General features: G+C 67.9%; 46 protein-coding genes (1 of these 46 running past the window's edge). 19 read left to right on the forward strand and 27 right to left on the reverse strand.

The genetic code is table 11. The annotated features are described in order from the left end of the window. Positions 1-34 precede the first annotated feature (34 nt). The 6 genes from PMI02_RS11430 to PMI02_RS11455 form a co-directional block, all read right to left on the reverse strand. Positions 35-1,114: an ABC transporter substrate-binding protein gene (locus tag PMI02_RS11430; protein ID WP_007682709.1), complete on the reverse strand. Its 1,080-nt coding sequence runs from the start codon at positions 1,112-1,114 to the stop codon at positions 35-37. Positions 1,115-1,131: 17 nt separating this feature from the next. Continuing rightward, complete coding sequence (locus PMI02_RS11435; RefSeq protein ID WP_007682711.1) at positions 1,132-2,496, reverse strand: LLM class flavin-dependent oxidoreductase; 1,365 nt, start codon at positions 2,494-2,496, stop codon at positions 1,132-1,134. After that, positions 2,496-4,676, reverse strand: coding sequence for a TonB-dependent receptor (locus PMI02_RS11440; protein WP_036503501.1), 2,181 nt, complete (start codon positions 4,674-4,676; stop codon positions 2,496-2,498). Before PMI02_RS11440 ends, PMI02_RS11435 begins: the two co-directional genes overlap by 1 nt. 275 nt (positions 4,677-4,951) lie before the next feature. Continuing rightward, positions 4,952-6,085 (reverse strand): sigma-54-dependent Fis family transcriptional regulator, encoded by a 1,134-nt coding sequence (locus PMI02_RS28175; RefSeq protein WP_007682715.1) that lies wholly within the window; start codon positions 6,083-6,085, stop codon positions 4,952-4,954. A 109-nt stretch (positions 6,086-6,194) separates the two neighbouring features. Further along, entirely contained in the window at positions 6,195-6,905 is a 711-nt protein-coding gene (locus PMI02_RS11450; RefSeq protein WP_007682718.1) for a class II aldolase/adducin family protein, read from the reverse strand. Positions 6,906-6,928: 23 nt separating this feature from the next. Continuing rightward, entirely contained in the window at positions 6,929-7,963 is a 1,035-nt protein-coding gene (locus PMI02_RS11455) for an ABC transporter substrate-binding protein (protein WP_007682720.1), read from the reverse strand. A 241-nt stretch (positions 7,964-8,204) separates the two neighbouring features. On the opposite strand from PMI02_RS11455, the gene PMI02_RS11460 reads away from it, so the two are divergent. Together PMI02_RS11460 and PMI02_RS11465 are read left to right on the forward strand one after the other, a co-directional pair. Further along, on the forward strand, positions 8,205-9,143 hold the full coding sequence (locus PMI02_RS11460; protein ID WP_007682723.1) for an LLM class flavin-dependent oxidoreductase: 939 nt from the start codon (positions 8,205-8,207) through the stop codon (positions 9,141-9,143). 14 nt (positions 9,144-9,157) lie between these two features. Next, positions 9,158-10,312, forward strand: a complete 1,155-nt coding sequence (locus tag PMI02_RS11465) for an LLM class flavin-dependent oxidoreductase (protein WP_007682724.1) — start codon at positions 9,158-9,160, stop codon at positions 10,310-10,312. Between the two features lie 101 nt (positions 10,313-10,413). On the opposite strand, the gene PMI02_RS11470 is transcribed toward PMI02_RS11465, so the two are convergent. The 4 genes from PMI02_RS11470 to PMI02_RS11485 are packed head-to-tail and all read right to left on the reverse strand — an operon-like array spanning position 10,414 to position 13,870. Continuing rightward, a complete protein-coding gene (locus PMI02_RS11470; RefSeq protein ID WP_007682727.1) occupies positions 10,414-11,478 on the reverse strand; it encodes an ABC transporter substrate-binding protein in 1,065 nt (354 codons plus the stop codon). A gap of 28 nt (positions 11,479-11,506) precedes the next feature. Beyond that, positions 11,507-12,358, reverse strand: coding sequence for an ABC transporter ATP-binding protein (locus tag PMI02_RS11475; RefSeq protein ID WP_007682729.1), 852 nt, complete (start codon positions 12,356-12,358; stop codon positions 11,507-11,509). A gap of 10 nt (positions 12,359-12,368) precedes the next feature. Next, a complete protein-coding gene (locus tag PMI02_RS11480) occupies positions 12,369-13,136 on the reverse strand; it encodes an ABC transporter permease (protein WP_007682730.1) in 768 nt (255 codons plus the stop codon). After that, a complete protein-coding gene (locus PMI02_RS11485) occupies positions 13,133-13,870 on the reverse strand; it encodes an ABC transporter permease (protein WP_238539058.1) in 738 nt (245 codons plus the stop codon). The genes PMI02_RS11480 and PMI02_RS11485 overlap by 4 nt, the downstream gene beginning before the upstream one ends. 217 nt (positions 13,871-14,087) lie before the next feature. On the opposite strand from PMI02_RS11485, the gene PMI02_RS11490 reads away from it, so the two are divergent. Continuing rightward, positions 14,088-14,417, forward strand: coding sequence for a multidrug efflux SMR transporter (locus PMI02_RS11490; RefSeq protein WP_007682733.1), 330 nt, complete (start codon positions 14,088-14,090; stop codon positions 14,415-14,417). Here the strand turns inward: PMI02_RS11490 and PMI02_RS11495 are convergent. The 3 genes from PMI02_RS11495 to betC are packed head-to-tail and all read right to left on the reverse strand — an operon-like array spanning position 14,386 to position 19,447. Then, positions 14,386-15,570, reverse strand: a complete 1,185-nt coding sequence (locus PMI02_RS11495; RefSeq protein WP_007682734.1) for an MFS transporter — start codon at positions 15,568-15,570, stop codon at positions 14,386-14,388. The genes PMI02_RS11490 and PMI02_RS11495 overlap by 32 nt on opposite strands. Positions 15,571-15,574: 4 nt before the next feature. After that, complete coding sequence (locus tag PMI02_RS11500; protein ID WP_007682735.1) at positions 15,575-17,896, reverse strand: TonB-dependent receptor; 2,322 nt, start codon at positions 17,894-17,896, stop codon at positions 15,575-15,577. Positions 17,897-17,923: 27 nt separating this feature from the next. Beyond that, positions 17,924-19,447 carry a choline-sulfatase gene (betC, locus tag PMI02_RS11505; RefSeq protein ID WP_007682736.1) on the reverse strand — a complete coding sequence of 508 codons (1,524 nt, stop codon included), beginning with the start codon at positions 19,445-19,447 and terminating at the stop codon, positions 17,924-17,926. An 89-nt stretch (positions 19,448-19,536) separates the two neighbouring features. On the opposite strand from betC, the gene PMI02_RS11510 reads away from it, so the two are divergent. The 5 genes from PMI02_RS11510 (at position 19,537) to PMI02_RS11530 (ending at position 23,733) form a co-directional block, all read left to right on the forward strand. Continuing rightward, entirely contained in the window at positions 19,537-20,478 is a 942-nt protein-coding gene (locus tag PMI02_RS11510) for a LysR substrate-binding domain-containing protein (protein ID WP_007682737.1), read from the forward strand. Beyond that, on the forward strand, positions 20,475-21,347 hold the full coding sequence (locus tag PMI02_RS11515; RefSeq protein ID WP_007682738.1) for a TauD/TfdA family dioxygenase: 873 nt from the start codon (positions 20,475-20,477) through the stop codon (positions 21,345-21,347). The genes PMI02_RS11510 and PMI02_RS11515 overlap by 4 nt, the downstream gene beginning before the upstream one ends. A gap of 90 nt (positions 21,348-21,437) precedes the next feature. Continuing rightward, the gene (locus PMI02_RS11520; protein ID WP_007682739.1) at positions 21,438-21,662 is read left to right on the forward strand and encodes a hypothetical protein; all 225 of its coding nucleotides are present in this window, start codon (positions 21,438-21,440) and stop codon (positions 21,660-21,662) included. A gap of 186 nt (positions 21,663-21,848) precedes the next feature. Continuing rightward, positions 21,849-22,931, forward strand: a complete 1,083-nt coding sequence (locus tag PMI02_RS11525) for an LLM class flavin-dependent oxidoreductase (RefSeq protein WP_007682740.1) — start codon at positions 21,849-21,851, stop codon at positions 22,929-22,931. Between the two features lie 37 nt (positions 22,932-22,968). Then, positions 22,969-23,733 (forward strand): dienelactone hydrolase family protein, encoded by a 765-nt coding sequence (locus PMI02_RS11530; RefSeq protein WP_007682742.1) that lies wholly within the window; start codon positions 22,969-22,971, stop codon positions 23,731-23,733. Between the two features lie 6 nt (positions 23,734-23,739). Here PMI02_RS11530 and PMI02_RS11535 read toward each other — a convergent pair whose 3' ends face one another. From PMI02_RS11535 to PMI02_RS11550, 4 genes are all read right to left on the reverse strand, one after another. After that, entirely contained in the window at positions 23,740-24,489 is a 750-nt protein-coding gene (locus tag PMI02_RS11535) for a siderophore-interacting protein (RefSeq protein WP_007682744.1), read from the reverse strand. A gap of 25 nt (positions 24,490-24,514) precedes the next feature. Next, complete coding sequence (locus PMI02_RS11540) at positions 24,515-25,120, reverse strand: O-methyltransferase (protein WP_007682746.1); 606 nt, start codon at positions 25,118-25,120, stop codon at positions 24,515-24,517. Between the two features lie 106 nt (positions 25,121-25,226). Beyond that, positions 25,227-26,783: an ABC transporter substrate-binding protein gene (locus PMI02_RS11545; protein WP_007682748.1), complete on the reverse strand. Its 1,557-nt coding sequence runs from the start codon at positions 26,781-26,783 to the stop codon at positions 25,227-25,229. A gap of 13 nt (positions 26,784-26,796) precedes the next feature. Further along, entirely contained in the window at positions 26,797-29,388 is a 2,592-nt protein-coding gene (locus PMI02_RS11550) for a TonB-dependent siderophore receptor (protein WP_007682750.1), read from the reverse strand. A 474-nt stretch (positions 29,389-29,862) separates the two neighbouring features. Here PMI02_RS11550 and PMI02_RS11555 point away from each other — a divergent pair, with 474 nt between their 5' ends. Then, complete coding sequence (locus PMI02_RS11555; protein ID WP_007682753.1) at positions 29,863-31,044, forward strand: LLM class flavin-dependent oxidoreductase; 1,182 nt, start codon at positions 29,863-29,865, stop codon at positions 31,042-31,044. A gap of 13 nt (positions 31,045-31,057) precedes the next feature. After that, entirely contained in the window at positions 31,058-31,645 is a 588-nt protein-coding gene (locus tag PMI02_RS11560) for a malonic semialdehyde reductase (RefSeq protein WP_007682755.1), read from the forward strand. Between the two features lie 68 nt (positions 31,646-31,713). Here PMI02_RS11560 and PMI02_RS11565 read toward each other — a convergent pair whose 3' ends face one another. Genes PMI02_RS11565 through PMI02_RS11575 form a run of 3 tightly spaced genes read right to left on the reverse strand, consistent with a single transcriptional unit; the run spans position 31,714 to position 35,023 of the window. Then, entirely contained in the window at positions 31,714-32,394 is a 681-nt protein-coding gene (locus PMI02_RS11565) for a class II aldolase/adducin family protein (RefSeq protein WP_007682756.1), read from the reverse strand. 11 nt (positions 32,395-32,405) lie between these two features. Beyond that, a complete protein-coding gene (locus PMI02_RS11570; RefSeq protein ID WP_007682758.1) occupies positions 32,406-33,422 on the reverse strand; it encodes an ABC transporter substrate-binding protein in 1,017 nt (338 codons plus the stop codon). A gap of 35 nt (positions 33,423-33,457) precedes the next feature. Beyond that, a complete protein-coding gene (locus PMI02_RS11575; RefSeq protein ID WP_007682759.1) occupies positions 33,458-35,023 on the reverse strand; it encodes an ABC transporter substrate-binding protein in 1,566 nt (521 codons plus the stop codon). 475 nt (positions 35,024-35,498) lie between these two features. Between PMI02_RS11575 and PMI02_RS11580 the strand changes: the two genes are divergently transcribed. The 9 genes from PMI02_RS11580 to PMI02_RS11620 all read left to right on the forward strand — a co-directional run bounded on the left by PMI02_RS11580 (position 35,499) and on the right by PMI02_RS11620 (position 46,460). Further along, complete coding sequence (locus PMI02_RS11580; RefSeq protein WP_007682763.1) at positions 35,499-36,710, forward strand: LLM class flavin-dependent oxidoreductase; 1,212 nt, start codon at positions 35,499-35,501, stop codon at positions 36,708-36,710. Beyond that, positions 36,710-38,242, forward strand: a complete 1,533-nt coding sequence (locus tag PMI02_RS11585; RefSeq protein ID WP_007682765.1) for an ABC transporter substrate-binding protein — start codon at positions 36,710-36,712, stop codon at positions 38,240-38,242. Before PMI02_RS11580 ends, PMI02_RS11585 begins: the two co-directional genes overlap by 1 nt. A gap of 131 nt (positions 38,243-38,373) precedes the next feature. After that, positions 38,374-39,435, forward strand: coding sequence for an ABC transporter substrate-binding protein (locus PMI02_RS11590; protein WP_007682767.1), 1,062 nt, complete (start codon positions 38,374-38,376; stop codon positions 39,433-39,435). Positions 39,436-39,455: 20 nt separating this feature from the next. Continuing rightward, positions 39,456-40,193, forward strand: coding sequence for a class II aldolase/adducin family protein (locus tag PMI02_RS11595; protein WP_007682768.1), 738 nt, complete (start codon positions 39,456-39,458; stop codon positions 40,191-40,193). Between the two features lie 16 nt (positions 40,194-40,209). Then, complete coding sequence (locus tag PMI02_RS11600) at positions 40,210-41,421, forward strand: LLM class flavin-dependent oxidoreductase (protein WP_007682771.1); 1,212 nt, start codon at positions 40,210-40,212, stop codon at positions 41,419-41,421. 39 nt (positions 41,422-41,460) lie between these two features. Further along, entirely contained in the window at positions 41,461-42,582 is a 1,122-nt protein-coding gene (locus tag PMI02_RS11605) for an ABC transporter permease (RefSeq protein ID WP_007682773.1), read from the forward strand. Beyond that, on the forward strand, positions 42,579-43,475 hold the full coding sequence (locus PMI02_RS11610) for an ABC transporter permease (protein WP_007682775.1): 897 nt from the start codon (positions 42,579-42,581) through the stop codon (positions 43,473-43,475). The genes PMI02_RS11605 and PMI02_RS11610 overlap by 4 nt, the downstream gene beginning before the upstream one ends. Then, positions 43,472-45,256, forward strand: a complete 1,785-nt coding sequence (locus tag PMI02_RS11615) for an ABC transporter ATP-binding protein (RefSeq protein ID WP_007682777.1) — start codon at positions 43,472-43,474, stop codon at positions 45,254-45,256. Before PMI02_RS11610 ends, PMI02_RS11615 begins: the two co-directional genes overlap by 4 nt. Before the next feature lie 151 nt (positions 45,257-45,407). Then, positions 45,408-46,460, forward strand: a complete 1,053-nt coding sequence (locus tag PMI02_RS11620; protein ID WP_007682780.1) for a sigma-54-dependent Fis family transcriptional regulator — start codon at positions 45,408-45,410, stop codon at positions 46,458-46,460. Positions 46,461-46,509: 49 nt separating this feature from the next. Here PMI02_RS11620 and PMI02_RS11625 read toward each other — a convergent pair whose 3' ends face one another. The 7 genes from PMI02_RS11625 to PMI02_RS11655 form a co-directional block, all read right to left on the reverse strand. After that, positions 46,510-47,556 (reverse strand): ABC transporter substrate-binding protein, encoded by a 1,047-nt coding sequence (locus tag PMI02_RS11625; RefSeq protein ID WP_007682782.1) that lies wholly within the window; start codon positions 47,554-47,556, stop codon positions 46,510-46,512. Positions 47,557-47,583: 27 nt separating this feature from the next. Continuing rightward, positions 47,584-50,133 carry a TonB-dependent siderophore receptor gene (locus tag PMI02_RS11630; RefSeq protein ID WP_007682784.1) on the reverse strand — a complete coding sequence of 850 codons (2,550 nt, stop codon included), beginning with the start codon at positions 50,131-50,133 and terminating at the stop codon, positions 47,584-47,586. A gap of 375 nt (positions 50,134-50,508) precedes the next feature. Then, positions 50,509-52,389 carry an ABC transporter ATP-binding protein gene (locus PMI02_RS11635; RefSeq protein WP_007682786.1) on the reverse strand — a complete coding sequence of 627 codons (1,881 nt, stop codon included), beginning with the start codon at positions 52,387-52,389 and terminating at the stop codon, positions 50,509-50,511. Beyond that, a complete protein-coding gene (locus PMI02_RS11640; RefSeq protein WP_007682788.1) occupies positions 52,370-54,232 on the reverse strand; it encodes an ABC transporter ATP-binding protein in 1,863 nt (620 codons plus the stop codon). Before PMI02_RS11640 ends, PMI02_RS11635 begins: the two co-directional genes overlap by 20 nt. A 10-nt stretch (positions 54,233-54,242) precedes the next feature. Beyond that, positions 54,243-55,508: an acyl-CoA dehydrogenase family protein gene (locus PMI02_RS11645; RefSeq protein ID WP_007682790.1), complete on the reverse strand. Its 1,266-nt coding sequence runs from the start codon at positions 55,506-55,508 to the stop codon at positions 54,243-54,245. Continuing rightward, a complete protein-coding gene (locus PMI02_RS11650) occupies positions 55,505-56,776 on the reverse strand; it encodes an acyl-CoA dehydrogenase family protein (protein ID WP_007682792.1) in 1,272 nt (423 codons plus the stop codon). Before PMI02_RS11650 ends, PMI02_RS11645 begins: the two co-directional genes overlap by 4 nt. A 14-nt stretch (positions 56,777-56,790) precedes the next feature. Beyond that, positions 56,791-57,671: the 3' portion of an LLM class flavin-dependent oxidoreductase gene (locus tag PMI02_RS11655; RefSeq protein ID WP_007682793.1), read on the reverse strand. It continues 223 nt past the right edge of the window; the window shows 881 of its 1,104 coding nt (coding positions 224-1,104); its start codon lies off the right edge, out of view; it ends in the stop codon at positions 56,791-56,793.

Genomic DNA, 57,671 nt, shown 5'->3' on the forward strand with positions numbered 1-57,671 from the left:
AGGCGCCCCCCTACTCGATTGTCCCGACTAAACGTCAGCGGCTGCGCGCGAGACGTTCGTAAGCCGCTTCCAGCGGGCGCGGGTCCACCCAGTCGGCCAGGGCGAAATCACGCTCCAGGAAGCCGAACAGGCCCAGCGCCTTCTTCTGCTGGTCGAACAGCGCCAGCCGGTCGGCGTCGAGCGTCGGGTGCAGCGTCTTGTGGAAGTCGGCGCCGTAGGCCTGCGTCACCGCTTCCACGCTGCCGCGCGTCTCGGCCTGCAGGACTTCGTGGACGCGCTCGACGTTCTGCGCGGCCCAGTCGGCGGCGCGCAGGGTGGCTTCGAGGAAGCGCACGAGATAGTCGAAATGGTCGTCGATCAGGCTTTGGTGCACGGTGATCGGACGCGGCGTGCCGTTGTTCACGCGCGAAGCCTTGTCGGGCAGAGCATCGAGGTTGATGCCAACGACGACACCCGCTTCACGCGCGCCGTCGAGCGCCGAGGCGCCCTTGACGTAGACCGCGTCCACTTCGCCAGCTGCCAGCGCATCGATCGCCCAGAGCTTGTTGAGGGTGCCGCGACCCGGCTGGCTGTCGCGTCCGGCGCCGCCGATGTTGCGGATGGTGCCGTCCACCTCGACCACATCGACGTCGTCGAAGGTCAGGCCTCCCGCATGCAGCGCGCCCTTGTAGCCGAGCAGCGACATGCCGCGGCTGATGCTGGTGCCGCGGATGTGGCTGGGAATCTCATGGTCGGACCAGTTCGGCAGGGCGAGGCGCTTGCCCTTGAGGTGAGCAGGCTCGGTGATGCCGGAATCGGGCCGCACCAGGATCGCCTGGGCTTCCTCGATCCAGGTCAGGCCGACCAGCTTGGTGGGCTCGCCCTGTGCGCGCGCCGCGATGGCGAGCATGTTGCCGCCCTCGCGGATCAACGTCGGCAGGCGGTGGTCGTAGTGGTGCAGCGCATTCTCCGGCGTCGATTCCTGGAGCGTGCGCACCGGCACGCCGTCGGCGGCGAACTCCTCGTCCAGCCAGCCCAGCTTGTAGGCGAGGCCGGTGGCGGTGGGGACCGGGCAGCGGGTGAACCAGATTTCGCTCGGGGCAGTCGATGCCACGGGGGCGGTTTGGGTAGCCATGCGGGAAATCCTTTCGATCAGACGGCGAGGTTGGCCGGCACGCGGGCGTGCTGGTTGACGGGACGGTCGAGGCCGAGATTCTCGCGCAGGGTCCGGCCTTCGTATTCGGTGCGGAAGATGCCGCGCTTCTGGAGTTCGGGAACGACGAGATCGACGAAGTCCTCGAGGAAGCCGGGGTTGAGCGGCGGGATCAGGTTGAACCCGTCGACCACGCCTTGCGTGAACCAGTCCTCGATCTGGTCGGCGACCTGCGTAGGCGTGCCGATGGCGATGCGGTGGCCGCGCACGACGTTGTAGCGCAGCACCAACTGGCGCAGCGTGAGGTTCTCGCGCTTGCCGAGGCGGACGATCTGCTCCCAGCGGCCCTTGCCGTTCTCGGGCACCGGGTAATCGTCGGGGATTGGCTGGTCGAGCGAGAGATGGCTGACGTCCTCGCCGATCAGCTCGATCGGGCCGGTGAGGTCGACCTTCTGCTGCAGCGACTCGAACTTCTCGCGCGCTTCGGATTCGGTCGCGCCGATCGAGAACGAGAGGCCCGGCGTGACCTTGAGCTGGTCGCGCGCGCGGCGATAGGCTGGCAGGCGCGCCTTCACATCTTCGTAGTAGTCGCGCGCGTCCTCGACGAACTGCGCGGCGGCGTAGATCATCTCGGCATGCTGCGCAGCAAAGTCGCGGCCCGTCTCGGAATTGCCAGCCTGGACGAAGACCGGATAGCCCTGGACCGGGCGGGCCACGTCGAGGATGGCTTCCGAATGGAAGTGCTTGCCCTTGTGCGAGACGGGGTGGACGCTGGCGGCGTCGAGGTAGTGGCCCGCCGCCTTGTCCGGGTGGTCGAAGGCGCCGTCGTCCCAGCTGTCCCACAGCGCCTTGGCGAGGGTGATGAACTCGGCGGCGCGCTCGTAGCGGCCGGCGTGGTCCAGTGCGTTATCGACACCGAAGGTTCGGATCGAGCCCGGCGAAAGCGATGACACCACGTTCCAGCCCACGCGCCCGCCGCTCAGATGGTCGATGGAGGCCATCTGCCGAGCCAGCGTGTAGGGGTTGGCGGAATTGGTGTTGACCGTGGCGATCAGGCCGATGTTCCTGGTGGTGACGGCGAGCGCGGAGATCAGGCTGAGCGGCTCGAACCCGCCGCCGGCGGGCCGGCGCTCGATCCCGCGCACGTCGTCCGCGCCCATGCCGACGAAGTCGGCGAAGAATACCGAGTCCAGCTTGCCCCGCTCCGCCACCCGCGCGAGGCGCAGCCAGTAGGCGAAGTCGGGGTCGCCGCCGCCCGGCGATCCCGGCAGGCGCCAGGATCCCGGGTGGTGCCCGTGCCGCGTCAGGAAGACGCCTAGGACGAGCTGCCGCTTGCGCTCGCCGTGTTCGTCCGCGCCCGGCATCAGAAGCTCACCGAAACCGCGCCGCCCCAGACGCGGGGCTCGATGATGTACTTGATGAAGCCGAAGTTCGCGGAAGGGATGATCGTCGAGGCGGCGTGGCTGTTGGTCACGTTGCGCGCGAAGACCGAGAACTTGATGTCGTTGGGCAGCTTGTACGAAAGCGAGGCATTGCCCAGCCACTTCGGGTCCTGCTCCAGCGGGGCGGCCTGGGTGCCGGCGTTGAAGTAGAGGTGCGAGCGGTAGGACCAGTTGGTTTCCGCAACGATCTCGCTGCCGTTGCCGAGGGCGAAAGTATATTCGCCGCTGGCGCTGGCGGTGACGTGCGGCGCGCGGACGAACTGGTTGCCCGAGCAGTCGACGCCGGCCTTGCAGTTCGGGAACTCGGTGTACTTGGTATCGAGCAGGCCGAGCGTGCCCCAGAGGCGCAGCGCATCGACCGGGCGAGCCGTGACCACCGCTTCCACGCCCTTCGACCAGCCCTTGCCCGCGTTCGACAGCTGGCTGAGCGGAAGCTGAATCACCGTGACCTGGATGTTGTCGTAGTCGTTGTAGAAGGCGGCGAGGTTGGCGGTCAGGCGACCGTCGAACCATTCGGACTTCACGCCGACCTCGTAGCTCCTGACGTACTCCGGGTTCACCGTCGCGACCTGGGTCTGCAAAGTCGCGCCGGTGTTGAACCCGCCCGAACGGAAGCCCTTGGCGTAGCGGGCGTAGACGTTGAGGTCGGGCGTTATGTTGTACTTGGCGGTCGCGTCATAGGTGAACGCGCGCCAGTTGCGCTTCTCGTCCTGCGCGGCGCGCGTGGCGATGCCGGTGCCGGTCACCGAGTTGCGTGACCAGAACGAGACGGTGTCGAGGTAGGTGAGCGTGCCGGTGCCGCCGGTCGCGGTGCCGATCGTGTTCAGGTCGATCGCCTTGTCTTCCCAGGTGTAGCGACCGCCCAGGATGATCTCGAGATTGTCGATCGGCTCGTAGGTGACGTTGGCGAAGAGGCCGTAGCTGTTGTTGGTCTGGACGAACTGGGTGTTCGTCCAGCTCGGACGCAGGCCCACGGTGTTGGGGAGCAGGGCGGTGACCGCCTCGGAGTCCAGCTTCTCGTAATAGTAATGCGCGCCCAAGATCCACTTCAGGCGGCCTTCGTCGGGAGACGCGAGGCGCAGTTCCTGGTTGAACGCCTTGGCGTCGAGGCTGCTGTAGGTGTGCGTGCCCTCGTGGTTGACCTGGGTGCCCAGTTCCGAGCGGTGCTTGAACTCGTTGTAGGCGGTGATCGAGGTCAGGTGCAGGTCGCCCACGTCCCAGTCGAGGTTGAGCTGCACGCCGCGCTGGCGCAGGTCCTGGCCGCTGTTGCCGAAGGAATAGTTGTCCTTGTAGCTCGTCGGGATCGGGAAGCCGGCAGGGTCCTTCGTGCCGAGGCCCTGGTAGATGATGTCGCCGGTGTTCTTGTAGTCGCGGTACTGCACGCGCAGCAGCGCCTCGAAAGTGTCGGTGGGCTTGGCGAGGACTGAGAAGCGGGCTGCGGCCTCGCGGTTCTTGCCCATTGCGGTGCCGTCGTGCTGGTTGGTGGCGAAGCCGTCGTCGTCGCGGAAGTGGCCGGCGAAGCGAACGGCCACCTTGTCGCTGATCGGGCCGCCCCAAGCGCCCTCGAGCAGGGCGGTGCCGTAGCTGCCGTACTCGGCGCGGGCGTAGCCGCTGGCGTCGAAGGCGGGCTTGCGCGAGATGAAGTTGACCGCACCCGCCGTGGTGTTCTTGCCCCAGAGCGTGCCCTGCGGACCGCTGAGCACTTCGACGCGCTCGAGGTCGAAGATCGGGAAGGCCTGCGCCACGGGGATGCCGACGTAGACTTCGTCCTGGTAGACGCCTACCGGGCTGGTCTGGCCATTGCCGGGGACCGAGTTGCCGATGCCGCGCAGATACCAGCGCGGCGTCAGGTTGCCGACCGAGGTGTCGGCGCTGAAGTTGGGGACGAAGCGCGAGATGTCGCTGGCGCGCGTGACCAGGCGGTCGCGCAGATTGTCGCCGCCCAGTGCGACGACCGAGGCGGGCACGTCCTGCACACTCTGGGTACGCTTCTGCGCGGTGACGAGAATGACGTCGCTGCCGCCGCTCTCGGCGTCGGCGGCACTGTCGTCGGCCGGCGCTTCGGCGTGGGCCTGTCCGGCGAACGATAAGGCGAGCGCCATGGCGCTTGCCGCGCCCAGGTGGCGAATGCTGAGAAAACGATGGGGCGCCCTGAATGCCATGACTTGCTCTGTCCTCGATTGGGAGATTTGACGACGAGCGGAACCTCGGGGAACTCCGGGCAACGCTCTTCGCCAATTGCAAGAGCAAGCGGTGTGCCAATGTCGAAAAATCTAGGAATCAAAGTTAGTTAGGTGCGCATGGTGGATGGGCCTGTACAGATCGATGCAGCGGCTGCGCGGATCTGGATCGGCGTTTGCGCCATTGGGCGCAGCGATCAGATCAGGCCGTAATTCTTGAGATGAGTGCGCAGCACGCTGCGGGTGACGCCCAGGGCGGTGGCGGTGCGGATCTGGTTGCCCTCGTAGCGCGAGAAGGCGATGCGCACGACGTTCTCGATGGTGCGATCGAGCAGCGATCCCTGCTTCTCCTCGAGGAAGCGGGCGACCAGCGGCGTCAGCCGGTCTTCCATGACGGCGTCGCCCTGGAGTGCGGACGCCGGCACGGCGGGCGTCTCGGGTACGCTCGCCGCCGCCACCGGTGCGGGCTGGCGCGCATCCATCGCGTGGAGGGCAAGGTCGGCGTCGGTGATCTGGCCGTCGATGCAGGTCAGCGTCGCGCGGACGATCGCGTTTTCCAGCTCGCGGATGTTGCCCGGCCAGGCATGGGCGAACAGCGCCTCTTCCGCCCCGGCGGTGAGTTCGAGCCGGCCCGCACCCATCTTCGCGCCGTTCAGTTCGAGGAAGTGCCGCGCGAGCGGGAGGATGTCGGCCCGGCGTTCGCGCAAGGGCAGGATCGGCAGCGAGACGACGTTGAGACGGTAGAACAGGTCCTCGCGGAAGCGCCCTTCGGCGACAGCGCGGGCGAGGTCGACGTTGGTCGCCGCGATCAGGCGGACGTCGAGCGGGATGGCCTTGCGCGAGCCGAGGCGCACGACTTCACGCTCCTGGAGTATGCGCAGCAGCTTGACCTGTAGGCCGTGAGGCAGGTCGCCGACTTCGTCGAGGAACAGGGTGCCGCCGTTCGCCGCCTCGAACCAGCCGGGGCGGGCGTCCATGGCGCCGGTGAAGGCACCGCGCTCGTGGCCGAAGAGTTCGGACTCGATCAGCGTCTCGGAAAAGGCGCCGCAGTTGACCGCGATGAACGGACCGTCCCGGCGATGGCTGAGTGCGTGGACGTAACGGGCTACCAGTTCCTTGCCGGTGCCGGTCTCGCCGGCGACGAGGACCGTCGCATCGCTGGGAGCGGTGCGCTCGATCAGTGGCACCATGGCGCGTGAGCGGGGGTCGGAGAACACGAAGGCGCGCGCCCGGATCGCCGGGATCGTGGGATTGCTGGGGTCGAGCGACAGGATCGTCCTGTTCGCAGGGTGCGCCGCGGGCGTCGCCGTTCGTTCTCTCGCTATCGCCATGGTTCGTGCCTTCCGTTCCCAACACTATGCCAGACTCATTGTCTATTGGAATAGTAGAGAATCTAGGGCGTCGGCAAGCGTTTCCTTTGCCGACGCCCTTTGGAAGGCGTCAATATCGGTCGGTGACGGGCAGGAGACCCTCCTGCAGTGCGGTGTCGAACAGCTTGCTCATCTTCCACTGCTGGCGCAGCACGCCGGGTCCGAAATCGCGCGAGCCGCCTATGGCCTCGGCGCGGATCGCGATGTCGGCGCCTTCCTCGAGCAGCAGGATGAACTCCGCAAGGTCGCGCAGGCCCTTCCAGCCCCAGACCGTCGCGCCGCCGTTGGCCTCAAGGATCGCGGGGGTGCGGGGGCTGGTCTTCAGGGTCTCGAGGATGAAGGCGTCCTCGTCCTGGCGGCGGTCGATGTAGATGGGAATTTCGCGCGCCAGCTGGAAGCGCTGCACGGGCACGTAGGTAAACGGCAAGCTGCGGTGGGTCTGCGACCATGCGCCCAGGTTCGGGGTGTGCACATGGCTGAGCGAGGTGATGTCGGGATGTTCCTTGAAAATCGACAGGAAGCGCAGGGCGCCGAACCCCTTGCCCTGATGCACCTTGCCGTCGAGGTCGAAGATGTCGGCGGTCAGCGGCTTGTCGCGCTCGAACGGGCCGGGGTAGTTCACCGAGACGAGGAAATCCTCGCCCGGCACGCGCTCGATGAAGCCGACGGTGCCGTTGGCGGTGATCGTGCCGGTGTCGCGGAAGGCGGCGAAGGCGTTGGCGGCCTCGGCGATGGTCTGCTCGGCAAAAGCAGCGACGGCAGCGGGGATGGTATCGGTCATGGGTGGGGCTCCTTAAGCGTGGATCAGGCGGCGCGGTCGATGGCGCGCAGGGCAAGGGCGGCGGCGAGCGGGCGGGCATCGACCCAGGCGTCGATGTCGACCGCCGTTTCGAGGAAGCCGTGGAGGCGCAGGAACTGCTCCTGCAGCCGCAGCATGTCGATGCGCTCGGGCGAGAGGTCGGGATGCAGCGCGCGGTGGAAGCCGTCGCGGTAGGCGGCCGCGACGCCCGCCGGGCCGGAGAAGGTCTCGCGCTCGAGGATGTGGCCCAGTTCGACGGGATGGCCAGCGGCCCAGTCGGCGGCGCGCAGCGTCTGGTGCAGGAAGCGGACCACCACGTCGAAGTGCTCTTCGATCATGCGGCGGTGGGTGACGATCGGGCGCGGCGTCCCATTGTTCACGCGGGTCATCCGGCTGGGATAGGCGTCTAGGTCGATGCCGACCTCGAGGCCGAGCTGCTGCGCGGCCTCGGCGGCGGCGGCGCCCTTGACGTAGACCGCGTCCACCCGGCCCTCGGCGAGCGCCTGGAGGCCCGACCACATGCGCTGCATCATCTGTGGTTCGGAGAAGTCCACCTGCGGGGTCGGCACGTCGACGAACTGCACGTCCTCGAGGCTCAGCCCGCCGAGACGCAGCGCGCTCTTGATGCCGTGCAGCGACATGCCGCGCACCACCGAGGCCCCGCGCGTCGAGACATAGCCAGGCAGGGCGAAGCGCAGGCTGGCGAGACCCTCGGGCTCGAACACGTTCTGGCCGGGACGGACCATGATCGCCTGACGTTCGTCGATCCAGGTCAGGCCTATGACGCGGGTTTCCGCCCCCAGTGCCCGCGCCGCCAGCGCCGGGATGTTGCCGCCTTCGCGGAACAGGCTGCGCGCCATGTCGCCCGCGTCCTGCTCGACCACGCGCAGCCGGTCCTCGCGCAGCCAGCTCACCCCGATGTTGTCGCGACCGAATTCCTGATCCAGCCAGCCGAGCGACCAAGCGATGTTGGACGCGGCGGGCACAGGGGAGCGCACCAGCCAGATCCGTTCCAGTTCCCCGTCCCCCGTCAATGGCATCGCGGTCGCATCTTTCGTTGTTCGACCGGTCTCGTAGCAAAGCCCGTGCCAGCGGGGCTCGTGTGCGGGCCAACGCATTTTCCGCCGGGCCGGTTGTGCAGATCGCGACCGCGGGTGCGCAGAATTGAGCAGGGCGCGGGCCAACGCTCTTCACGCCGCGGCGGCGCTCGTGGGTTTGCGCCGCGTGGCATGGTCCATGCTTTGAAAGCCCCGCGTTTTTCTCGATCGAAGGAAGCCACCGATGGCACTCAGCTTCTTCTGGAACCTCTTGACGACGTCGCCGGCGGATCGCCGGCGCGCCGAATGGGGCGATGGCGACCGCGCCTGGGCCCCCGCCCGCGACGCCGCCAGCCGTCGCCTCCAGATCAACCACTACGACTACCTCACGCAGGTTGCCCGCGTCGCCGAACTGACCGGCTTCGATGGCCTGGTCATTCCGGACGAGCCGGACGGCGAGGAGCCCTGGATCGTGACCGGGACGCTGCTGCGCGAGACGCGGCGGCTGGAACTCGTCACCGCCGTCGCGCCGGGCTCCGCCTCGGGGGTCTACCATGCCAAGATGGCGTCGAGCGTGCAGCGCTTCTCGGGTGACCGGCAGGGCTGGCTGATCGATGGCGTGCGCGGTCTGTCGGCCGGCGATCCGGTCGTGCCGCAGGACAGCCCCGTCCGTACCGGTGAACTGCTGACGCTGCTGGAGGGCCTGTGGGGAGACGGCCCGTTCGACCAGGATGGGGAGCATTTCATCGTCGAGAAGGGCGGCCTCGGTGGACTGGTGAAGGGACGGCGCCGTCCGCCGGTGTGGCTGCGGCAGTCGGAGGCGCCCGGCGCGGACCTGCTTGCCCACGCCGAAGTGCTGCTGCTCGACGAGGCGAGGCCGGTCGATGCGCTGGCAGATCTCATAGCCGATGCGCGCCGGGCAAACCCCTCGCTGCGTATCGCCGCCTTGCTGCCGTTGCTCACCCGCGCCGAGGAGCGCGATGTGGCGGCGGAGACGGCATACCTCGCCCCGTCGCCGTCCACGCTAGTCGGCACTTACGACACGGTGACTGAGAACCTGCGCGGGTTCGCCGCCGCCGGGCTCGACATCGCCGTGCTGTCCGCGCCCGATCAGGTCCGCGAGGTCCATATCGCGGGCGAGCAGATCATCGGCCGCTTCCGCGCCGTCGCCAACGCAGCCTGAGGGAGGCCCGAACCATGAGCATCGACTTCTACTGGCGCATCCCGACCCACGGGTGCAGCAGCTCCATCCGCGAACGCAGCTTCAACCGGGGCGACTGGTCGCCGCTCGCGCCGGGCAACCAGGCGCCGGGCCTCGCCAATGGCGAGCCGGACGGCACCAGCTACCTCGACCACATGGCCGAGATCGCCCGCGCGGCGGAAATCTCGGGCTTCGTGGGCGGGTTGTTGCCCTCGTTCCCGATGACCGACGATCCCTGGGTCATCTCGGCGGCGCTGGCGCGGGCGACTAAGGCGTTCCGCTTCATGATCGCGTTCCAGCCGGGCTTCCTCGATCCCGTGCGCGCGGCGCGCATGTCGGCGAGCCTGCAGCGCGCCACCAACGGGCGCGTGGTCTACAACATCATCACCGGCGGCGGCGGACCCTCGCAGCGCTGGTGGGGCGATCCATTCCACCACGACGACCGCTACGGACGCACCACCGAGTTCCTCGACGTGATGAAGGGCGTCTGGAAAGACGGCCCCTACACGCACAAGGGTCGTTTCTACGAGGTCGAGAACGCCGCGCTGCCCCCGGCGCTGGCCAGCGAGGACCTACCGACGGTGTACTTCTCCGGCTCGTCCGAGGCGGCGTTGCAGTCAGCGGCGCGCCATGCGGACTACTACCTGTCGTGGCTGGAACCCTTCGCGCAGCTCGCGCAGAAGTTCGAGCAGGTGAAAACCCGAACCGCCGAGATCGGGCGCGGCATCAAGTGCGCCATCCGCGTAGAGGTCGTCGCCCGTCGCACCGAGGAGGAAGCCTGGCGCGAGATCGAGCTGGGCTTCGTCAACGTCAAGGCCGAGAGTCGTGAGGCGTTCGGCGGCCGCACCGGCGATTCCGTGGGCGTGCGGCGCCTGTCCGGGCTCGGCGTGGCGGACGCGCGGGACTACCGCGACCTCATCGTCTCGCCCAACGTCTGGGGCGGCTTCAGCCTGCTGCGTCCCGGCCCGGCGCTGGGCATCGTCGGCAGCTACGAGAACGTCGCGGCGCGGCTGGACGAGCTGATCGGGCTCGGTGCGGATTCGTTCATCCTCGCCGCCACCCCGCATCTGGAAGAGGCCTACCGGGTGGGCGAGGAAGTGCTGCCGCTGCTGGGGCACTCGGCGGTGCAGCGGCTGGAAGCGGCGGAGTAAGGCTTGGCGTTTTCCCGGACTTGATCCGGGAAGACGAAGAAAAACCCGGCGGGCCCGATCTGGTCCCGCCGGGTTTTTTCGTCGGCCGAAGCTCTCGGGCGCTACTTCGCCTCGGTCCACCAGCCTTCGAGCTTGAGGTCGCGGATCGCCTGGTCGACGTACTTGCGCTCGATCAGCTTCGAGACGTCCACCTTGGTGCGCGTCAGCCCGGTCCGCGAGGCATAGTCCGACACGAAGTCGAAGTGATCCTGGATCGCCGGGTAGGGCAGCGGCGAATAGCGCTCGCGCCAGGGCAGGGGGTTGTTGTCCGAATCCTTGATGACCGCGTCGAGCGGGGTGCCGCCAAGCGTGCCCCACGACAGCACGGTGGCGCGGTTCTTCTCGTCGCTGGACCAGCGGGCCTGCCGCACGAAGGCGTTCACGACAATCTGCACCACGTCGGGATGGGCGTCGAGGAAGGCCTTGCGGGCGAAGGTGCCAGCCATCATCTTCCAGCTCTCCGGCGCATCGGCCGTGGACCACAGGATGCGGGCGAGGCCCTTTTCCTGAAGGACGTAGGCTTCGGCCTGGATCAGCACGATCGCGTCGACCTTGCCGCTGGTGAGGGCGGCCTGCCCGGCGACGGCGTTGACGTTGATGATCTTGAAGTCGCCCAGCGTCATGCCCTGCGACTGGACGTAGCGTGCAAAGCCCGCTTCCCACGGCCGGCCGCGATGGAGCGCGATGCGCTTGCCCTTGAGATCGCGCAGCGTGCGTGCGGTGGACCCGTCTCCGACCGCCAGGTAGATGTTCGAGCCCGTCCGGCTCGGCACGACGAGGCGCAGGTCGACGCCTCCGGCCATTGCGATGACCGAGGGCAGGTCGCCATAGGCCGCCATGTCGATGGTCCTGGCTGCAAAGCCCTCGTTCACCACCGGGCCGCCGACCGATGCCGGGACCGGCACCCAGCGGGCCTTCCAGCCCTTCTTGGCCAGTTCGGCATCGAGCCAGCCGTCCTGCTGGATCTGGTTGAGACCACCGATGAACTCGTTCTTCCCGTCCTTGGGCGAGACGATGCCGGCGATGTCGACCACCTTCTCGTCCGGTTCTCCGCTGCCGGTGGAGCAGGCGGCCGCCAGGGCGAACAGGGGAAGCAGCAGGGCCAGGACCTTGCGACCGTGAATCATGATGTGAATGCTCCGAAAAAGGAGGGGATCAGCCGCGGGGGCGTCCGGGGAAAGTGACCAGCGTGCCATCGTCCTCGCGCGGTTCGCGGGTGAGTTCGGCGAGAATTTCGTCCTTGAGGCGGTGCAGCAACGGCGAGGCGCGGTCGCGCGGGTGCGGCAGGTCGACATCGACGATGCGGGCGATGCGGCCCGGTCGCGGCGACATCACCACGACGCGGTCCCCGAGGAACAGCGCCTCGTCGACGTCGTGCGTGACCATGATCATCGTCGTGCCCGCCTCCATCCAGATGCGCTGGAGTTCGGCCTGCACCTTGACGCGGGTCAGCGCGTCGAGCGCGCCGAGCGGTTCGTCGAGCGCCAGCACCTTGGGCTCGTTCGCCAGCGCGCGGGCGATCGCGGCGCGCTGCGCCATGCCGCCCGAAAGCTGGTGCGGATAGGCATCGCCGAAGTCCGACAGGCCGACGAGCGCGAGGTGTTCGGAGATCACGCGCTCGCGTCGGTCGCGCGGCAGCTTCTGGTTGAGCAGCGCGACCTCGACGTTCTTGGCGACCGTCATCCATGGGAACAGGCGGTGGTCCTGGAAGACGAGGCCGCGTTCGAGCCCGGTGCCGGCGACGCGGGTATCGTCGAGCCGGATTTCGCCGTCGTAGTCGGTGTCGAGGCCGACGATCAGGCGCAGCAGCGTGGACTTGCCGCAGCCCGAGGGTCCGACGATGCTGACGAACTCGCCGGGGCGGATCGACAGGTTGATGTCGTCGAGCACGGTCATCGCCTTGCCACCCATGGCATAGCGCTTGGACAGGCCCGAGATGCGCACGGCGCCGGTCCGGCGCGCGGCCTTGTCGGTGGCGGGACCGCGAAGGGGTCGATGGTCGGTCATGAAGGTGTCCCTACTTTGCGGTGGCCGGCTGCCAGCGCAGCAGGCGGGTGCGGAGCAGCGCGAAAAGCTGGTTGAGCGTGAAGCCCATGACGCCGACGCAGGCGACGCAGACGAGCACGATGTCGGTGCGGGCGGCGACCTGCGCGGCCATCATCTCGGTGCCGAGCCCGGCGCTGGCGCTGAACAGCAGCTCGACGCCGATGGTGGCGATCCACGCGAAGGCGAGCGCCTGCGAGATGCCGGTGAAGATCAGCGGCAGCGCGCTCGGCCAGGCGATCATGCGCAGGGATTGGCTACGGGTGAAGCCGTAGAGGCGCCCGACCTCGGCATAGCGCTGCTCGATCGCCTGCATGCCCTTCTGGGTGTTGAGCACGGTCGGGTAGAAGGCGGAGAGCGAGACCAGCAGCAGCTTGGCGCCGTCGCCGTTGCCGAACCACAGCGCGACCAGCGGCAGCCAGCCGAGGATCGGCACCTGCCGCATGACCGTGATGAGCGGCGATGCGGTGCGGTCGAGCACGCGCGACAGGCCGGTCGCCACGCCCGCGACGATGCCGATGGTGCCGCCGATCAGCAGCGCCGTCAGGGCGCGTTGCAGGCTGGCCCCGGCGTGGAGCGCGAGGCGCCCGTCCGCGAGCATCTCAAGAAAGCTGCGGGCGATCTGTTCGAGCGGGGCGAAGGCGTAGGCGTGGCCCAGCCCCTGCCGCGATTCCCATTCCCACCAGCCCAGCACCAGCGCCGGAAACGCCAGGGCGAGCGCGAACGATGCGAGACGTTTCATGCGGTCCTCCAGCGGGAAAGGTGGCGCTCGACGCGGACCATCGAGTTGTCGAGCAGGAAGCCGATCAGGCCGGTTACGAAGACGCCCGCCAGCACCACGTCGATCTGGAACAGCTGGCGCCCCATCTCCATCATCTGGCCGAGCCCGCTGTCGGCCGCGAGCAGTTCGGCGGCGACCAGCGAGAGCCAGCCGCGCGTCAGGCCGAGGCGCAGGCCGGTCAGGACCTGCGGCACGGTGGCGGGCAGGATGAGGCGCACGAGGAACGGCGCGGTCGGCATGCGGTAAAGGCGCGCGACCTCGCGGTGGCTTTCCGGGATGTCGCGCACGGCATCGTGCGTGGCGAGGGCGGAGGGGAAGAAGCTGGCCATCGCGACGACGACGATCTTGAAGCTGTCCTCGACGTCGAAGAACAGGATCAGCAGCGGGATGAAGGCGATCACCGGCACCTGCCGCACGCAGCTGAACGTCGGCCAGAGCAGCCGGTGGACATTGCGCGAGAGCGCCATCGCCGCGCCGGTGGAGACCCCGATGACGCTGCCGACGAGGAAACCGCTGGCGAGCCGGTAGAGGCTTGCCGAAAGATGCCGCGCCAGTTCGCCGTCGGACGCGAGCGCCAGCAGCGTGGCGCCAACCTGTTCGAGCGGAACCAGCACCTGCCGGGGCCAGATGCCGCTCAGCGCGGCGATTTCCCAGAGGATGAGGATGCCCGCGATCGGCGCGATCCGGATGGCCATGGCGGGCAGGCGGGATGGCGCTGGTCCACGGCTTGGCATTGGCATTGCGGATGACTCCTGTCGCAGTCGTGCTGGTATTTGAGCAAGGTCCGTGCCAGTCGGCGGCGCGGGCCGAGGTCGGGCGGCTGTCCGGGCGCAGCTGGCGAAATCTGCACAGCGGCTGCAGCGATACGGCCAAAGCGTTGCGCAGGGCCGCCTTGTGCAATAGGCGCTGCGCATGAACTGGCTCTACCTGATCGCGGCCATCGGCTTCGAAGTCGTGGCGACTTCGGCGCTCAAGGCGACCGACGGCTTCACTCGCCTGGTGCCCACGGCGCTGACCGTCACGTGTTATATCGCGGCGTTCTTCTGCCTTTCGGTGGCGCTGCGGACGATCCCGATGGGGGTGGCCTATGCGATCTGGTCGGGGATCGGCATCGTCGCGATCTCGATCATCGGCCTGGTGCTCTACCGCCAGACGCTGGACGGGCCGGCGCTCGCCGGGATTGGGCTGATCCTGGCGGGCACGCTGGTCATCAACCTGTTTTCAGGAGCGGCGCCGCACTGATCCTTGCGCGGTCGAAACGCGCCGCCAGCGGCCAGGCGGTCGCGGTGGCGAGGATGCAGGCGACGAGGCCCAGCGGCCCGATCGGTTGATAGCCGCCGAATCCTTGCGCGATGAAGCCCGCGCCCAGCGAGCCGAGCGACTGGAACAGCAGCCACGTGCCGGTGGTCATCACCGCCAGCCTCCCGGTGGCGTCGGCCGAATAGGCAAGGCCGAGCAGCAGCGGATAGGTGATGAACCACGAGACGTTGTAGAGGATCAGCGCCGCGCCGAAGAAGCGCGGATCGGTAACCGTCGTCAGCAGCGCGCAGGCCAGCCCGCAGGCGCCGAGCGCCAGCGCCAATGGCGTGACACGCGGAAGGCGCGCGACCACGGCGACAAGGGCGAGGTTGCCCAGCGCGCTCAGCAGGGTGGCGAGGCTCTGGTAGCGGCCGAAGGCGGTGGCGGGCAGGCCGATGGCATGCGCGGCGCGCTCCATGAACGGCCAGATCGCGAGGCTGCCGAAAGCGAACAACGCCATCGCCACGAGCACGCGCCAGCCATCGGCACCGATCGGCGCGCGGGGCGGGCTAGCCGCCGTCTGGGCGGCAGGAACCACACGGTCTGGCGGTAGCAGCAGGGTACCGATGCCGAGCACGGCGGAGAGGCCGGCGAGCGCCACGAACATGCCTGCGACGCCGTGGCTGACCCCCACGATCGGCAGGCCGATGTTGACGGCGGCGAACAGCACCGTCTGCACCGCGATCCCGGCCGAGATCGCGCGGGCCGGGTGGGCGGTGCGCCCCGCCGCGAGGTTGACCGCGCTGTTCATAAGGCCGAACCCGAAGCCGGTGGCCACACGCCCCGCCAGCAGCGGCAGGTACAGCGCAAACCCGGCCGAGGCCGCCTGCGCCGCGACGACCAGCACGGTCGCGACGATCGCCAGGGTGCGCGCGCTCGTCGCCTGCGCGCGAGGCGCGACGAGGAACATGGCGGCGGCATAGGCGAGCGTCTCGGCCATGCTCCACGCGCCCATCTGGACGGGCGTGAAGCCGTAGCGGTCGATCAGCCCGCCCACGAGGTAGGTGGTGAAGTTGTTGCCGATATGCGCCGCGCCGGTCGCCGCGCCGATAGCGGCGACAGTCAGGGCGAACGACTTGCGCGGCGCATCGCTCATCAGGTCAGAACCTGTAGGCCGCGGAGAGGCCATAAGTGCGGCGCTCGCCCGGGTAGGTGCTCATCGAGCGATTGAAGAACATGCCGAAGGTGTTGGTACGGTAGTACTGGTCGGTTAGGTTCTTCACCCAGGCGGCGACCTCGATCCCGCCATCGGTGCGGTAGGCAAGGCGCGCATCGCCCAGCCACAGGTCGTCCTGCGCGAAGGTGTCGCGCACCAGTTGCCGGATCGCCGGATCGGCGAGGAACGGGGCGGGGTTGTTGTTCGTGGCGTCGGACCAGGTGTGGAAGCGGTAGCGGCTAGTATAGCGCCAGTCGGTGCTGAACGTCAGCGTGCCCGAACCCACCGCGATCTCGTAGCTTCCCGACAGGTTCAGGGTATGCTTCGGAGCACGCTCGAGGGACTGTCCGCTAAGGTCCAGCGGTGCGCCCTGGTTGATCGGGAAGGGCACCGAGGCGTTGGTGAAGCCCTTGTACGTCGAATCCTGGTAACCGTAGCCCGCGCTCAGCGAGAGCCCCGCGAAAGGCCGCGCCGCCGCCTCGATCTCGAAGCCGTTGACGCGCGCCGCCGCGGCGTTCTGGGTACGGGTGCCGACGCTCTGCAGCACGGTCACCTGCATGTCGTCGATATCGTAGTGGAAGGCGGTGGCGTTGAAGGTGACCTTGCGATCGAGCCAGCTGGTCTTGATGCCGGCCTCGTAGGAGGTGAGCGTCTCGGGATCGTAGACGCCGAGGTCGCCGGGGCTGGCGACATAGGTGTTGTACGCGCCCGAGCGGAAGCCGCGCGCCACGCGGGCGAACAGCAGCACGTCGTCGGTCGCCTTGTAGTCCGCCGAGGCGTCCCAGGTGAACTTCTTCCACGAGCGGCTGCCCGGCACCGCATCGAGGTCGTTGCCGAAGCCGTCGTTGTAGATGCCGTTGGCGGTGTCGATGTAGACGTTCTTGGGCACGCTGGCGTCGAAGACGTTGCCGGGCTGGGTCGCATAGTCGTAGGCGACGCCCCCGATCGACTTCTTCTCCCAGGTGTAGCGCCCGCCTGCGGTCAGCTTGAACGCGGGCGTCACTTCGTAGCTGACGCTGGCGAATCCGGCGAGGTTGTCGGTTTTGGTGTCGAAGTCGTAGGCAGCGCCGTCCACCCCGAAGTTGATCGGGCTGTAGAGGCCGAGCTGGCCGAAACTGTTGGTTTTGTCGTGCAGGTAGTAAGCGCCCACGATCCAACCGAAGCGGTTCCCGTCCGGTGATTCCAAGCGCAATTCGTTGGTGAAGGTCTCCGACGACCCGCCGTAGCGCTCGTGGAACTCCGAGATGGGGTTGGCATCGTCGTCCGAGTAGATCAGCGAACTGGACTTCTCGTAGGAGGTGATGTCGATCAGCCTCGCGCCGCCGAGGTCCACGTCGAGCCGCGCGTCGGTTCCGAAGCGGCGGGCGCGGGTGAAATCGGAACCATTGTTGCTGAGCGCCGTCTCGGCATCACGCTCGACATAGCCGTCGAAGTCCGCGCCGCCGGCCAGGAGGCCGACGTGCTGGAGCGGCTGGCGCTGCTTGCTGACGCCGCCATGGACCTTCACCAGCAGCGAGGCGTCGGGCGTGAACTGGTAGCCGAGCTGGCCGCGCAGGTCCCAGATGTCGTAGCCGCCGGCCTTCTTGCCGGTGAAGTCGTTATGATACTGCCCGTCGCGGCTCTTGTAGACGCCGGCGGCGCGGAAGTTCAGCCTGTCCGAGAGCGGCCCGCCGACGCCGGCTTCCAGTTGGACGGTGTTGTCGCTGCCGTAGACCGCGCGGCCCTGCCCGGAGAGCGTGTCGCTCGGCTTGGTGGTGACGTAGTGGATCGCGCCAGCCGTGGTGTTCTTGCCCCACAGCGAGCCCTGGGGTCCGCGCAGCACTTCGACGCGGTCGAGGTCGTAGAGCGGCTCGCTCTGCGCGGAGCCGGCGGAGATGAATACCTCGTCCTCGTAGACGCCGACAGCGGACGTGGCGGTGGGGGTGAAGTCGTTGGTGCCGATGCCGCGCAGGCGGTAGCGCGGCATGGCGGCGCCCATCGCCGATTCCGCCGCCAGGTTGGGCGTCAGGCGCGCGAGGCCGATGCCGTCGCGCACCTGCTTGTCGGCGATGTCCTCGCCGCCGATCGCGGTGATCGACAGCGGCACGTCCTGCAGGTTCGCCGAGCGCTTGGTGGCGGTGACGACGATCTCGCCGCCATGGGAGCCGGCGTCGTCGGCGGCATCTGCGGCGGGCGCCTCGTCCGCCTGCGCGGGCGCGGCCAGCAGCAGTGCGAGTGCGGTGAGGCTGCCGCTCAAGGCGGCGGTTGCCCGGATGGATGGTGTCATGAGTGTTCCCCTGCTTTTTCGTTTATCTCAGGCGCCGCGGACGCGCGGGAAGCGGGCGACCGCCTCCAGCTCTTCGAGGTCCATGTGGCTGCGGATATATTCGCGCGAGGCGTCGCGCGGCGGGTTCCAGTCCCACGACTGGAGTCGCCCGGTGGCGTTGGCGGAGGAAACGACGCGGCGTTGGCGCTGGCTGGCGATGACGTCGCGCTCGATGGCGGCAAGGTCCCAGCGGCGCGCCACTTCGTCCCGGAAAGCGGTGATGCGGTCGGCATGCTCCGGCGCCCGCGCGAGGTTGCGCAGTTCGACCGGGTCGCTCGCGAGGTCGTAGAGCTGGTCGGGGTCGGCGGGCGAGTGGATGAACTTCCACTGCTCTCGGCGGATCATCACGATCGGTGCGATCGCTCCTTCGGCCAGGTACTCGCCCATGACCTCGTCGTGGCCCGGCGCGCCTTCGAGGTGCGGCAGCAGGCTGTGTCCGTCCAGGGGCGCGGCCATGTCGGGTTCAAGGCCGGCAAGGTCGAGCAAGGTGGGGAACAGGTCGAGCAGCGAAACGCTCTCATCCACCGTATTCGGGGCGATCCGGCCGGGCGCGCTGACGATCAGCGGTACGCGGGCGCCGCCCTCGAGGAAGTTCATCTTGTACCACAGGCCCCGCTCGCCGAGCATTTCGCCATGGTCGCTGCACACGACGACGACGGTGTCCCCGGCCAGCCCGGTGTCCTCCAGCGTATCGAGGATCACGCCGATCTGCTCGTCGACGAAGCTGATCGCGCCGTAATAGGCCCGCCGGGCGGCGCGGACCTGCACCTCGGTCACCGGGTCGAGATCGTTGCCGCAGACGTGGCGCAGGCGGCGCGAATGCGGGTCGAGTTCGTCCAGCGGCAGCGACACACGCGGCAGGTCGATCTCCTCATCCTCGTAGAGATCCCAGTACCTACGGGGGATCGCGAAGGGATCGTGCGGATGAGTGAGCGAGGCGACGAGGAAGAACGGGCGCTCGTCGCCGTCGGTCTTGCGGGCGATGTCGAACAGCTTGCGCCGCGTGGTGAAGACCACTTCCTCGTCGAAATCGAGCTGGTTGGTGCGCACCGTGGGCCCGGCGGTAAGCACCGAATCCATCGAATGATACCAGGTCGGCCGCTCGTCGAAGTTCGTCCAGTCGGGGGTCCAGCCGAAGTCGGCGGGGTAGATGTCGGTGGTCAGGCGCTCCTCGAAGCCGTGGAGCTGGTCGGGGCCGACGAAGTGCATCTTGCCCGACAGGATCGTGCGGTAGCCGCCGAGGCGCAGGTGGTGCGCGATCGTCGGCGTGGTCGAGGTGAATTCGCAGGCGTTGTCGTAGGCGCCGATGCGCGAGGGCAGCCGGCCCGAGAGCATCGAGAAGCGCGAGGGCGCACAGAGCGGGCTGTTGCAGTAGGCCGAACGAAACGACACACCGCCGCTCGCCAGCCGCGCCAGGTTGGGCGACTTCACCGGCGATTTGCCGAGGAAAGGCAGCGCGCCGGCTGCGAGCTGGTCGGCCATGATGAGAAGAAAGTTTTGCTTCTTGGTCATCGACTCTAATTGTCTAGCGATTTGGTTGGGATTAGATAGAGAGAAGCCAAGGCGGCCGTGAACCCGCTGTTTGCTTAAGGATGCGATAAGTGGGACTGATCTTTTCCGGGTTCGGGCGGCTGCCCTTGAAAAGCCTCGCGGTGTTCGAGGCGGCGGCGCGCCACGGCAAGTTTTCGGCCGCCGCCGCGGAACTCGCCATGACCCAGGCCGGCGTCAGCCAGCACATAGCCCAGCTCGAGGCCGACCTTGGCGTCTCGCTGTTCGACCGCAAGCATCGCGGCGTCGCGCTCACCTCCGCAGGCACGCATTTCCAGCTCTCGGTGGAGCAGGGGCTGCGTACGCTGTCTGACGGCGTCGCCTCGGTGCGGCGGCTGGGAAGCGAGCGGACGGTCGACATCCTCACCGACTTTGGTTTTGCCGCGTGGTGGCTGATGCCGCGCATCGCCGCGCTGTCCGAATTGATGCCTCAGGTCGAGATACGGCTGGTCACCACCCAGTCCGAGATCGACGCATCCTCGGCCGACTTCGATCTCGGCATCCTGTTCGGGCGCGGCGAATGGACCGGCTGCACCTCGCGCCTGCTGTTCCGCGAGGAAGTCTATCCGGTCTGCTCGCCTGCCTACCTCGCGGGGCGCAGCGCCGCGCCGAGCCTGGATGAGATCGCCCGAATGCGCCTGCTCCATCTGCGCAGCAATGCGCCGCAGCGCTGGTTCGACTGGGACGAATGGTTCGCCGGAATGGGCGCGCAGTCGCCCGGGCGCCATCAGGAACTTGTGTTCAACAACTACCAGATCGTGCTGCAGGCGGTGCTGCTCGGGCAGGGAGTCGGGCTCGGCTGGGCGCCGCTGATCGACGATCTCGTTGCCAGTGGCAGCCTTGTGCGCCTCAGCGAAAAGCCGCTTTTCAGCAAGCGCGGCTATCACATCGTTCGCCCGGTGCGGACGGGCGAAACCGATCCGCTGGCCGACGTCATAGCCACCTGGCTGCTCGGCGAGCATGGCCAGATTGGCGAGGGAGCTCACCTGCAATGACGATCACCGCAACCCGCCTTGCCGTCGCGCCCGTCAGCGGCCGTATCGGCGCCGAGATCACCGGCGTCGCCCTGGGCGGCGACCTCGATCCAGCCACCATAGCCGAAATCCGCGCGGCGCTGCTCGCGCACAAGGTCGTGTTCGTGCGCGAGCAGGAGCATCTCGACGACGCGGCGCAGCAGGCTTTCGCGCAACTGCTCGGAATGCCGGTCGGGCATCCGACCCTGCCGGGAGATGGCGGCGATTTCCTGCTCGAACTGGACTCGCATCGCGGCGGCAAGGCCAACAGCTGGCACACCGACGTGACGTTCGTGCCGGACTATCCCGCGATCTCTGTCCTGCGCGCTGTAGTGGTTCCTCTCGCCGGGGGCGACACGACCTGGGCCAACTGCGTCGCCGCGCACGACCGCCTGCCGCCCTCGCTGCGGGCGCTGGCCGAGACCTTGTGGACGGTCCACAGCAACGATTACGACTACACCGCCAACCAGGAAGCGCCCGACGAGGCGCTCGACGCCTACCAGGCGACGTTCACCTCCACCATCATCGAGACGGAGCATCCGCTCGTGCGTGTCCATCCCGAGACCGGTGAGCGCGCGCTCGTGCTGGGCAGCTTCTTCAAGCGCTTCGTCGGCCACGGCCAGGACGAGAGCCGCCGCCTCTACGACCTGTTCCAGAGCCACGTCACACGGCTGGAGAACACCGTGCGCTGGCGCTGGCGCGCGGGTGACGTGGCGATCTGGGACAACCGCGCGACCCAGCACTACGCGATCGACGATTACGGCGACGCTCACCGGGTCATGCGCCGGGTGACGCTGGCGGGCGACGTCGCGCGCGGGGTGGACGGGCGCGCCAGCCACAGGCTTACCTAGGCGATTGCGCAAATCGGGCCAGCAGGCGCCCTGGCCGGACCATGCGCGGCGCGCTACGGGCGCTATCCCACGCTCAGGCTGCAGGTCCCCATGTTCATCGGGACCGGGGCATCGGACCTCACCCCGTCCGCGCTCAACCAGTTGACCCTGATGAAGGACGCCTGCGCCGCCGGATCGGTGGTCGAGGGTCACGTCTATGCCGGCCTCGGCCACAGCGCCATGGTCAACGCCTCGCTGAGGGATTCCATCCCGTTCGTGAAGAAGGCTTTCGCGGGCGAGGTGATCACGCTGGTGTGCGAGCCTCACCTGCAGTGAGGGATACGCTTTGACGCGGACCCCTGTTGCGAAAGCAGCAGGATCTGCTTCCCGGAGTGCGGCGTCCTCATCAGCGGCGATGCGGCGGCTGGCGGGAAAGGGCGGAATTAGCACCTCTCCCGCGACTGGCACCCTTGTTGCTTGACGGAGCACACCGGCCCTGCGCCACCAGCCAAGGAGTGATCGATGCCAGTCGAATTCGTCGGTGGACTGTTTCCCCGCAACCAGCTCAATCCCTTCGGCGCCTATGGGCAGGCTCCCGACCTGACGTACCTGCGCGACCTTGCCCGCGCGCACGAACATGCCGGTTTCGACCGCGTGCTGATCGCCAACGGCGGCGCGGACCCGATCTTTCTCGCCGCGCACGTCGCAGGTCAGACGGAACGGCTGGGCTTCATGATCGCGCACCGCCCCGGACTGATCGCGCCGACCATCGCCGCGCGTTCGTTCGCCACGCTCGACCACACGACGGGAGGCCGGGTGCGCCTCCACGCCATCACTGGCTTCGCCGCCGAGCCCGAACACGGCGAGACGCTCGTCGACAAGAACGAGCGTTACGCCCGCGCCGACGAGTATCTCGAGATCGTCCGCCGTTCGTGGACTTCGAGCGAACCCTTCGACTTCAAGGGCAAGTACTATGAGGTGAAGGGCGCGTTCCTGCCCACCAAGCCGCTCAGCAAACCGCATGTCCCGGTCTCGGTGGGCGGCTCGTCCGAGGCGGCCTATCATGTCGCGGTCAGGCACTCGGACCTCTACGCGCTCTGGGCCGAACCTCTGGCGGACACTGCGCAGCGGATCGCCAAGCTGCACGCGGTGGCCGCCGAACACGGTGTCGCCGCGCCGCGCGTCAGCCTGTCGGTGCGCCTCATCACCGCCGAGACCGACGACCTTGCATGGGCCAAGGCCCGCCGCATCGTCGAGCAGCTCAAGGCGGGCCGTGCGGCCAGCTTGCGGGGCGGCGACCGGGGCCAGAGCGGGGGCGGGCAGCGCCAGCTCGCCTTCGCCGAGCAGTCCGAGCGGTTCGACCGCGCGCTGTTCCTCGGCACTTCGACCGCGATCGGCGGCGGCACCGATTCGACCTCGCTGGTCGGCACTCCGGACACCGTGGTCGCCGCGCTGCTCGACTACTACGACCTTGGCGTCACGACGTTCCTCAACCGGGGATACGATCCCTATCACGACGCCGTCGATTACGGCCGGTATATCATCCCCGCCGTGCGCGAAGCCGTGCGCCAGCGCGAGGAAGCGGCGGTCAGGCTGCGCGCCTGAACGCCCAGCGGACCGTCAGCAAGGGAGGAGTAATGTCATGAGGACGTTCGCCACCGCTCTGGTCGCAGCGCTGTCGCTTGCCGCGGTCCACGCCCATGCGCAAGACGCGATCCGGGTGACCACCCCGCGCGGCGCGCCGGTCGAGGTGATCATCGACAAGCCGGCGGGGAAGGGCCCGTTTCCCGCCGTCGTCCTGGGTTCGGGATCGGGCTACGACATGCGCAAGCCGATCCTCGCCAGGGCGGCCGGGGCGCTCGTGGCGCAGGGGATCGCGGTTTATCGGATCGACTGGGCCTACCGTGTCGCCGGCACGCCGTTCGCGAAGGAGACGCGCGACAGGAAGGCCCAGGTCGAGGACATGCGTACCGTCCTGCGCCTTGCTCAGAAGGACCCCGACGTCGATCCGGCGCGCATCGCGCTCGCCGGCAAGTCGCTCGGCTCGGTCGTCGCGTGGAAGCTGTTGCGGATGACGCCCGAGGTGAAGGGCGCGATCCTGCTGACGCCGGTCTGCGATCCGAAGGAGGACGCCGAGGCGCCCGCTGGCTTCTATCCCGACATCGCCGCCGAGAGCCGGCCGCGCCTGTGGGTCATGGGCGATGTCGATCCGGTCTGCCCGGTGCCGGTGCTGGAACGCTACGTCGCCGCCGGCGGACGCGGCGACCGGATCGCCATCATCAGCGGCGATCACGGCTACCAGAGCCCGCTCCATCCCGAGCGGGACGCGCGGGCACTGGATCTGGCGCTCGACCTGACCACCGACTTCGCGCTGACGCTGCTGGCGCCGTCCGCCGTGGTCAGGTGAGCGCGTTCAGTCGGTGAGCTTGCCGTGGGAGTCCGCTTCGCCCTTGCGCCAGTAGCCCGCCGCCTTCGACCATTCGCGCGGGTGGCCGCGCTCGATCAGGAGGTGGTCGCGCAGCGCACGCGCGACGGTGGTTTCGGCGGCGATCCAGACGAAGCCCTCGCCCTCGGGCAGGGCGATGTTGCGTACCACCGCGAGCAGGGCGGCGGGATCGTCGGCGTCTTCGGCGGGGCGGTGCGCCCAGATCGCGGTGTGACTGGCGGCGGTTTCGAAGGTCTGCTGATCATCGGCCGAGGCGACCGCGACGACGCTGATGACCTCGACGCCCGCAGGCAGGTCCTCGATGCGGCGGCCGATGGCGGGCAGTGCGGTCTCGTCGCCCACGAGGAGCCACCAATCGAAGGTGGGCGAGACCACGGCGGAGCCGCGCGGGCCCCCGATCTCGATGGTGTCGCCGGGCTGCGCACCGATGGCCCATTGCGTTGCAGGACCGGCCTCGTGGACGGCGAAGTCCAGCGTCAGGCGGCGCGCCTCGCGGTCGTAGGCGCGGGGCGTGTAGTCGCGGCGCTGCTCCTGCCCGGAGCCGTCGGCGGGGAGGAACAGCTTGACGTGGTCGTCGGCGCCGAGGCTGACGAAGTCGGCCAGTTCCTCGCCCTCCAGCACGATGCGGATCATCGCGGGGGTGAGGTACTGCTTATCGGCGACGCTGAGGGCGCGGCGACGGGTTTCGTGGCGGTGGCGGATGATTTCATGCTTCATTTGGGGGCGTTCCTTGGATGTCCGCTCAGGCCGGATCGTAGCGGCTGACTTCGATGCCGGTGCCGACCGGCAGCAGCACGCTGGTGATGCCGGGCTTGGTGCGGACGGCTTCGCCATAGGCGCGCACGCCGTCGCCGCCGGGGCGGATCATGTTGTCGGCGACGATGAGCGCGCCGGGGTTCAGCTTGGGGTAGAAGGCTTCGAGCGAGGGGACGTAGAGGTCCTTCCAAAGGTCGAGCAGGACGAAGTCGATCGGCTCGTCGATCTGCGCGATCAGGTCCAGCGCATTACCGACGCGAAAGTCGATATAGTCGGCGAGGCCGGCCTCTTCCGCCCTGGCACGGGCGTAGGCCGCTTTGTAGTCCTGCAGTTCGAGCGTGATGAGCTTGCCGCCCGAAGCGCGCGCCGCGTCGGCCAGCCAGATGCCCGAATAGCCGTAGGAGGTGCCGATCTCGAGGATCGTCGGAGCCTGCTTGCTGCGAGCGAGGATGTTGATGAGGCGGCCCGTTTCCGGCCCGACCGCGAGCAGCCGTGCATCGCGGTCGTCGGCCGACGAGGGGCGTGGCTGCGCCTGCTCGCTGGCTATGCGCTGATGGTAGTGGTCCAGCACCACCGATACTTTGTCGTCCATGTCGTGTTCTCCGATGGCGGTCCCGCGAGGGGACTCGATGCGCCTGATGGTTCGAGAGTAAGGTCGGTGAAATTCAATTCAAGATATATCTTGTAACGAACTTGTATCAGCTCTTGAGCCAGATGCGATCAAACCGCCATGTCGGGAAGTGCGAATGCTCCGGCTTCACCCCGCCGACGTTGGGGGCAATGGCGTCGAGGGTGTTCTGGAAGCCCCAGATCAGCAACCCGCCGCGTTCGTGCTGGATGCGCTGCGCTTCGTGGACGAGGGGGCTGCGGCGCGCGAGGTCGGGCTGTGCCAGTGCCTCGCGCACGAGGCTATCGAAGCGCGCATCTTTGAAATTGCTGCGGTTGGTCTGGGCGTAGGGTCCGTCGTTGCCCATCGCGGCGGCGAGGAACGGCTGGCCGAGCGTGCCGCCGGTGCTGAACGCAAAGTCGTTGCGCAAGGGACCGTTGTAGGTCGCGGCATCGACCTGCCGGACCTTCACCGTCACGCCCAGCTTCGCCGCCTGTTGCGCGAGCACCAGCGCCGCGCTGGTCCCGGCGGCGTCGGCGGTCAGTTCGACGGTAGGCCCTTCCGCCCCGGCGGCGCGCAGCAGGCTGCGGGCCTGCTCCGGGTCATGACGGCGCTGCGGGATGGCCTTGTCGAACGTCGGGTCGTGCGGGGCGTAGAGGTCGTTGGCGACGCGTCCCTGGCCGCGCAGTACGCGCTGCACGAGGTCGTCGCGGTCGGCGAGGAGGCGGAAGGCCTGGCGCACGCGCACGTCGTCGAACGGCGGCTTGCTGACGTTCATGGCGAAGCCGCGCCACCAGTTGGTCTGCGAAGTAACCAGACGGACGCGCGGGTTGCCCTGCGCCAGCGGCGCCTGCTCGGGTGCGATGGCGTGGGCCATGTCGATCTGCCCGCTCTGCAGTGCCTCGAAGCGCGAGACCTGGTCCTTGAAGTCGATGATCTCCAGCTCGTCCGGCCAGGGGCCTTCGCGGAAGTAGTTGTCGAAGCGAGTGAACAGCGAGCGGCGGCCGGGCTGGAAGTCCTTGATGCGGTAAGGCCCCGCGCCGACCGGGTTGGTGACCGGGTGATAGTCCAGCGGCACGATGCCGCCGAAGTTCACCCAGGTGTCGGGCAGCGGCAGGAAGCCGATGCCGTCTCGAATGGGGATGCGCACGGTGCGCTCGTCGAGCTTCTCCAGCCGGTCGCGGTCGACCAGCGCCACCGTGGCGCCGTTTGGCGAGGCCAGCCTGGGGTCGGTGAGGCGGCGCACCGAATGGACGACGTCGTCCGCCGTGATGGTCTTGCCGTTGTGGAATCCCAGCCCTTGCCGCAGCCGGATCGTCCAGGCCGAGGCGTCGGCGTTAGGCTCGGCGAATTCCGCGAGGGCAAGCTGCGGAAACATGTCGTCGCTCCACTCCCACAGTTTCGCGTAGAGCGCGAAGCCGCGGATCGTGCTCGACATGCCCGAGGGCTTGTGCGCGTCGAGGTTGCCGGCGGCCGCCTCGCCGATCACCCCCAGCCGCAGGCGGCCGCCGCGCCGGGGCCTGCCATCGTCCGTGCCGGGCGCGGTGTCGGGGCGCGAGCACCCGGACATGCCGCCCCCGAACAAGGCCCCCGCGCCCGCCGCGCCGGCAAGGCCGAGGAAGTCGCGGCGAGGTAGGATCAGGCTCATCGTCCAGGCTCCATCAGAAGTTGTAGCCGATCTGCGCCACGATCGACCGGCCGCGCGTGGGCTGGAGGAAGGTGTTGGTCGATCCGGCGAGGCCGCTGACGAAGTTGCGCTGGTCGGTCAGGTTCTGCACCTGGATCGCCACGTTCCACACCGGCTGGCGGTAGAACACGCCGAGGTCGAGGTTATAGCTGGTGGGGATGCGCACCGTCTTGCTGAGGTTGAGATACCAGGGGCTCGTCAGCCACCCCGAAAGTTCGGCGCCGAAGCCGGAAGAATGGCGCCAGTCGACGTAGCCGCTGAGGTTGTACTTGGGGATCTGCACCGCGTCGAAGCGGCCCGCCGGCAGCTGGTTCAGCACGTTGTTGTCGCTGAACACCGTCCCGTTGTCGGGAATGAAGCCGCGCGGCGCGAAGCCGACCTGCGACGTATATTCGTTATAGGCCGACAGGTAGTTGAAGTTGAGGCCGGTGCGGATCGCCTCGTCCGGCTGGTAGCGCAGGGTCGCCTCGATGCCCTTCACCTTGAGGCGGGCGATGTTGTTGAACTGGTCCGGGCTCTGGTCACGCGCCTGCTTGAAGCCGGCGAGGGTGAGGAACAGCTGGCCGGCGATCGGCTCGGCCTTGATGCCCACCTCGTAGAGTTCGCTGAGGCTCTTGAACTGGAGCGGGTTGAGCAGGTTCGCCGCCGTCCCGCTGCCCCAGCTGAGGCCGTTGGCGAAGCCGCCGGTGTTGATCGCGATCGAACGGTCGTAGGTGAAGTAGATCGTCGAGTTCGCGGTCGGCTTCAGGTAGGGGCTGACCTGGACCGAATAGAGCTTGTAGTCGCCGTCGTCCTTGCGCTCGCTGGCACCCGGCAGGGGGAAGGGGTTCTTGATCGAGGCGTCCACCCAGCTCCGGCTCGCGCCCGCGTTGAGCCCGGCGAAGTCGCCGAACTTCAGGTTGTGCTGGGTGAAGACCGTCGTGGTGCTCCACTTCGACTGCGAAGTGTAGGACGCGACCGATTCCGCGTAGAGCCCGTTGCCCGCGTAGTACATCGGCGGCAGGCTCAGCCAGCCGAGCGAATCCGAGAACTGCGGCACGCCCGCTGTCCCGATCCATGCCGCGTTGCCACCGTTGGGGTTCGATCCGGTGAGGCCGAGCAGGTCGCCGGGGTTCTTGGTCGAGGGATCGAGCGTCAGGTCGTAGGCGTAGATGTTGGTGCCGAAGCTGTTGTTCGCGGCGATCGAGCGGTTGGTCTCGCGCCGGTAGATCACCCCGGTGTTGCTGTCGTCGATGATGCCGCCGCCGAATTCGAACTGGTGGCGCAGCTCGAGCCGGTTGTCGAAGATGCGGTCGCGCGATTGCACCTGGAACGAGCCCACCGCGTCGGTGGTGTCGTTCGAGCGCTGGTAGAACGTGCTGTTCACCAGGGTGGTATGCTCGCCGATGTCGTAGGCGAGGCGCAGCTGGGCAGTGAGGCGATCGGCGGTGTTCTTGTCCTCGGCGCGCTGCGAGGCCTGGCGCGAGAGCTTGACGAGGTCGTTGCCGGCGAGCGTGGGATCGTAGACCCAGCCGCGCACTGTGCCGGGCCGGGTCTGGGTGTTGGGCGAGGCGGACTGGAACGTGCCGGGCACCACCACGTACTGGCCGGCGGAATTGCGCGCGCGCTGCACCCAGCCGGTCGTCGCGGAATCGGCCGCGCCCGAGGCGAACACCGGCGACCAGTAGGTCGCGCCGTTCTGGATGATCGGAGTGGCGCGGCCGGCGGCATAGAGGCCGTCGTCGACCAGGTCCTGCGTCGCGCGGTTCCAGCCGTGGGTGACGTTCCAGTCATAGTAGTCGTCGTAGGCGAAGTTGAGGTCGGCGCGGAAGTTGCTCGTGGGCTTCCAGGCCAGCGCCCCGTAGAAGGCGTAGTAGTTGTTCTTGACGTTGTCGTAGTAGTCGTCCTGCTTCTGCACCGTCACGCTGGCGCGATAGGCCAGCGTGTCGCTCAGCGGCCCGGTGTCGTCGCCGGTGATGGTGAAGCCGAGCTTGGAATCGCCGTCCGGGATCAGCGTGCCGATGCGCGTCGTCAGGCTGGAGCGGCGCTGCTCGAAATCGGGCTTCTTGGTCAGGTAGTTGATGTAGCCGCCGCTGCCGGTCACCGATCCGAATATCACCGAGGACGGCCCCGCGACGATGTCCGCGCCCTCGTAGGCGTTGAAGTTGGCCGGGTGGCGCACCGCATAGCCGCGCTGGCCGTCCTGGAAGATCTCCGAGCCCTGCCCGCGTAGCTGCGGGGCGATGCCCGCGTTCTGGCCGCCGCCGCGCGTGATGCCCGGCGTGTACTTGGCGAGGTCGTCCGAGTTGAGGATGATGTCCTTGGTCAGCTGCTCGGCATTGATCTGGGTGACCGAGCGCGGCGTGTTCAGGATGCTCTCGCCGGTTCCGTAGATCGAGGTCGGGGCGCGGGTCGGCAGCACCGAGGTCGCCTGGTTGATGCGCTCGCCGTTCACGGTGATGGAACCGGTGGTGCCGTCCTGTTCGTCGGCCTCCGCGCTGGGGGCGGCGGCATCCTCCGCCCAGGCGACGCCCGAGAAGGCGAAGCCGAGGATGCTGATGCCGAGAAAGTACTTGGTGACGCCCATGGAATGCTCCTGCCTGAACCCGACGATGCGGCGTTTCTTCCAAGGTGGAGTCGATGCCCGATGCAGACCCTCCGCATCGTCGCCCCCCCTTGCAGGCTTGTAAGCAAAGCACGTGCCAGAGGTATTTATCGTTTTATTTCAACATAGTTTTGTTCGTGCGCTGGTGGAAAGCCAGCACCGATGCTGCGCTTTGAGCAGCCCTCGATCCTCTCTGTTCGAAGGAACGGGGGCCGCCCGGGCAGCGGCTGGTGGACGAGTTGCCTCCCCCTCCATCGGTCGCTTCGCAACCGCCACCTCCCCATGGCTTCGCAACAGGGAGGATTGGCTGGGTGAATTTGAAACAGCCCGGACCGACGACCTTCGCGAATCACTCTGATAAATCAGCACAAGTCTCGCTGGCCCAAGTCTTGCTTCCAAGCCTTCGACGGAACCTGCTGCGCTTCAAACGCAGCACGACAGCGAACTGGAGCGAACATGGCAGTCAAGCTTCTATGGTATCTCACCGCGCCCGACGGCGTGGTCCCCTGGGAGGAGAGCGGACGGTGGGACACCGGTTTCGACCACCTCCAACAGCTTGCCGCGACGATCGACAAGCTGGGTTTCTACGGTGCCCTGCTGGCGACCGGCTACGGCGGCAACGACGTGCTGACGGTGGCGGCGGCGACGCTGTCGGTGACGCGGCGGATGACGTTCCTGGGCGCGGTTCATCCGGGCCTGCTGTCGCCCGCCAAGCTGGCGCAGATCGCGCTGACCATCAACGAGTTCTCCGGCGGGCGGTTGGCGCTCAACGCGGTGAACGGCAACGACGCGACGCAGGCAGCCTATGGCATGTACCTGAAGCACGACGAGCGCTACGACTTCAGCCTCGAATACTGGCGCGCGTTCAAGCACGCCTACTCGGGCGCCCCGGAAGGGTTCCACGGCAAGTACATCCAGCTGACCCCGCCGCCCGCACGCGGCTATCGTCCGGCGCACGAGGGGGCGGAGCGCGATCCCGTGGCGCTGTGGGGCGCGGGCACGTCGCCGCCGGGCGTGGCCCATTCGGTGCAGCTGCTCGACACCTACCTGAGTTTCGCCGACACCCCGCCGAAGCTGGGTGACAAGTTCCGCCGGGTCGGCGCGGAAGCGGCGAAGCTGGGCCGCACGCTCGACTACGGCACCCGCCTGCAGATCATCGTGCGCGAGACCGAGGATGAGGCCTGGGACTACGCGCAGTGGCTGATCGACCAGACCTCGCTCGATTACGCCTACCAGGGGCTCAAGCGCTTCCTGCCGCCGGGTGAGACGCTTGAGACCTACCGCAGCCCCGACCCGCAGGTGAACCGCAACCTCGACACCCTGCGCGCCGGGCGCTGGCCGAAGGCGCGCGACTTCGAGATCTATCCGAACATCTGGACCGGCCCGGCACTGCACGGCTTCGGCATCCTCGGCCCCGGCGCGGGCACCACGCTGGTCGGCAGCGCGGAGAACGTCGCCGCGCGCATCCGCGAGTTCGAGGCGCAGGGAGCGACCTCGTTCATCCTCTCGGGCTGGCCGCTGATCGAGGAGGCGCACCGCGTGGCGCACCTGCTGTTCCCGCTGCTCGACCTCGACCACGGTTTCGAGGTGCCCCTGCTCAATGCCCGCCGTTCGCGGCCGCTACTGTCGGTCGCCTGAGGAGATTTTGCGAATGACCACCACCCTTGCCCCAGACGCGCTCGACCAGATCTTCGGGCAGGCGCGCAGCAACCACCGCTTCGACGACCGTGCGGTGGACGATGCGACGCTGCGCGATCTTTACGAGTTGACCAAGCTCGCGCCCACCGGCTTCAACGCCCAGCCTGCGCGCTACGTCTTCGTGCGGAGCGCCGAGGCCAAGGCGCGGCTGGCGCCGGCACTGTCCAGCAGCAACCGCGAGAAGACGCTGGCCGCGCCGCTCAACGCCATCGTCGCGTGGGACAGCCGCTTCTTCGAGCACTTGCCGGACCTGCTGCCGGGGCGCGACGTGGCCGCCTACTTCGTGGAGGACGAGCGCATCCGCGCGGCGGGCACGTTCAACGCGGCGCTGCAGGCGGCATTCCTGATCGTCGCGGCGCGCTCGCTGGGCCTCGACGTGGGGCCGATGACGGGCTTCAACGCCGAGGCGCTCGACGCCGCGTTCTTCCCCGACGGCCGGTTGCGCTCGCTGCTGGTGCTGAACTTGGGCTACGGCGACCGCAGCGAGTTGCGCGGACGCGGGCCAAGGCTGGCGTTCGAGGATGCGGTGAGCGTTCTGTAGCGATCTGGCAGGAAGCGCCGCTGCGGTCGCACACGGCGGCACTTCCTGCCGGCACCGGCCGTTGCCCCTCAGGCCGGTGCGAACTCGCGCGCGAACGAGCGCCCCTTTTCAAGTAGCCCAGTGCGCTTCCACTGCAGGTCGAGCGCACCTTCGGTGTAGACCTGCGCTCCGCCGATCTGCGCGGCGATGGCCTGGAGGCGAGCGGATTCCTCGATCAGCAGGATCAGCTGCGCGGTTTCGACGATGCCCTTGCCCCAGAAGTTGGCGCCGCCGTTGCTCTCCAGCAGGCCGGGCGGCGGGGCGAGGTCGGGGTAGGTGTCGAGCCGCGCGCGGATCGTCTCCAGCACGCTGACCCGCCTTTCGAGGTGGTTGGGAATTTCGCGTGCGAGCAGGTGGCGCTGCGCCGCGACGTAGAGGATCGGGAACGGCTTGTGCGCCAGCGACCACGCCGCGAGGTGCGGAGTATGCGCATGGATCAGCGTGTCCGCGCCGAGCCGCTCCTCGTTGAGCACCGATTCCTTGTGATCGGAGAAGCGCGAGGCGGTGACCGTCACCTCCGTGCCGCGCGACCACGGCGAGGGGAAGCGCACCGAGAGCAGCACGTCGCGGCCCGGCACGCGGTGTGCGATGTTGAAGATGAGGCTGGCGGTCAGCGTCCCGCTTTCCTTGAGGAAAGTGAAGGCGTGGGTCGCATCGCCCTTCACTTGCGCGATGGTTTCCGCCAGTTCGAGGTCGGTCGTATCGGTCATGGCCGGCTTCCTTATTCCGCCGCGATGCTGGTTTCGGCGGCGACCAGGGCCTCTGCCTCGGCCAACGGGCCGCGCTCGATCCAGTCGGCGACGTCGAAGTCCGCCTCGAGGAAGCCCCAGGCGAACAGGAAGTCCTTCTGTGCCGACAGCCCCGCGATGTATTCGTCGGTCAGCCTGGGACGCAGGCTGGTGGCATAGCGCGGGAAAGTGGCGGCGATCGTCTCGCGGTCGGACCGGCCGTCTTCCTCGGTCAGGGCGTCGAGCGCCTCGTCCGGGTTCGCCTCGGACCACTCCGCCGCGCGCAGCAGGGCGGCGATGTAGCGCACCACGAGGGGCCGGTGCTGGTCGAGGAAGCTGCGGTGGACGGTGAGCGGGCGCGGGGTGCCGTTGTTGATGCGGTGCAGCGGGTCGGGCTCGTCGGTCAGCCGCACGAGTTCGTGCAGCTTCCCGCCATGCTCCCGGAAGAGACGCAGGCCCGAGGACTGGCGCAGGAACACCGCGTCCACCCGCCCGTCGAACAGCGCCGCGAGCTCGGCCGCGCCCGAGGCGAACCCCTGTCCGCGCTCGACCGGCACGTCGACGAAGGTCACGTCGTTGCGGTCCAGTCCGGCGATGTCCAGTCCGCTCGCCAGCCCGTGGAAGTTGGCGCCGCGCTGGAAGTCGATCGAGATGCCCTCGTAGAGCGGCACCGCGAGCCGCTTTCCGGCAAGGTCGGAAAGCGAGCGGATGTCGCTGTCCCCACGGACCACGATCGACTGGAACTCATCCACCCAGCTGATCGCCAGCACCACCGTGTCGGCACCCCTGGCGCGCGCCCAGATCGGAGGGATGTTGCCGCCTTCGCGGAACATCGAGGGGATCGAGTGGTCGAAATGGCTTTCGCGCACCGCAGCGTCGCCCGATTCCTGGAGTGAGCGCAGGACCGCGCCGCCGTCCGCGAATTCGTCGTGCAGGAAGCCGCGCTGGATGGCGATGGTGGAGGCGGTGGCGCCGCCGCAGCGTGTGAACAGGATCTCGGTATCGCTCATGATCGTATCCTTGCTTGCTTGGTGGTCGGTGGAAATCAGGTGCGGCGCCACAGCGCGTCGGTGCGCCAGGCGGAGAAGGCGGTGCGGTCCGGGGTCACGCCGCCGATGGTGCGCGAGACCGCTTCCTGGTTGTTGGAGAAGCCCCAGATCAAGAGGCCGCCCTTGTCGTGCTGGATGCGCTGCGCCGCGCCGACGAGCGCCTTGCGCTTCTCCACGTCGGGCTGGGCGGCGGCCTCGGTGACGAGGCGGGTGAACTCGGCGTCCCGGAAGTGCGTCTTGTTGCCCGCCGCGCGCGGGCCATCGTGCTGCTGCAGGGTGAGCAGGAACGGGCGGGAAACGCCGACGACGGTGCTGAAGGTCCAGTTGTTCTTGTCGGGCCCCGCGAAGATGGAATCGTCGACCAGCTTGATCTTCACCTCGACGCCTGCCCCGCGCGCCTGCTGGGCGAAGACGATGCCTGCGTTGCCGCCCGCGCCCGCCGTCGTCACCAGTTCGACCGCCAGCCCGCCGCCGTGGCCGGCCGATCGCAGCAGGCTGCGCGCCTCGGACAGATCGCGGGTGCGCTGGGGGATCTCGTGGTCATAGGTCGGGTCGCTCGGCGCATAGAGGTCGTTGGCTACGCGGCCCTGACCGTGGAGCACGCGCTCCACCAGCTCGGCGCGGTCGGCGATCAGGCGGAAAGCCTTGACCACGCGCAGGTCGTCGAAGGGCGCCTTCGACAGGTTCATCGCGAAGCCGTGCCAGGCGTCGGTCTGCGAGGACACCACCTCGAACCGGTCGGAGGACTTGAAGAACGCCAGCTGCTCGAAGGCGATGGTGGGGGAGACGTCGACCTGCCCGGTCTGCATCGCCTGGAGGCGCGCGATCGGGTCCTTGAAATCGATGATCTCCACTTCGTCGAGGTAGGGCTGGTCCGCCTTGTAGTAGTTCTCGAACTTCGAGAAGGTCGAGCGCTGGCCGGGCGTGAAGCTCTTGAGGCGGTACGGCCCGGCGCCGACCGGATTGGTCACCGGGTCGTAGTCGACAGGCACGATGCCGCCCCAGCTCATCCACAGTTCGGGCAGCGCGGCAAGGCCGTGGCCGGCCTCGAAGGGGATGCGCACCGTCAGCGGATCGAGCGCGGTGATCGCGTCGCGCCGGAGCGACGGAAGATAGTAGCCGTAGGGCGAGGCCAGCGCGGGGTCGGTCAGGCGGCGGAGCGAATGGATGACATCCTCAGCGCGGATCGACTTGCCGTGGTGGAATTCCAGCCCTTTCCTAAGGCGGATGGTCCACTCGGACGCATCGTCGTTGACTTCGGCGAACTCGGCGAGGGCCAGGCCGGGATGGGCTTCGCGGTCCCACTCCCACAGCTTGCTGTAGAGCGCCCAGCCCCGGAACGAGCCGGTGCCCAGCGGCTTGTGCGCGTCGAGGTTGCCGGTCTGCGCGCCGGCGATGATCGCGATGCGGGCCTTGCCGCCGGACTGCGGCTTGCCGCCCGAAAGGGCCGGGCCGGGCTTGCTGTCGCCGCAGCCCGCAAGCAGGCCGGTGCCGAGCGCGAGGCCGCCCGAAAGCAGCGCTCCCTTCGCGAGGAATGAACGGCGCGACTGGGCTTCGGACACGAATGGCTCTCCTTGCGTGGCTGTGCCGTGAGTGGAGCAAGGGGCATGCCAAGCGGGGATTCGGGCGCTTCGCGGCGGGAAGGGGGCCTCCAGATGACGGAGCCTGCGCGGTTCTCAGCGGAGGGTGTTCGGTTTGGCGCAGGCGAGGCGGGTGCGCTCCGCGTTTTCCTACATCGCCGGGCGCTGCTACCTTCGCGCAGGTTCTTTCACATCGTCGATCCCGCGCCAGCCTCGTCCCATGAGCGATGTTTCCGCGCGCATGTACTTCATCAACCAAACCGCCGGTCGACGAACCTCGCCACCGGTCGCACGATTATATTTCCGTCATCGCAGGAAGCATCGCGGTGATCAGGAACACCCACCGCGGCTGCTGAATTCTCCACAACCGGTGCACCCACCGGGCGCCGATGACGGCGTAATCTCCCACTGGCACGGTTACTGCTTTGCAAGCCTTCACATCAGTGGAGCGCCGCCCATGACCATCGAATTCTTCGCCCGCCTGCCCCTGCACGGGGAAACCCAGTTCATCCCCGGCGACAACCGCAACCGGGGCGACTGGAACCGCCAGCCGCATGCCAGCACCGGCGCGGTCTCGTCCGGTGAAGACGGCGACTTCGCCTATATCGACTACCTCAGCCAGGTCGCCCGCGCCGCCGAGATCAACGGCTTTGCCGGTGCGCTGCTGGTCAATGCCCCGTTCGGCGACGAGCCCTGGATCGTCTCGGCCGCGCTGGCCCGCGAGACGAAGCGCCTACGCTTCGTCGACGCTTTCCACCCCGGCCACTTCAGCCCTTGGCAGGCCACGCAGATGGCGGCCAGCTTCCAGCGCGTCAGCGGCGGCCGCCTCGTCTGGAACGTGATCCAGGGCGGCTCCGACGGACTGCTGCGTGCCAACGGCGAACCGCTGCCGCACGACGAGCGCTATGCCCGCGCGATCGAATTCCTCGACCTCGTCAAGGGCTTCTGGAACAACGAGAGCTTCCACTACGAAGGCCAATACTACCGGGCCGACGGCGGGGGCCTGCGCGGTCCGCTGGCGCAGGCCCCGATCCCGGTGATTTGCTCGGCGGGCACCTCGGAGGGCGCCAAGGAACTCGCGGCCAAGCACTCCGACTATTACCTCGTCCTCGCGGAATCGCCCGAACACGTCGCCCGCAACATCGCCGACGTGAAGGAACGCGCCGCGAAATACGGCCGCGCCGACCAGATCCGCTTCGGCGTCTCGGTCGACGCCATCGCCCGCGAGACCGACGAACTCGCCTACGCCGAGGCCAAGCGCTTCTTCGACGAGGGCGTGCGGGCCGGGACCGTGAAGGCCGCAGCCGAGCGCTCGGAGCATATGTCCGACACCAACCGCGAGCGGTTCAGGCGCTACAATGGCCGCGAGGTGAACGGCTTCGAAGACCTCTTCGTCGAGCCGCACCTGTGGGGCGGGTTCGGCTGCATCGGCATCCCGCCGGGCTTCGCCTTCGTCGGCAGCTACGAGAATGTCGCCGCCAAGATCCGACAGTTCGCGGACCTCGGCCTCTCGTGGTTCTTCCTCAACGGCTACCCGCACCTCGAGGAAATCTACCGCTTGGGCGAGCATGTCCTTCCCCGCTTCCGGGCGCCGAGGCTGGCATTGGCCGAAGATCAGGCGGTCCCGCTGGTCTCGGGCGGCGGCATCGCAGCGCGCGGTAACGGGTGATGGACAACCTCACCAGGCGCGCGCTGATCGGTGGCGCAGCGGGCGCGGGATTGCTGCTCGCAGGTTGCGGCAGCCGCAGCGAAGGGACGAGCGAGGCTCCCAAGCAGCCCCGGCGGGGCGGCCGGCTGCGGCTCGGCATCATCGACGGCGAGCGGTCGGGCAACCTCGATGCCCACAAGCCGCTCGGCACCGGCAGCACGATCCGCGGTTTCGCGATGTACGACAAGCTCTGGGAGTGGAGCGACGACATGCTCCCCACGCTGGCGCTGGCGGAATCGGTCGAGCCCAACGCCAATGCCAGCGCCTGGGACATCCGCCTGAAACCGAGCCTCGAGTTCCACAACGGCAAGACGATCACTGCCGACGACGTGCTGTTCTCGATCCGGCGCATCACCGATCCCAAGCTCGCCTCGCCCTACGGTGCGCTGGTCTCACCGGTCGACCGGGACGCGGTTAAGAAGCTCGACGAGAGGACCGTGCGCATCCCGATCCGCGAAAGTCACGGCTTCGTCGCGCTGCCCGAGACCTGGACCAACTTCGGCGGGATCGTACCCTCCGACTACGATCCCGTCACCAACCCGGTCGGCGCCGGGCCTTATAAAGTCGACAAGTTCGAGCCCGGCCAGCGCGCCACCTTCAAGCGCTTCGACAACTACTACAAGCCGGGCAGGCCTTACCCCGACGAACTGGAGATCATCGAGTTCAAGGACCAGACCGCGCGCATCGGCGCGCTGCTGGCGGGACAGATCGACCTCGCCAACGCGATCCTGCCCGAGCAGGCAGGGCTGATCCGCCGCGATGCCCGCGCGCGCATCCTCACCTCGCAGACCAACGGCTGGCAGTCGTTCGACATGAACACCAAGGAAGGCCCCTTCGCCGACGTGCGGGTGCGTCAGGCTTTCCGCCTCCTCGTCGACCGGGAGGAACTGGTCCGCCGGGCGCTGCAGGGGGAAGGGCGCATCGCCAACGACCTGTACGCGCCGCAGGACCCCACGTTCGACAAGGCCATCGCCCAGCGCCGGCAGGACATCGACGAGGCGCGCAGCTTGCTCAAGCAGGCAGGCCATGAGGGGCTGCGAACCGAACTGGTGGTCGGCCCGGCGAACGTGGCGGCGGCGCTGGTACTGAGCGAGCAGGCCAAGCGCGCAGGCGTGGACGTTCGGCTGCGGCAGGTCGATGCTGCGACCTTCGCGGGGCCTGCGAGGCGAAGCTGGGAGATCAGCACCGGTGGCACGCTGGGCGTACCCTGGCTTTCCACCGCGCTGCACATCGACGCGCCGAGCGCGGTGTCGAACAAGACCAACTTCGCCGACCCGCGCTTCGCCACCCTGTTTGGCGAAGCGCTGGCCCAACCGGACCTCGCCGCCCGCGCGCAGCTGGTCCATGAGATGCAGCGCATCCAGCACGACAGCGGCGGCCTGCTGATCTGGGGCTTCGCCAATACGCTTGACGGCGTGGGCCCCCGCGTGGGGGGTATCGCAGCGGAGCGCTCGCACTTTCCGACATGGCGGTTCGACCGGATGTGGGTCTGAGCACATCGGCGCAGCGACGTGCGGGCGTGCTGTTGAAATATCATCACGCAGCCTCGCCGCCACCGTTCAAATCGGCTGTCCTGCGCGGTTGGCACGGCCTTTGCTCTTACGACCGGGACCACGGAGTTCCAATGACCGACAACGTCCACACCATCGGCGAAACCGCAAGGCCGGAGCGGCTCGACCATATCCTGTTCACCCGCTGCCCTGTGCCGACCGCCTCGGGCATCGCCCACTCGCTCGGCTGGCTGGGCGAGGAGTTCGCGCGCGATGGACTGCGCGTCGAGGCGCTGCAGGACAAGCCGCGCGCACAGCGCCTGCATCACAACGAGCACGACATCCCCGGCCTGTTCCGCGAGGGCGGCAACATTCCCGCGCTCGCCGCCAAGGCCAAGGGCGCGCCGACGCGCGTGGTCGGCCTCACCTGGATCGACGAGTGGCAGGCAATCCTCGTCCGCCGCGAGACCGGCCCGATCGCGCCCGCGCAGCTCAAGGGCCTGCGCATCGCCCTGCCGGCCTGGCGCGATACGCGCGGCGGCAGCATCGCGCGGGGCATGTCGCTGGCGGGCATCAAGGGTGCGCTGGGCATTGCCGGCCTGGTGCTTGAGGACGTGACGTTCGTCGATGTCGCCCTCGCGCCGCTTTCCGAGGATTCCGGCGTGAACCTCGCCCACATGTGGTCGGGCATCGATGCGCTCGCCGCGGGCAAGGTCGACGCGGTCTACGTCAAGGGCGCCTCGGCAGTGGACGCGGCCAAGCGGGCCGACGTCGTGGTGGGCATCGATCTCGATTCCTACCCCAGCCGCCTGACGCGGGTGAACAACGGCACCCCCCGCCCGATCACGGTCAACCAGGACCTGCTCGACAATCATTTCGACCTCGTCGTGCTGTTCCTGGAGCAGACTTTGCGCGCCGCCGACTGGGCCGCGCACAACCTGCCGGCGCTGCGCGAAATCCTCCAGAAGGAGACCCACGCCGGTGCCGCCGGGGTCGAGGCCGCCTACCGCAACAACTTCCACCGCTCGCTCCACCCCGACCTGTCCGACGAGCGCATCGCACTGCTCAAGCGGCAGGCGAGCTTCCTGTGGTTGCACGGCTTCCTAGAACACAGCGTCGACATCGATGGCTGGATCGACCGCCGACCGCTCGAAGCTGCTCTCGAACGCCGCGCTGCCCAGACGCGCGCCGCCTGAACCTTCTGAGGAGAATGACCATGGCCGCTGTAATCCAGACCCCTGCCGAAGACCTGAACTCGACGGTCCTCGACTTCGCGAATGACGTCGCCCGCCAGGCCGCCGAAATCTTCCGCGCCTACCGCGAGACCGCCACCATCACCGCCAATGGCACTGTCGGCTTCATCGAGCGCGTGCCCGGCGAGGACAAGATCGTCTCGGTCAACCTGCCGCACCCGTTCGACCGCAGCATCTACAGCAACGAGCCGCTGAACTTCACAGTCACCGGGCTCGACGGCACCGCGTACAAAGGCCGCGCCAACGGGCGCTACCTCAAGGTGTTCAACGCGAACCCGACCGTTACCTCGCTCAGCCACGTCCACTCGCCCTACCTCGGCGCGTGGGCGCAGACGCACCGCACGCTGCCGATCAGCTACGTGCCGGTGCAGCGCTTCCACCTCGCCCGCGAGCTGCCGGTCTACATCGACCGCCGCCAGGACGAGGCCGAGTTCATCAACGAAAAGCTGGCCGAGAACCCCTTCACCCCCGCGATCATCGAAGCCAACGGCGGCGCCACCGTATGGGGCTGGAAGGGCCTGCGCGATCTGGCCGAGTTCATCCTCCTGCTGGAGGAGGGCGCGCAGATCCAGATCCAGGCTCAGGCGCTCGGCGGCTCGCGCACGTACGGTCCCGGCGTGCTGCGCCAGCAGTGGAAGATGTCCAAGCGCTACGACGAGGCTCGCGGCCTCGGCCTGCTGCCCATTACCGACCTCGACTGATCCGGGAGCCAGACCGATGACGCGTCCCTTGAAGCTGCTGTGGTATCTCACCGCCCCAGACGGCCCCTATCCCTGGGCCGAGGAAGGGCGCTGGCAGACCGGTTTCGACCACCTCGAACAGCTTGCCAGGACCATCGACAAGCTGGGCTTCTACGGGGCGCTCCTGGGTTCCAGCGCGTTCGAGAGCCTTGCCGTCGCTGCCGCGATGATTCCGGCGACGGAGCGGATGAAGTTCCTCGTCGCGCAGCATCCCGGCGAACTGTCGGCTGCGGTGCTGGCCAAGTACGCGCAGACTTTCGACCACTTCTCGAACGGGCGGCTGCTGTTCAACGTCGTCAACGGCAACGACGCCGGCCTGGCCGCGCTGGGCGTCCATTACCCGCACGACGAGCGCTACGACTTCAGCTTCGAATACTGGGATGCCTTCCGCAAGGTCTACGGCGGCGACCGCAGCGGCTACGACGGCCAGTTCGTCAAGCTCGCGCCGCGCGGCGAGGGCGGCGCGCCGATGAGCGTGTGGTCGGGGCCCTACCAGCCCGCCGGCGTACCGCTGTGGGGCGCAGGCACTTCGGGGCCGGGCGTCGCCCATTCGGTCAAGCTGCTCGACGTCTACCTGAGCTTCGCCAACACCCCGCCGCTGCTGGGCGACAAGTTCCGCCGCGTCGGCGCGGAGGCCGCGAAGATCGGCCGCACGCTGGAATACGGCACCCGCCTTCAAATCATCGTGCGCGAAACCGAGGAAGAGGCTTGGGCCCATGCCGACTGGCTGCTCCAGCGCTCCTCGGTCGAACACGCCGAACGTTCGATCCGGATGCGCCTGCCGACCGGCGAGACGCTAGAGACCTACCGCAGCCCCGACGCGCAGGTGCAGCGCAATATCGATATCGTCAAATCAGGCCGCCTGCCGAGCGCCCGCGATCTCGAGGTCTATCCCAACGTCTGGGTCGGGCCGGCGTGGTTTGGCTTCGACATCATGGGGCCGGCGGCGGGCACAACGCTGGTCGGCTCGGCCGAGAACGTCGCCGCTCGACTGCGCGAATATGCGGAGCAGGGTGTCGGCGCCTTCATCCTCTCGGGCTTCCCGCTGATCGCCGAGGCGCACCGCGTCGCCGAGCTGCTGTTCCCGCTGCTCGACCTCGACCACGGCTTCGACGTCCCGTCGCTGCGCGTCGGCCCGCCTCGCACGGAAAAGTCATTGCAGCCGGTGCCCGAGACGGTGCCTGCCTGAAAGGGCTCCCCGAACCGATTGCAGCGGCAAGGATGCAAGATGGCGACGATCTATTCCGAGCAGACCCCGCGGGCGGTAAGCCCCTCGCAGACTGACGACACCGTCGCCCATAATGCAGGTGCGCCGGGCAGCGAGGGTTTCGCGCTGCCGTCGTGGCTGCCGTGGCTGGGAGGACGCGTCCTTTCGGGATTGGCAACTGCCTTCGTGATCTCGGTGCTTGTCTTCGCGGCGACACAGGCGCTGCCGTCCGATCCGGCGCGGGTCATCCTCGGCCCCGACGCGACGGAAGACAGCATCCGCGTTCTCCAGCAGCAACTCGGGCTCGACCAGCCGATCCTCGTCCAATACGGCCGGTGGGCGGCGCGGGCGATGACGGGCGAGTTCGGCGTTTCGCTCGATTCCAACGTGCCTGCCGGACAGATCGTGGCCGACCGCTTCGGAAACTCGGCGGCGCTGATGGCGATCGTCCTCGTCCTGGCAGTTCCGATCGCCTTCCTCGGCGGCGTGGCGCTGGCCATCCGCCGCGACAGCCGGATCGACAGCTGGACGATGAACGCGGTGATCCTGTTCAAGGCGCTGCCGGGCTTCGTTCTCGCGATCGGCCTGATCCTGCTGTTCTCGACGACGGTATTCCCGATCCTGCCGGCGGTGTCGCTGATCGATCCGGCGATCTCGCCGTTCCTGCAGCCGTTGTATCTTGTGCTGCCAGCGCTGACGTTGATCCTGACCGTCGCGCCGTTCCTGCTGCGGCTGGTGCGCTCTGCGATGATCGAGACGCTGGAGGCGGATTACGTCGCGGCCGCCCGGCTGCGCGGCATTCCGGAGCGCCGCGTGGTCTGGGGCCATGCCGTGCCGAACGCGCTGGTCCCGGTGATCCAGGGCATCGCGCTGACGAGCCGGATGCTGCTGGGCGGGGGGCTGATCGTCGAGGTGGTGTTCAGCTATCCCGGCATCGGCAACGCGCTCAACGCCGCGATCGAGCTGCGCGACGTGCCGGTGATCCAGGTGATCACCCTGACCATGGCGGTCGGCGTTGTGTTCATCAATTTGCTGGCCGATGTCGCGACAGTCTTGGTAACGCCCAAGCTGCGTACCTCCTCGCGGCCGCGACTGCGCGCCGGTACGCGCGCGAAACTCAAGCTGAAGGCGGGCGGAGTATGAGTTCCGGACTTTCGACCTTGCGCCGGGGCCCGCAGGCGCGGCTGGGCTTCGCCTTTGCCGCCACGGTGCTGGTCGTGGCGCTGCTCGGCCCGCTGGCGGCGCCGCAGTCGCCGCTGGGGCTGGTCGGGCCGACGTACGGGCTGCCCGGCGAGGGCACGCTGCTGGGCTACGACTACCTCGGCCGCGACGTCTGGTCGCGCCTGCTCCACGGCGGCCGCTCGGTGCTGTGGATGAGCTTCGCCGCCTCGGTGATCGCGCTGGCCGCAGGTGCGGTCATCGGCATCGCGGCCGGGCTTTCGAAACGCTGGATCGACCATGCGGTCGTCTGGGGAACCGACGTGCTGCTCGCCTTCCCAGACCTGATCCTGGTGCTGCTGGTCGTCTCGATGCTGGGGCGCGAGCCTTGGCTGATCGTTCTGACGGTGGCGATCTCGTTCGTGCCTGGCGTGATCCGGCTGGCGCGCGGCGTCACGCTCGGCGTGGTCTCGCAGGAGTACGTCGAGGCGGCGAAGCTGATGGGCTACCCGTGGTGGCGCATCGTCCTGCTGGAAATCCTGCCCAACATCTCGACGCCGCTGCTGGTGCATCTGGGCATCATGCTCACCTGGGCGATCGGGATGCTCTCGGGCTTGAGTTTCCTGGGCTATGGCGTGGCACCGCCCGCCGCCGACTGGGGCCTGATGATCAACGAGAACCGCGCGGGCCTGATGATCCAGCCCTGGGCGGTGCTTGCCCCGATCGCGATGATCGGGGTGTTCGCGCTCGGCACCAACCTGCTCGCCGAGAGCGTCTCGCGCGCAGGTTCGCGCATTGCGGTGCGCAAGGGCGTGAAGTCGCGGGCGCGGACCCTGATGCGCGGCAACAAGCGCCGCCTGCGGGAGAGCCAGTCATGAGCGTCGTGCCGTTCGTCAATGCGGTGCTCCAGGTTCGCGACCTCTCCGTTACCCTCGGAGACGGGCCAAAGATCGTCGGCGACATCAGCTTCTCCGTCTTCCCCGGCGAGATCCTCGGCGTCGTGGGAGAGAGCGGCTCGGGCAAGACCAGCATCGCGACCGCGCTTCTGGGTGACGCGCGCGCCGGTGCGGTGATCGCATGCGGCTCGGTCTTCGTCGACGGGCGCGACATCCTCGCACTGGACGAGGCCGAGCGCCACACAATGCGCGGCTCGGTCGTCTCGCACGTCGCGCAGGACCCGGCGCTGGCGCTCAATCCGATGCGGCGCATCGGCTCGCTTCTGGAAGAAGTGCTGCGCGTCCACCTGCCGGCGCTCGGCAAGGCGGGCCGGCAGGCCCGCATCGCCGAGGCGGCGGCCGATGTCGGCCTGCCTGCCACCTCCGAATTCCTGCGCCGCTTCCCGCACCAGCTATCGGGCGGCCAGCAGCAGCGCGTGCTTCTGGCGCTCGCGGTGCTGCTGCGGCCCCAGCTTATCGTCCTCGACGAGCCGACCACCGCGCTCGACGTGACCACGCAGGCCCGGGTGCTGGCCACGTTGCGGGACCTGTGCCGCGACCGGGGCATCGGCGCCGTCTATGTGTCGCACGATCTCGCTGTCGTACGCGAACTGGTCGACCGGGTCGTCGTGCTCTACGCCGGGCACATCGTCGAAAGCGGTTCGCGCGACCACCTTTTCGAAAGCCCCGCGCATCCTTACACGCGCGGCCTGCTCGACGCCGTGCCCGACATCTCCGGACGGCATGCCGTCCGCCCGATCGGCGGCCATGCGCCGGCCCTTCAGGACCGGCCCGAGGGGTGCGCCTTTGCGCCGCGCTGTTCGCTGCGCAGCGCCAGTTGCGCCGTGCGGCCACCCTTGCGTGAGTTCGGCGAGCGGCGCCTCGTCGCCTGCCACCACCCAGTTCGCGGCAAGCGCGAGGACGTCCCGGCCACCTTCCGTGCGCCCGCTTTCGCGGAGCAGCGAGCGCTGGCCGTGCTGGGCGGCGTTTCAGCCAGCTACGGCGCCAACCAGGTGCTGTTCGACGTCGATCTTTCACTGCCCAAGGGCTACTGCACGGCGCTGGTGGGCGAGAGCGGCTCGGGCAAGACCACCTTCTCGCGCGCATTGGTCGGCGCGGTGGAGGATGTCGAAGGGACTTTCGAATACGACGGGCGGCTCGTCCCGCTGTCCGGCAACCGCGACATCGACCTGCGGCGGCGCATCCAATACATCTTCCAGAACCCGTTCCGCGCGCTCAACCCGCGCCAGACGGTGGGGCAGATCCTGCGCACCGCGGCGTTGCACTTCTTCCCCATCCGCTCGGCCGACGCCGACCGCGAGGTCGCCGCGGTGCTCGAACGGGTCGCGCTGGCACCGGAACTGGCGCCGCGCTACCCGCGTGATCTGTCGGGCGGCGAGCGGCAGCGGGTCGCCATCGCGCGCGCGCTGATCTGCAAGCCAGAGTTGCTGATCTGCGACGAGATCACATCCGCGCTCGACGTCTCAGTGCAGGCCGCAATCATCGACCTGCTGCGCCAGCTCCAGCGCGAGTTCGGCCTGACGATCCTGTTCGTGACCCACGACCTCGGCGTCGTGCGCGCAGTGGCTGATTGCGTGGCGGTTCTCCAGCATGGCCGGATCGTCGAGCATGGCCCGGTCGATCGGCTGCTGGACCAGCCGGAGCATTCCTACACCCGGGCGCTAGTGGCGGATTCACCGCGACTTCGCGAGACGGTCGCGTGAGTTCGGAAAGGGTATAAAGGTGAGCTATCCGGGCGTGTAGGATTCCCAAGTGTTTTAGTAGACAAGACGTGGTAGGGTATTCGCAGCAAGTGGAAGCGGACTACCGCACTGGCTTGAAAGCTAGGGGCGTTAAGCACGGGGAGCTTTCGACATGCGCGACACAATCCTGAAATTCGAGGTCTCCGCACTGGCCATCCGGGCGCGGACCTTCATCTTCTCCGATCCCCGCTCGAAGGCGCTGTTGCCGTTAATTGAGCGCACGGCCCCGAGCGATGCGACCGTCATGATCACGGGTGAAACGGGGACCGGCAAGGAACTCGTGGCGCGCTACGTCCACCAGCAGAGCGCGCGGGCCGACCGGCCGTTCGTGGCCGTCAATTGCGGCGCATTCTCCGAAACCCTGATTGAGAGCGAACTGTTCGGGCACGAGCGGGGTGCCTTCACCGGGGCCACCAATGCAAAGGAGGGATGGTTCGAGGCTGCCAACGGCGGCACCCTCTTCCTCGACGAGGTGGGCGACCTGCCCCATTCGCTGCAGGTCAAACTGCTGCGCGTGTTGCAGGAGCGCGAAGTCGTGCGGATCGGGGCGCGGCGACCGGTTAGCCTGGACTTCCGCCTGATCGCTGCCACCAACGTCGACCTGCGCGCGGCGGTAGAGGCCGGCAAGTTTCGCGAGGATCTGTTCTACCGCCTCGGGGTGGTGACCCTGCCGCTGCTGCCCTTGCGCGAACGGCGCGCGGACATCCTACCGCTGGCGCGCCATTTCTTGGGCGTCTACGCGGAAAAGTCCGGCTCTGCCGCGATTGCGCTGAGCCCCGACGCCGAGGACGTCGTGTTTCACCATGCCTGGCCCGGCAACATCCGGGAACTGGAGAACGTCATCCAGCGCGCGACGCTGATGGCGCCGGGCAAGTTCATCGAGCCCGAGCATCTGGGCCTGCCCACGCCCCAGGCGCGTAGCGGATTGCCGGAGAGCGCGCCCACGCTGGCCGGTGCCACCGAGAGCCTCGATCAAATCCGCGCCACGGTGTCGCAGCTGATCGGCTTCGGCGAGCCCGAATTGCTGGACCGCCTGATCGATCTGGCGGTGCGCGAGGCCTATGCGCTGTCGAATGAGAACCAGGTGCGCACAGCGCAGGCGCTGGGCGTCACTCGCAACGTGATACGCACCTATCTCAAGAACGCCGGACTGATCGGCGACTAGGGGCGTCAAATCCTCCCCATCGCCTGCGGCGACAGGGAGGACTTGTCTCTCATACCGTTGCGGCAGCGCGCTCCCGCAGACGGGCCTGCGCCGCTTCAAGCGGCCGGCGGTCGACCCAGTCCGCGAGGTCGAAATCGCGGTCGAGGAGATTGTGGACGTACATGAAGGTCTTCTGCTGCTCGAACAGCGCGAGCCGTTCGTCGGACAGGTCCGGGTGGAGATCGGCCAGCGTCTCGTCGGAATAGGCGCGCGCCACGCTGTCGGCCTCGGCGCGGGTTTCGCCGCCCAGCACCTCGCGGACCCTGGCCTGGTTGGTGCCCGCCCAGTCGGCGGCGGCCAGCGTGCGCTCGAGGAAGCGGACGACGAGGTCGAAGTGGTTGTCGAGCAGATCCTGGTGGACGGTGATCGGCCGGGGCGTTCCGTTGTTCACGCGCCAGCGGCGATCGGGCAGGGCATCGAGATCGATGCCAACCTCGAGACCGAGGCGCTTCGCCGCATCGATGGCAGACGCGCCCTTGACGTAGGCGGCGTCGACCCGGCCCTCTACGAGATCGGGCAGGCCGGTCCACAACGACTGGAGCTGCGTGCGATCGTCGCCATCGGTCTGGCGCTGCTGGCCGACTTCCACGAAATGCACGTCGTCGAACGTCAGCCCCGCATAGGCGAGTGCGCCCTTGATCCCGTGCAGGCTCATGCCGCGCGCGATGCTGGAGCCACGCACGTGCGCGGCGTCGGGCTTCTCGGTCCAGCCGGGCAGGGCGAGGCGCTTGCCCTTGAGGTCTTCGGGGCGACTGATGCCCGAGCCGGGACGGACGAGGATCGCCTGCGCCTCGTCCGTCCAGGTCAGGCCGATCAGCCGGCTCGGCGCGCCCTGCGCCCGCGCTGCGATGGCCAGCAGGTTGCCGCCTTCACGGATGAGGGAGGTAAGCTGGTGGTCGTAGTGGTGGCGGCCCAGCTCGCGATTGTCCTGCAGCGTTGCAATCTTGATCCCGTCGGGCGCGAACTCCGCGTCCAGCCAGCCCAGCCTGTAGGCGAGGCCGGTGGCGGTCGGGACCGGGCAGCGGGTGAACCAGATCGTATCGATGGCGTCAGTCATTGATGGCCTCCTTGCGGCTCGTGGAAATTACCAGCGGTAGGTGAGGGTGGCGGAGTAGAAGCCGCCGAGCGGGTTGACCGGGCTGTCCTGCACGTAGGCGACCGAGGAGAATGGCCAGCGTGAGGTCGCGTTCTTCGGCACCTGCGCGGGCTTGGTGTCGAACAGGTTATTGACGTTGATGCGCAGGTCCAGCTTCTCGGTGAACTCGTAGCCGGCCTCGAGATCGGCGATGAAGATCTTGCCGACGTCGACCAACTCGATCGTGTTCGGCCCGGTCGGATGGGTGAGCGTGTAGGAGCGGTTGATCTTGCCGTAGTAGGTGCCCCGCAGGCCCGCCGAGAACGGACCCGACTTCCAGTTCAGCGAGCCGATGCCCTTCAGGCGCGGCGCGCGGTAGAGGATCTGCGCCTGGGTGGCGGTGGAGATCAGCACGATGTTGAACCGTTGCAGGACCGCAGGGGTATCGGCGATGTCGAGGAACTTGGTCTTGTTGTAGTTGCCGGCCAGGCTCCAGCCGATCTCGCCGGCACCAAGGTCGAACTTGCCGTCGAGCACCACGTCGACACCGCGCGTGCGGGTGGTGCCGGCGTTGATGAGATACGAGATGCTGTCGTCGGGGCCGAACCGGGGAGAGGCCCCGCGCACCAGGACGCCCGACCCGGGATGGGTGGACTCCCGGAACGCGCCGATCTGCGAGATGCGGTCCTTGACCTTGACCTGATAGACATCGACCGAAAGGTTCACGTTGGCCACTGGCTGGGCCACGAATCCCAGGCTGAAGTTCGTCGAGCGTTCCGGTTTCAGCTGCTGCGCGCCCAGCGCCTGGGCTTCGGGCGAACTGACCGAGAGGATGTGATTGGTCTGGTTCACGGTAACGCCGGTCTGGCGGAAGGTAAGTGCGGCGAGCGCGGGCGCTTGGAAACCCGTGCTCGCGGTGCCGCGCACGGCGAGGCCCGGCACGAACTCGTACCGACCGGACACGCGGCCGGTGAGGACGTCGCCAGCGCGTTGGTAGCGTTCGTACCGGGCGGCGAGGTCTAGCGTGACGCCTTCGCTCGGGCGCAGGGAAAGCCCGGCGTAGAGCGCGTAGGAATTGCGATCATCACTTGCCGCGTCCTCGGGGCGCACGCCGGTATCGGCCTGCGATCCGGAGTCCGACAGCGATATCGGCTTGCCTGCGTTCGGGCCGTCGAGGATCGGCTGGCCGCCGTAGCCCCACGACTGTTCCTCGCCGGCGGTGCGGCGGTAGGTCTCGCGGCGGAACTCGGCGCCCAGCGACCAGTCGGTGCCGAAGCCGAACAGGCCTTCCTCGGTGCTCTTGCGCAGATCCAGGTTGGTGTTCCACGAGGAGTAGCGATAATTGCCGAGGAAGAAGTCGGTCTTGCTGTTCAGGCCATAGCTCGGGCTGATGGAGTCGTAGACGCAAGTGTCGATGTCGTCTTGGCCGTAGCCGTTCGAGAGATCCCAGTTCCAGCCGCCGCCGATCTCGCCGCGCAGGCCGAGCAGCGCGGAAAAGTTGTTCTCGACGATGCCGCTGTACGGGGTGAAGCCGTCGGGCCAGATCGCGCGCACGTTCTGGTCGCGCGAGGCGAAGCGGAAGTGCTGCGGCGAGCGGCCTTTGCGGTGCGTGTAGTCGCCAAAGCCGTAGAGTTCGATCGCGTCGCCCAGCGGGACGCCCAGATCGGCGGTGAAGGAGGCGACCTGTGCGCGGGGCACGCCGCCTGCAGCGCCGAAGATCTTGCGGCGGTCGGTCGTCGTCTCGCGCGGATCGGGCGTGGCGCCCGCGGGAAGGCTGGGCGCGGTCGAGGGATTGCCGCCGGGAAGGATCTGCTGGCCCGCGGCGTTGCGCGGGAAGTAGAACAGGATATTGTCGGGCACGTCGCCATCGCCGAACAGCGCCTTCTGGTCGATATACTGGCCCGAGACGTAGAGGTGCCCGCCGTCGCCGACGCCGACGCCGGCACCCGCGTTGTATTGCTGCACCCAGCCGCCGCCCTGGTAGTATTGCCCGACACGCGCGCTGACTTCGCCGCCCTCGGACGACTTGCGGGTGATGACGTTGATGACGCCCGCGATCGCATCCGAACCGTAGATCGCCGATGCGCCGTCTCGCAGGACTTCGACCCGGTCGATGGTGCCCAGCGGAATGAGGCCGAGGTCGACTGCCGCGACACCCACGTCGTTGACCCCGAGGCGTGCGGTGACATGGCGGCGCTTGCCGTTGATGAGGACCAGCGTGTGGCCGCTGCTGAGGCCGCGAAGCTGCCCCGCCCGGATGAAAGTGTTGATGCCGTAACTTGGCATGTTGGGTACGTTGAAGGACGGCAAGGTGTCGTTCAGTGCCTGCAGGAGGCTGGCCTGGTTCGCTTGCTGCAATGTCTCCGCCGGCAGCACGTCGATCGGTGCAGGGCTATTCTGGACGGTGCGGCCGGCGCTGCGAGCGCCGGTGACGACGATGTTGTTCGCGGCATCAGCCTCTCCCGGGTCAGCCACCGTGGCGTCGTCCGCCCACGCGAGCGCCGGTGTGAGAAAGGCGATGGCCGCCACCCCCAGTGCTAGACTTTTCTTGAAGTGCATGTGCCGATTGCTCCGAAACCGCTGGTTTTTCTGTGCTGGCGGTTCGCGCAGTGGAGATACGAAGTTCACTCCACTGCGCGGTTTGCCCCCGCAGTCACGGACGTTGCAAGGTACGGGCCAAATCGGAGCGGGGTATGAATATCCCAGGGTATTCTGGAATTTCGCGCGGGTTCAAGAGTAGGCGGGAGGAGTTACTGCGCCCTATTCAACATTATAAAATGAATAATGGTGCGATATGTGCAGATCGAATTTTTCGATGTTGAATTGGAAAGGCGGCACGTACCTCGTGCACACCGTATATAGATGGATTTATGGAAACAATTCGGAAATGAATGCTGCAGTGTGCAGGTCAGCCCTTGAGTCTCGATTCGTGGTTCAGCCTGCGGCGACCGTCACAGTCTGTGCCCCCGCACCTTGGGGCAGTGCGCCGCTCTGGCGTTCGTAGGCTTCATAGAGCCGGGCATAAGCGCCGCCGAGATCGGTAAGCTCGATGTGGCTGCCCAGTTCGATGACCTGCCCGTCGCGGACCACGGCGATGCGATCGGCATCGCGGATGGTGGCAAGGCGATGGGCGATGACGATCGCGGTGCGGCCTTCGCACAGGCGGCGCAGCGCGCGCTGGATCATCCGCTCGGTATGGACATCGACCGCCGAGGTCGCCTCGTCGAGTACCAGCACGGCTGGGTCGGTCAGGTAGGCGCGCGCCAGGCAGACGAGCTGGCGCTGGCCGTGGCTCAGGTTCGCGCCCAGCGGGCCGACCTGCGTATGATAGCCATGCGCCAGCCGCCGCAGAACCTCATCGGCGTCGAGCGCGCGCGCGGCCTCGATCAGTTCCTCGTCGTCCGCTTCGGGCCGGGCCTGGCGCAGGTTGTCGAGCACGGTGCCGCTGAACAGCACGTTGTCCTGCAGCACGACGCCCACCTGTCGGCGCAGGTCGGACTGGCGCATGTGCTTCACGTCGATCCCGTCGATCAGCACTGCCCCGGTCTGCGCCTCGTAGAAGCGCGTCAGGAGCTGCACGAGCGTGCTCTTGCCATGCCCCGTGGCGCCGACCACGGCCACGACTTCACCCGCATGGATGTGCAGCGAAAGGTCGTGGAGGACCTGAGGCAGTACGCCTGGCGCATAGGAGAAGCCGACCGAGCGGAACTCCACGTCGCCGCGCAGGGCGTAGACAGGAACGGGTTCCTCAATGTCGTTGATCTCGGGCCGGGTGTCGAGCAGCAGGAACACTCGCTGCGCCGAGGCCGAGCCGGAGGCGTAGCGTTCGAACAGGTCGTTGAGGTCCTGCAGCGGACCGAGGAACAGCATGACGTAGAACAGGCTCTGCGCCAGCTGGCCTAGCGTGATCTCGCCCTGGAGCAGCCCATAGCTGCCGACCAGCAGGATCATCGCCATGCCCGCCGCGTTGAGCAAGCCGCTGAGCGGGGCGAACCAGCCCGAGCGCATGTTGCCTCGCACGAGGGCGCTGTCGAAGTCGGTGAGCAGTTCGCGGTAGCGGCGCTTGTTGGGCTCCTCGCGCACGAGCTGCTGGATCATGCGCACACCGGAGACGGTCTCGACTAGGTGAGAGGTGAAGCGGCTGCGGTTTTCGGCGACGACGGCCCAGCTCTTCTGCGACACGCGCTTGAACAGCCAGGTGCCGACGATGAGGAACGGCACCACGCTCGCCAGCGCCATCAGCAGCAGCGGCGACATGATCCACAGCATCAGCGCCGCCCCGCCGAAGCGCAGTATCGCCGAGAGCATTTCGGGCGGCCCCTGCACCAGCAGGGCTTCCAGCGCATCGACGTCGCGGTCGGCGCGGGAAAGGATACGGCCCGCCTTGGTCCGGTCGAAGTAACCGACGCTGAGCGCCTGGATGTGTTCGAAGATGCGGATGCGCAGATCGTTCAGCACCCGCAGCGCGGCGGCTCCGGCGAGATAGCTGGAGATACCGGCGAAGACGAAGCGGGCGAGCCAGGTGATCGCGAGCCCGACGCTCAGCCAGGCGAGCAGGCGCTCGTCCAGTGTCCAGCCGTTCGCGCCCTTGACTAGCCCATGGTCGAGAAGTTGCCCGACGAACCACGGCCGCGCGAAGACGACGCAGACGAGTAGTGTCTCCAATGCGAAGACGGCGGCCACATGTCGGCGGACGGGGCGGAGCAGAGGGACCAGCCGCCCGAACATGCCGCGATCCAGCGCATGTCGCGCCAGCATTTCCTCGATTTCGATGTCGCTGAGGACGCGCTTGTTGTCAGGCGGCGGCACGGTCATCGATCCCCAATAGGTCGCGGTAGAGCGGGTCGGACAGGAGGTCCTCGTGGGCGCCGCTGGCGACGATGCGGCCACCCGCCAGCACCACCGTGCGGTCCGCGAGAAGCACGGACGAAAGCTTGCTGGTGACTAGCAGCACCGTCATGCGGCCACCGTGTCCTCCCCGCAGCCCCCTTATGTTGTGCAGCACGGTGCGCTCGGTGACGGCGTCGAGCGCGCTGGTGGCGTCGTCGAGCACGAGCACGTCGGGCGCGGCGATCAGGGCGCGTGCCAGGCACAGGCGCTGGCGCTGGCCGCCCGAGAGCGTGACGCCGCGGTCGCCGATGCGGGTATCGAGGCCCTCCGGCAACCGTGCGAGCAGTTCCTCGGCGCCGGCCAGGCGCAGGGCCTCGACCAGAGCGTCGTCGTCGGCATCGGGCGCGGCGGCGCGCAGGTTGGCGGCGAGGGTGTCGGAGAAGAGGAAGATGTCCTGCGGCACGGCATGGACCCGGCGGCGCAGGTCGGCGAGGTGCAGGTCGCGCACGTCCAGCCAGCCCAGCGTCTCGGAGCCGACCGACACCGCCCCACCGTTCACGTCGGCGAGACGCGGCAGCAGCGAGGCGAGCGAGCTCTTGCCCGAGCCGGTCGAGCCGACCAGCGCAACGATCTGGCCGGGCTCCACGGTCAGGCCGCAATCGTCGAGCACGGCCGTTTCACCGCCGGGCGCCAGCAGGCGCACTGCATCCAGACGAAAGCCGAGCGGGCCATCGGGCAGGGTCCGGGCGCCGCCGACGAGGGCGGGCTCCTCGTCGAGCAGGTCCCAGATTCGCGCGGCGGAGGCGCGGGCGTCGGCGAAGATGCGCATGACGCGGCCCACTGTCTCAACCCTGAACACCAGCGTCGTCGCGATCAGCAGGGCGGAGACGAGTTCGCCCACGCCGAGCACGCCCGCGACCACGAGGTGCGCGCCATAGGCCATGATCCAGACATGGCCGAGCGCGACCACCGCCTGCGGGATCGGAATGCGCGAACTGCACCAGGCGAGGGCGTGGCGGGACTGGTCGAGGAAGAAATGGACGTGGCCGCGGAACTTGCGGATGCGGCCCTGCTCGAGGCGAAACGACTTGATGACGCGCACCCCCCCGATGCCCTCCGACAGGTCCTGGTTCACCTGGTCGTAGGCATCGCTGACGTTGCGGTCGAGCACGACGAGCGTGTCGGTCTGCCGCACGAAGATCCAGAAACCGATCAGCGTCAGGACGAACGGCACCGCACCGAGCGCCCAGTCGTACCAGAACAGCAGCCCCATCGCGGCCGCGACGACGAGCGCGGTCTCCACGGTCTGGCGCCAGAAGGCGACGAGGGCGTCGCGTAGCTTGTCGGCGTCGCGGGTGGTGCGGGTGATCATCTCGCCCATGCCGTGTTCCCAGTGGTAGCCCAGGTGCAGCGTCTGGACTTGCACGAGGATCTTCTCGCGCAGGTTCGAAAGCAGCGACTGGCTGGCCCGGATGCTGCACATGCCCGAGATGTATTGCAGCACCCCGCGTCCTGCAGCAAGGCCGATCAGCAGCGCCGCCCAGTGCCAAGCGACGGAGAGGTCGATGGTGCCGTCCGGCAGGCGTGTCGCCGCCTTGCCGGAGTTCACCGCATCGAGCGCTCGCCCGATCAGCCACTGCTGCAACGCGAGGCTGAGATGGACCACCGTGAACAGCGCCAAGGTCGCGCTGAACAGCACCGGGATCATCCGGTACAGCGCCAGGCTGCGCAGCAGGGGATAGTCGGCAAGCGGAGATCGCACCCGCCGGGGCAGGGGGGTATCTGTCGGCTCCGCGTTGTGCGCGGTCGCTGGATGGGTCTGTGTCATGGGTCCCGGATCAGTTCCCGCTTGATGCGACAGGGCGGCGTACGGCGCCGGCGGAGTATTCGTGCGGAGGCGTGCCGTTCAGGTAGAAGTCGCCGACGTGGTGCAGGCGCCAGCGGATCGGATCGTGCGTCGTATGGACGCGCGCGTCTGCCCAGAAGCGGTCGAGGTTGAACTTGCGATACGACGCGCTCGCGCCCAGCAGGGAGAACATGTCGCTGGAGATGAGCAGCGCGGCCTCGTCGGTCTTGGTGCGCGCGGCGGCGACCGAAAGGATCAGTTCGTCATCGAGTTCGGTAGGGCGGCCCCTGGCGTTGTACGCGTCATAGAGTTCGGCGGCATCGCGCAGCAGCGATTCCGCCACGCGCAGGGCGACCGCGTAGTCGCCGATGCGCTTGATGATGAGCGGTTCCTGCACGGCGCGCTCGACTTCGGCGTCTACCCAGACGTTTGAATGCGTGTTGAGATAGTGGATCGCCGCCTCGAATGCGCCGCGCGCGATGCCGGCGTCGATCGCCGCGTGGTTGATCTGCGCCCAGGTCAGGCCGGTCCGTTCCGGCTTTCCAGGAGCGCCGGTGCCCGGCAGCGTGACCTGCCCGTCGTCGAGGACGAGGTCCACGAAATGCACGCCGCCGCTTACGGAATGGCGCTGGCCGAACGAATGCCAGTCGTCGTCGAGGACTAGCCCGGGGGTGTCGCGGTGGACGATGAAGCCGATCTGGCCTGCGTCTGTCTTCGCGCCCGAGAAGATCCATTCGGCCAGGTAGCTGCCGGTGGCGTAGAACTTGGCGCCGTTGACCACCCATTGCCCTTGGGCGTTGCGGGCGGCGCGGGTCCGAGTGTCGAACTTGTGTTTTCCGCCGACTTCTGCCGCCGCGTGGCCGAGCCGCTTGCCCGCGGCGACGTCGGCGATAATGCGATTGCGCAGGGCGTCGGCCGGACGGCGCAGCAGGCCGCGCAGCATCATGTTGTGGATCTGCACTAGCTGGCCGACGCCGCCGTCCGCCGCCGAGATGATCCGCGTGATCTCGACGATGGTGGCGACGGACGCGTCTAGCCCGCCATTCGCGACCGATAGGGCAACGGCGGTGACGCCGGAGCGCTCGAGAATCGCGGCCTGCTTGTGGGGGATGCGATCGCGCTCTGCGGGATCGGCGGATATGGCGGAGATCAGCGCGGCGGCGCCATGCGCCGCGGCGATGGCGTCGACCTCACTGGCGAGGCGTGAAGGCACTGGCCCGTCACGGTCGAGAAGGTCGGTTGCAGGTTGCGCGCTCATGATGGCGAAGTCTCCCGGGCGGGCGAATTTGTGGCGATGTCGATTTCCTGCTGGCGCAGCCTGGCCGCGCGCCCGTACTCGTCGGGCGGGACGCCGTTCAGATAGTAGTTGCCGACATGGTAGATGCGCCAGCGGATCGGGTCGTGCGTTGTGTGGACCCGCGCGTCGGCCCAGAAGCGTTGCAGGTTCCACTTGTCGAGCGTCGAGTTCGCCCCGGTCAGCGAGAACAGGTCGCTGCCGATGAAGACCGAGGCATCGTCCGACTGAGCGCGGGCGGTAGCGGTGGCGAGGATCAGTTCGTCCTCCAGCGCACGGTTGCCGGGATCGGCCTTGAACCGGTCGAAAGTGCGGGCTGCGTAGCGCAGCGCCGATTCCGCCGCGCGCACCGCGACGGCGTACTTGCCGATGCGCTTGATCGTGTACTGTTCGTCGGCAGCGTGATCGACGCCCGCCTCCGGCCAGGCGCGCATGTTGTCGCGAATATAGGCCGCCGCCGCGTCGAGGGCGCCGCGCGCGATGCCCGTGTCGATCGCCGCATGGAGGATCTGCGGCCAGGTGAGGCCGGTGCGCGGCATGAAGTCGGGCGAGCCTCCGGCGCCTTTCGCCTGGGGCGCGAAGCGAGGGTCGACGGCGATATTGTCGAAGTTGACGCTGCCGCTCACGGAATGCTGCTGGCCATAGGAGGCCCAGTCGTCCTCAAGGGTTAAGCCGGGAGTATCGCGGTGGAGCAGTACGCCGACCGGGCCATCGTCACTGGTCGCTGAGATCGAAATCCATTCGGCGAGGTAGCACCCCGTAGCGAAGGTCTTGCGGCCGTTGAGCCGCCATACGCCGTCCTCGTCGAGGGTTAGCCGGGTGCCGCCGCCCTTGCCCTTGCCTTTGCCCTCGGCGAGGGCATTGCCGAAGCGCTTGCCGGCGAAGATGTCGGCGATGAGGCGGGCGCGAAACGCGTCGTCCGGCCGCGAGAAGACGCCGCGGATCATCACGTTGTGGATCTGCAGCAGTTGGCCGACGCCGCCGTCCGCCGCCGAGATGATGCGCACGGTCTCTACCACCGTTTCGATCGAAGCGCCGATGCCGCCGAATTCGCGCGGCACGTAGATGCTGGTGACACCGGATGCCGAGAGGATTTCGGCGGCCTCGTGAGGCACGCTGTCGTTGAGCGCGGCGTCCCGGGCGAGGATCGCGATGCGGCTGGCGGCTTCATGCGCGGCGGCGATGGCTTCCGCCTCGCTGGCGAGACGGGGCGGGGTGGTTGTGCTGGTCATTCCAGATGCCCCGATCAGGCCGACTGGAGCACGGGAGATGCGGCCTTCACGGCGGCCTCCTCGCGGCGGCGCACTTCCTCGCGCACGGCGGGGATGATCCAGCGACCATAGTCGACGGCATCGTACAGCGGCTCGTAGCCCCGGTTGAGGAAGGTGGTGACGCCGATGTCGTAGTAGTCGAGCAGCGCCTCGACGATCTGCTCCGGCGTGCCAACGAGCGAAGTCGAATCGTGGGTGGCGCCGACGGCGGTCGCGGTGCCGAACCACAGGCACTTGTCGTGGCGCTCACCGCGTTCTGCAGCGGCGAGCAGGCGCTTGGTGCCGGTGCCCTGCACACCGTGGAACAGCGGATTTGGAGCGGCATTGCGGCGGTTGCTGGCGAGTTGTTCGGTAATCGAGTGGGCGCGTTCCCACGCCTGCGCCTCGGTCTTGCCGACGATGAGACGGACCGAGAGGCTGACGCGCGGGGTAGGCTTGCCGATGGCGGCGGCAGCGGCGTGGAGCTTGGCAATCTGCTCCTTCACATCCGAAATCGGTTCGGCCCAGAGCGCGTAGAGGTCACAGTGCCGCGCGGCGACATGGTATGCCGCGTCCGACGATCCTCCGAACGAAACGGGCGGATGCGGCTGCTGGAATGGCTTGACGGGCGAGAAGACGTTCCTGAGCTGGTAGTACTTGCCCTCGTGGTCGAACGGCGCGTCCGATGTCCATGCGCGGATCAGCACGTCGAGGTATTCGCTGGTGCGGGCGTAGCGTTCGTCCTTGTCGGTGACGAAATCGCCGTGGCCGGGCTCGGCGGTGATGCCGGTGATGGCGTGGACGCGGATACGCCCCTTGGTGACATGGTCGAGCGCGGCGAGCGACTTGGCGCCCTGCAGCGGGGTCAGCGGGCCGG

The sequence above is a fragment of the Novosphingobium sp. AP12 genome (assembly GCF_000281975.1).
Classification (GTDB): Bacteria; Pseudomonadota; Alphaproteobacteria; order Sphingomonadales; family Sphingomonadaceae; genus Novosphingobium.

Coding starts and splice junctions, on each gene's coding strand:
- PMI02_RS11455 (WP_007682720.1), bottom strand. CDS start 7,963: ATGCCATTGACGGGGGACGGGGAACTGGAACGGATCTGGCTGGTGCGC.
- PMI02_RS11535 (WP_007682744.1), bottom strand. CDS start 24,489: ATGAAGCATGAAATCATCCGCCACCGCCACGAAACCCGTCGCCGCGCC.
- PMI02_RS11530 (WP_007682742.1), top strand. CDS start 22,969: ATGAGGACGTTCGCCACCGCTCTGGTCGCAGCGCTGTCGCTTGCCGCG.
- PMI02_RS11525 (WP_007682740.1), top strand. CDS start 21,849: ATGCCAGTCGAATTCGTCGGTGGACTGTTTCCCCGCAACCAGCTCAAT.
- PMI02_RS11540 (WP_007682746.1), bottom strand. CDS start 25,120: ATGGACGACAAAGTATCGGTGGTGCTGGACCACTACCATCAGCGCATA.
- PMI02_RS11635 (WP_007682786.1), bottom strand. CDS start 52,389: ATGACCGTGCCGCCGCCTGACAACAAGCGCGTCCTCAGCGACATCGAA.
- PMI02_RS11450 (WP_007682718.1), bottom strand. CDS start 6,905: ATGACCGATACCATCCCCGCTGCCGTCGCTGCTTTTGCCGAGCAGACC.
- PMI02_RS11570 (WP_007682758.1), bottom strand. CDS start 33,422: ATGAGCGATACCGAGATCCTGTTCACACGCTGCGGCGGCGCCACCGCC.
- betC (WP_007682736.1), bottom strand. CDS start 19,447: ATGACCAAGAAGCAAAACTTTCTTCTCATCATGGCCGACCAGCTCGCA.
- PMI02_RS11595 (WP_007682768.1), top strand. CDS start 39,456: ATGGCCGCTGTAATCCAGACCCCTGCCGAAGACCTGAACTCGACGGTC.
- PMI02_RS11545 (WP_007682748.1), bottom strand. CDS start 26,783: ATGAGCCTGATCCTACCTCGCCGCGACTTCCTCGGCCTTGCCGGCGCG.
- PMI02_RS11495 (WP_007682734.1), bottom strand. CDS start 15,570: ATGAGCGATGCGCCGCGCAAGTCGTTCGCCCTGACTGTCGCCGCTATC.
- PMI02_RS11435 (WP_007682711.1), bottom strand. CDS start 2,496: ATGCCGGGCGCGGACGAACACGGCGAGCGCAAGCGGCAGCTCGTCCTA.
- PMI02_RS11565 (WP_007682756.1), bottom strand. CDS start 32,394: ATGACCGATACGACCGACCTCGAACTGGCGGAAACCATCGCGCAAGTG.
- PMI02_RS11650 (WP_007682792.1), bottom strand. CDS start 56,776: ATGACCAGCACAACCACCCCGCCCCGTCTCGCCAGCGAGGCGGAAGCC.
- PMI02_RS11490 (WP_007682733.1), top strand. CDS start 14,088: ATGAACTGGCTCTACCTGATCGCGGCCATCGGCTTCGAAGTCGTGGCG.
- PMI02_RS11590 (WP_007682767.1), top strand. CDS start 38,374: ATGACCGACAACGTCCACACCATCGGCGAAACCGCAAGGCCGGAGCGG.
- PMI02_RS11480 (WP_007682730.1), bottom strand. CDS start 13,136: ATGAAACGTCTCGCATCGTTCGCGCTCGCCCTGGCGTTTCCGGCGCTG.
- PMI02_RS11585 (WP_007682765.1), top strand. CDS start 36,710: ATGGACAACCTCACCAGGCGCGCGCTGATCGGTGGCGCAGCGGGCGCG.
- PMI02_RS11605 (WP_007682773.1), top strand. CDS start 41,461: ATGGCGACGATCTATTCCGAGCAGACCCCGCGGGCGGTAAGCCCCTCG.
- PMI02_RS11470 (WP_007682727.1), bottom strand. CDS start 11,478: ATGATTCACGGTCGCAAGGTCCTGGCCCTGCTGCTTCCCCTGTTCGCC.
- PMI02_RS11645 (WP_007682790.1), bottom strand. CDS start 55,508: ATGAGCGCGCAACCTGCAACCGACCTTCTCGACCGTGACGGGCCAGTG.
- PMI02_RS11600 (WP_007682771.1), top strand. CDS start 40,210: ATGACGCGTCCCTTGAAGCTGCTGTGGTATCTCACCGCCCCAGACGGC.
- PMI02_RS11465 (WP_007682724.1), top strand. CDS start 9,158: ATGAGCATCGACTTCTACTGGCGCATCCCGACCCACGGGTGCAGCAGC.
- PMI02_RS11615 (WP_007682777.1), top strand. CDS start 43,472: ATGAGCGTCGTGCCGTTCGTCAATGCGGTGCTCCAGGTTCGCGACCTC.
- PMI02_RS11430 (WP_007682709.1), bottom strand. CDS start 1,114: ATGGCTACCCAAACCGCCCCCGTGGCATCGACTGCCCCGAGCGAAATC.
- PMI02_RS11460 (WP_007682723.1), top strand. CDS start 8,205: ATGGCACTCAGCTTCTTCTGGAACCTCTTGACGACGTCGCCGGCGGAT.
- PMI02_RS11475 (WP_007682729.1), bottom strand. CDS start 12,358: ATGACCGACCATCGACCCCTTCGCGGTCCCGCCACCGACAAGGCCGCG.
- PMI02_RS11640 (WP_007682788.1), bottom strand. CDS start 54,232: ATGACACAGACCCATCCAGCGACCGCGCACAACGCGGAGCCGACAGAT.
- PMI02_RS11515 (WP_007682738.1), top strand. CDS start 20,475: ATGACGATCACCGCAACCCGCCTTGCCGTCGCGCCCGTCAGCGGCCGT.
- PMI02_RS11620 (WP_007682780.1), top strand. CDS start 45,408: ATGCGCGACACAATCCTGAAATTCGAGGTCTCCGCACTGGCCATCCGG.
- PMI02_RS11440 (WP_036503501.1), bottom strand. CDS start 4,676: ATGGCGCTCGCCTTATCGTTCGCCGGACAGGCCCACGCCGAAGCGCCG.
- PMI02_RS11550 (WP_007682750.1), bottom strand. CDS start 29,388: ATGGGCGTCACCAAGTACTTTCTCGGCATCAGCATCCTCGGCTTCGCC.
- PMI02_RS11500 (WP_007682735.1), bottom strand. CDS start 17,896: ATGACACCATCCATCCGGGCAACCGCCGCCTTGAGCGGCAGCCTCACC.
- PMI02_RS11610 (WP_007682775.1), top strand. CDS start 42,579: ATGAGTTCCGGACTTTCGACCTTGCGCCGGGGCCCGCAGGCGCGGCTG.
- PMI02_RS28175 (WP_007682715.1), bottom strand. CDS start 6,085: ATGGCGATAGCGAGAGAACGAACGGCGACGCCCGCGGCGCACCCTGCG.
- PMI02_RS11520 (WP_007682739.1), top strand. CDS start 21,438: ATGTTCATCGGGACCGGGGCATCGGACCTCACCCCGTCCGCGCTCAAC.
- PMI02_RS11555 (WP_007682753.1), top strand. CDS start 29,863: ATGGCAGTCAAGCTTCTATGGTATCTCACCGCGCCCGACGGCGTGGTC.
- PMI02_RS11560 (WP_007682755.1), top strand. CDS start 31,058: ATGACCACCACCCTTGCCCCAGACGCGCTCGACCAGATCTTCGGGCAG.
- PMI02_RS11485 (WP_238539058.1), bottom strand. CDS start 13,870: ATGGCCATCCGGATCGCGCCGATCGCGGGCATCCTCATCCTCTGGGAA.
- PMI02_RS11630 (WP_007682784.1), bottom strand. CDS start 50,133: ATGCACTTCAAGAAAAGTCTAGCACTGGGGGTGGCGGCCATCGCCTTT.
- PMI02_RS11625 (WP_007682782.1), bottom strand. CDS start 47,556: ATGACTGACGCCATCGATACGATCTGGTTCACCCGCTGCCCGGTCCCG.
- PMI02_RS11580 (WP_007682763.1), top strand. CDS start 35,499: ATGACCATCGAATTCTTCGCCCGCCTGCCCCTGCACGGGGAAACCCAG.